The organism is Jeotgalibacillus malaysiensis, from assembly GCF_044789845.1.
Lineage (GTDB): Bacteria > Bacillota > Bacilli > Bacillales > Jeotgalibacillaceae > Jeotgalibacillus > Jeotgalibacillus malaysiensis_A.
On the sequence record NZ_CP085252.1, the window covers coordinates 2366752 to 2424422 of the forward strand.

A 57671-nucleotide genomic window follows, 5' to 3' on the forward strand; every position below is an offset into this window, starting at 1 on the left:
GATGTGATCCTGACCCAGAATGGTGCAGATGCACACTGCCTTGACCCGCTGACTCATCTGTCTTCCACGATGAGAATATATGAAGAAATTCCTAAACTTGCTCATGAATTGGCACACGAGTACTGCGGAGGTAAATGGATTGCTGTAGGTGGTGGCGGATATGACATCTGGCGTGTCGTGCCGAGGGCCTGGTCACGGGTCTGGATGGAAATGAGCGGCAATTATCCTGATTCAGGAGACCTTCCTGAAGAATGGATTGAAAAGTGGCAGAATGCTTCACCAGTTCCATTAATCAAAACATGGCGTGATCCTGAAGGCGTTTATAAAGCTATACCACGTAAAAAAGAAATTACCGAAAAAAATGCCCAGTCAGTAGAAAAAGCATTATATCCGCTCCAGAAATCGAAAAACCAGGGATAAGCTCCCTGGTTTTTCATTGTGATTCATTTTCATTCAGATATTGATTCAAAATGACAATTTCCACTCTTCTGTTCATCGCCCAGCCTTTGGGACTATCGTTTTCAGCGACAGGTCTTGTATCACCGTATCCGACCGCTGCAAAACGTTCTGAGCTGATCTCATATCTTTCCTGCATGTATCTCACCACGCTGCTTGCTCTGGCACCTGAGAGCTCCCAGTTCGAAGGATAAACAGCTGTCTGAATCGGACGGTTATCTGTATGCCCCTCTATCCGGACAAAGTTAGGAATGTCTTCAAGCAGATTTCCTACCTCCTGAAGCACCGGCTCTGCTTCAGTAAGCAGTTCTGCACGGCCTGAGTCAAATAGTACCTGCTCCTGCAGTGTGATCACAACGCCACGGTCCGTCTGGGAAGCTGTAACCTGATCAGTCAGGTCATTCTCAAGCAGGAATGAATTGATATCCTGATAGAGCGTCTGAAGCTCCTGATCCTCTCTGATCTCTTCTTCAAGCCACTCCTCATCAAATGGAATGACTGTATCTGACTGATCAAAGACCCCCTGGTTTCTAAAAGACTGGGAAATGGAATCGAATTTTTCACTATCAACCTGTGAGATGGAAAATAATAAAATAAAGAATACGAGAATCAGCATCATAAAATCTGCAAAAGTAACGATCCATTTAGGCGTATTATTTTCAGAAGGACTGACTGAAATAAATCGTTTACGCCTTGCCATCGGACTTTGCCTCTTTTAAATAGGGAATGACCCGGTCAGATTCAGAAAGGTAGACAGATAGCTGCTCCTCAAGTACTCTCGGGTTCTGACCATGATGAACACCGATGACACCGTCGATCATTGCCTGTTTCATAAAGATTTCTTTTTCTGTTTTCTGTGCAAGCTTACTTGCAATCGGATGAAACACCAGGTTAGCAAGAAGTACGCCATAAAAAGTCGTAAGTAATGCAATCGCCATATTCGGTCCGATTGCTGAAGGGTCATTTAACTCCTGCAGCATTAGTACAAGACCAATCAGCGTACCAAGCATTCCCCAGGCCGGTGCATAATCTCCAGCTTTTTCAATCATTCTTCTATTGCGCTTATGTCTTTCTTCGAGTGATTGAATTTCAGCTTCAAGGATCTCGGTAATCGTGTCACTTTCCACTCCATCAATCGCAAGGTATACTCCTTTTTTCATAAAAGGGTCTTTAATATCCTCAAGCTCTCTTTCAAGCGAAAGCAGCCCTTCTCTCCTGGCGATTTCAGCAAGCCTGATAAAGAGACTGACTACTTCTTTGACGTCAGCCGGCTGCTGTTTAAAAGCCTGAAACATGACAATCAGGATTCTCTTTAATTCGTTTACAGGAAATGTGACTGTCAATGCAGCAAGTACGCCTCCAATCACAATCAAGAGAGACGGCAGGTGAAAGAAGAATGAAAATCCATCTGACCCGCTGTTCCATAAAATCGCTCCGGCAATTAATAGTATCCCCGCTATAACGCCAACCGGTGTTAAAGCATCAAAACGTTTCATTGTCTAAACTCCCCATCATTTTAATAAAAGCCAGCCGGGAAACCCCCGACCGGCTCGAATGTACATTTTCTCTATTATATATATCGACTGATAGTAAATGATTGTTAAGGGTGAATCTCAATTATTTCGTAGACTGTCGCTCTTCAATTCTGTGAGGAAGTACGACTGTCTGATCGTCGATTGATTCTTTATTCATCAGCTTTGTTAACAGGCGCATAGCAACTGCCCCAATATCATATAGCGGCTGAACAACTGATGTCAGCTGAGGACGTACCATTAAAGCAAGCTTTGTATTATCAAAGCTCATTACCTCTATGTCATCAGGAATATTTAGCCCTTCATCCTGCGCACCGTGTACGACGCCGAGTGCCATTTCATCATTTCCGACAAAAATAGCTGTTGGTTTCTGATCAAGTTCACGAAGCTTCGCCCAGGCATCAAGACCGCTGTCATATGTGTAATCTCCTTCAAATACAAAATCCTCATTATACGTCAGGTTATTGTTTTCCAGTGCAGCTTTGTATCCTTCAAGCTTCATTGAGCGGTTAATTGTATCGTGGAATGGTCCGCTGACAAAGGCAACATGCTTATGCCCTTTTTCGATCAGTGATGACACAGCATCCACTGAAGCCTGATAGTAATCAATATTAACTGAAGGTGTCTGGTTTGTCTCTTCTACAGAACCTGCAATCACAATTGGAACTGGTGAGCGCTGAAATTCAGCTACGTGCTCTTCCGTAATACGGCCGCCCATAAATACAATCCCATCCACCTGTTTACCAAGCATGGTATTCAGGAGATGAAGTTCTTTCTCTTCATTCTGATCTGAGTTGCTCAGGATAATGTTGTACTTATACATGGTCGCAATGTCTTCAATCCCGCGTGCAAGTTCAGCGAAAAAGATATTTGAAATATCAGGAATGATGACGCCGACAGTTGTTGTCTTTTTACTTGCAAGACCGCGCGCTACAGCATTTGGACGGTATCCAAGTCGTTCGATTACTTCAAGTACCTTTTTTCTGGTTGCAGGTTTTACATTCGGGTTTCCATTCACTACCCGTGAAACAGTCGCCATTGAGACGTTTGCTTCACGCGCTACATCATAAATTGTAATGTTCATTGACAGCACTCCTTTGATCCATTTTCATTTATTTTCATTTTACACGAAAAATCCTTTAAAACGAACTAATAACTTAGTATTGCTCAATTACCCTATCATACTCGACTGATAAGGCGCTTTCAACAAAATCAAAAAAAATCTGAAGCTTTATGACAAAGCTTCAGATTTTGTTCAATTATTTAGCATGTACACCCAGGTATTCCTGGATTGCGTTCCAAAAATGATCAAATTGCTCGAAGTTCATCTGCTGGGCAGAATCTGACAGTGCAACTGCCGGATCAGGATGTACTTCAGCCATCACACCGTCAGCTCCTACAGCAAGTGCTGCCTTGGCAGTCGGCAGTAACAGGTCACGACGACCGGTAGAATGTGTTACATCTACGAATACAGGTAAATGCGTTTCCTGCTTCAGAATCGGCACTGCTGAAATATCAAGTGTGTTTCTTGTTGCTTTTTCATACGTACGGATTCCACGCTCACAAAGGATAATCTTATCGTTACCCTGAGCCATGATGTATTCAGCAGCATTAACGAATTCATCAATAGTTGCTGACAGACCGCGCTTTAGCAGTACAGGCTTTTTGGATGCACCTGCAGCTTTTAACAGTTCAAAGTTCTGCATGTTACGGGCACCGATCTGGATCACGTCAATGTAATCCACTGCTTCTTCAATATGAGCAGGGTTTACAATTTCACTGATGACTGCAAGGTCATGCTTGTCTGCTACCTGCTTTAAAATCTGCAAACCTTCAAGTCCAAGCCCCTGGAAGTCATATGGAGACGTTCTCGGCTTGTAAGCTCCGCCACGAAGCAGTTTCAGCCCTTTCGCTTTCACTTGCTCAGCAACAGCGTCAACCTGCTCAAATGATTCTACCGCACATGGTCCGAAGATAAATTGAGGCGTACCATTACCAATGCTTTCACCTTTCAGCGTTACAATTGTATCCTCATTTTTCTTCTTCCGGGATACAAGCAGCGCTTTGCGGTGATCATCCTTTTGTAATTCAAGTCCTGCCTTAAAGATCTCTTTAAAAATATGCTCAATGGTAGAATTCAAAAACGGACCTTTGTTATGCTCCTTCAGAAGATCAAGCATCGCCCGCTCACGAACAGGTTCGAAACGGTTCATTCCCTGCTTCTCTTTTACACGTCCAATCTCCTGTACAGTTTCTGCACGCTGATTAATCAGTTCAAGAAGCTGAAGGTTCATCTCATCTACTTTCTTTCTAAGCTGGTCTAATTCAATATTCGTCATAACAAAACATTCCTTTCATTTGAAAATACCATTGATTGTCTAGCTGTCTTTTCCATCTATCTGAATTGTGTTACATTTTGATAGAAGGTTTCAGCCGATCAATTGTAGATCATTATATATGATGTTTTTTAAAAAGTCACGTAAAATATTTTATTAATTAAACGCTTTTAAGCGGTAAAGCGTAAAAGGACAGGTGTGCAGTTGTGAAAAAACTATTTGCATTGGATATCGGAACCCGTTCAATTGTTGGTCTGATCATGACCGTGGATCCATCAGGTTATGAGCTGATTGATTACATTCAAAAGGAACATAAAGAACGCGCCATGCTCGACGGCCAGATCCATCACGTCCCGGCAGTCGCTTCACTTATTACAGAAATCAAACAGGAGCTTGAAGAAACCCACGGGCCATTAAAAGAGGTCTCTGTAGCAGCCGCCGGACGGGCTTTAAAAACGCAGAGAGCGGCCTATTCAAAAGAAATGCCAGCTGATAAAGCACTGACTAAGCAGGATATCTTACATATGGAATTAAGTGCCGTTCAATCTGCTCAGGAAGCTGCTGCTGCAAGTGAAGATAGTCAGCACTATCACTGCGTCGGTTACTCCGTCATTCGCTATCAGCTCGACCATCAGGAAATTGGCAGCCTTGAAGACCAGCTTGGGGATCACTCAGGCGTTGAAATCATCGCAACCTTTCTCCCACGTGTTGTCGTAGAATCACTGCTTGCCTCGCTTCACAGAGCAGGTCTGAAAATGAATGCACTCACGCTTGAGCCGATCGCGGCGATTAATGTACTGATTCCTCCATCTATGCGCAGACTGAATGTAGCACTGGTCGATATTGGTGCAGGTACCTCAGATATTGCCATTACAAATGAAGGTACAGTTACCGCTTACGGGATGGTACCTGTGGCAGGTGATGAAATTTCAGAAGCACTGAGCGACCAATTTCTTCTCGACTTTAATGCATCTGAAGAGCTGAAGAGGGATTTAACCAGCTTCGATGAAGAGATTGAGTTTACAGATATACTCGGGTTTACTCAAAAGCTTTCTAAAGAAGACATCATCAAAGAAATTCTTCCGGCAGTTGATCAGCTCGCCGACGCTATTTCCAGGGAAATTTTCACCCTTAATCATGAATCATCCCCTAAAGCAGTCATGCTTGTTGGAGGTGGCAGCCTTACACCTGAGCTGACTGTAAAGCTGGCTGAGAAATTAAACCTCCCTGCAAATAGAGTCGCGATTCGGGGTATAGAAGCGATCCAGGGCTTGAAACTGAGTCAGAAAACGGCTGTCGGACCTGAACTCGTCACACCTGCGGGTATCGCAATTGCAGCGAACCAAATGCCTATTAACTATATGCCTGTTAAAGTAAATGGACATGACGTCAGGCTGTTTGAAATCAGGGAGCTCACAGCAGGTGATGCGATCCTTTCGGCCGGATTAAGTGTACCAAGACTTTATGGAAAACCCGGTCTCGCAAAAATTGTAAAAATCAATGGCAGCACCGTCACCCTTCCCGGCACGCACGGACTCCCTCCTGTATTGATGATTAACGGGAAGGTGAGCGACTTTAATTCTCCAATACAGGCAAACGATGAGCTGATTGTTAAAGCAGGAAAAAACGGTGCAGAGTCCGCTGTCCAGATAAAAGACTTACTTGAAGAATCCCTGACAATGGATGTGACAATTAACAGCAGACTTTATCAGATTAAAAGAAAAGCTTTTGTAAACGGCAGTGAACGAGATGTTGAAACATTGGTTCAGGACCGCGATGACATTACAATTGAGCAGAAAATGACTGCAGCTGAAGCATTTTCAAAAGCCGGTATGATCCTGCCCGAACCTGAAAATACTTTTTATCTCAATATAGACGGAAAAGGCACCTACTTCCCTCAGTGGGATCATGTTTTTATTCATAATGGTCAGTCCTTCCCTTTTAAAAAGCTTAATCGGACGATTCAAAATGGAGACCAGCTATCCTGCCCTCCTGTTCCGCCAAGGACGGTAGGAGAATTGAAGAAGACCATGAATATGATCGAAAGCAAAGGGATAGTCTATTTTAATCATCAGGAAATTAAAATTTCATCAGCATCTACCCGGGTTTTTAAAGACGGAGTTTTATTAGGGGACCATGAAAAGCTTACAAGTGGAGATTCGATTGAAATTAAAACAAGTTCAGAAGGTATGATTTTTCAGGACATATTTAATTATGTAGATTGGAGTCCTCCAGCTTCGGCTACAAAAATTGAAATTAAGAAAAACGGGGAAGATTGTGCACTGTCCTCTCCAATCATGCCTGGCGATGCACTCGAAGTAATTATACATTCATGACAAGTTAAAAAGCTGGCCACGAGGGCCAGCTTTTTATCTTGAGCTTGCTTCTTTCAACGCTTTTTCAGTAATACGTGAATGAGAAGTATTCCAGACCGGCTGACCATTCTTCACATGAAAGACCTGTGGTGATTCATGGCGGGTATTGAAAGCTTCTGCAATGTGTGTTGATGTTTCACGTGTTTCCTGAATCGGCACGTAAACAACCTTTGCTGTTCCGTTATCCGAAAATGCTTTACATGCCTGGTAAGCAGCCGATGAAATCGGGCATGTCAGACTATGTTTTAAAATGAAAAAGTCTTTTTCATTTTGCAGAACCTCATTGAATTGTTCTACACTCGAAATCTTTTCCATCAGGCTCACTCCTTTAGTTTAACCTATCGATTCGTACTGAGCGGCTCACTTGAAGTCGGTGGTGTTAATGGATCTACAGGGTGAACGGTTGGAAGTGAAGGATCCTTCGCTGTAACAAGCGTAGGATCCTGCTCCTGAGAATTCTCTTTAGAGCGGAATGACTTCACTTTTTCAACGACGCCACTTGACTGATCCTGAACGTTCTTAGAAATAACTGCTGACTTTTCTTTTGCAAGTGCAGCCATTTCCGAGCTCTTCATTACAGCCTGATCTTTCCATTCATAAGAACGATCCTTCAGTTTACCGGCCTGCAGGTTTAAATCCTGTCGGAATTCTCCTCCAGATTTAGGTGCCAGAATCAGGGCAGTAACTGCTCCTGCAATACTTCCAATTAATGCGCCAAGTACAAAATCTCTTGAGTTTGTGTTTTTTTCCATCACTGATCCTCCTGCGTTGTTTTATTTTTGATTTTCATCAACTGGGGGCAATGCACGCTGAGGTTCAGGGTATTGCTGTTCACGGGATGCGTACTCTTTCTTACGCGTCTTCCACTTATTACGGATTTCCATTGCCACATTGCTCCACTGAACGACCTGAGCAATCTTCTCTTCATTCTGTTCAGCAGTCTGTGTAACAGAATGAGTGATTTTCCCAATTGAATTATTGAGCTGCTGTACATTCGTTCCTACACCTTTAACTGCATCAACAACAGAGTTCAGCTTAGCTGATTTACCCTGGATATCTTCAGCCAGTCCATTTGTTTTATGTAGAAGTTCAGTCGTTTCTGTTGTAATCCCGTCAAGCTGCTTCTGAAGTGCAGCAACTGTGTCTGCCAGACTGATTAATGTTTTCTTAACTGCATTAAGTGTAACTGCCAGACTGATACATAAAATTAAAAAGCCTCCTGCTGCAAGCAGCGCACTAATATAAAGTAACATTTCCATAATCTCTTTCAGCTCCTTTCTATTATAATTTGGTATTACCCTTGCCCCCTGCTACCTAAACGCTCATAGTTCCTATTCTCTAAAGATCTCCTGATTTCCTTCATAAAATTCAAATTCAGCATAAAAAAGAGGTCTGATTGATTCAGACCTCCTAGAATTTATCACGATTGATCCTTAATCCAGTCTTCAAAAGCTTCCTGAAATTTCTGAACGTCTCCTGCACCCATGAAGAGGAATACGCCGTCTTCATGTTTTCCAAGAACGGATGGATCTTCTACAGTTAAAATCTCTGCACCCTCGATTTTGTTCTGAAGGTCTGAAATTGACAGCTTGCCATGATTTTCACGTGCAGAACCGAAAATTTCACACAGATAGACATGGTCTGCACCCTTCAGGCAGTCTGCAAACTCTTCAAGGAACGTTTGTGTTCTTGTGAAAGTATGCGGCTGGAAGATCGCAATAATTTCTCTGTCAGGATATTTCTTTGAAGCAGAGTCAAGTGTTGCTCTGATTTCAGTTGGGTGGTGCGCATAGTCATCGATCAGCGTTCTGCCGCCAATATGCTTTTCAGTGAAACGTCTCTTAACACCGCCAAATGTTTTCAACTGTTCCTGTACCACTTCAGTGGAGATGCCTTCATAATGGCATAGCGCAATGACTGAAAGCGCATTAAGAATCGTGTGATCTCCATACATCGGAATGTCAAATGATGCGAAATATTCATTTCTTACAAAAACATCAAATGAAGTACCTGTCGGTGAAGTTTCTACATTACGCGCCTGGAAATCATTTTCTTCATTAAATCCATAGAATAAGACAGGCACATTTGCTACCAGGCTTTGAAGATGATCATCATCACCGCAGGCAATAATACCTTTGTTCACCTGTTTTGCCATATCCTGAAATGCTGAAAAGACATCATCAATATCAGCAAAATAGTCAGGATGATCAAAGTCAATGTTTGTCATAATCATATAATCCGGTGAGTAGGAAAGGAAATGTCTGCGGTACTCGCAGGCTTCAAATACAAAGTATTTGCTGTCTTCATATCCCTTTCCGGAACCATCTCCGATCAGATATGAAGTCTGGTCAGCTCCCTGCATCACGTGTGCTAATAATCCGGTTGTTGATGTTTTTCCGTGAGCACCGGATACACCTACAGAAATATATTTATTCATAAAATCACCAAGGAATTTGTGGTATCTGATGAGTTCAATTCCCTGGTCATTTGCTGCCTGAATTTCTTCATGATCATCAGGGAAAGCATTGCCGGCAATTACAGTCATATCCGGTTTGATATTTTCTTTATTAAAAGGCAATATTTTAATGCCTCTGTCTTCAAGAGGCTTTTGTGTAAAAAAGCGCTTTTCAATATCTGATCCCTGTACCTCGTGATTCATATCGTGAAGAATTTGAGCAAGGGGACTCATCCCCGATCCTTTAATTCCTACAAAGTGAAAACTTGTCATGGTTGAACCTCCAACAGTCAGCTGCGCAGGCAGTCTGACAGTATATAATTATCTTTATGATTGGCACATATTTTGTTATTATAACATGTTTTAAAATGTGAACAAATAAACAGTTTATTTTCCTGATCTCGCCATATCCTGCAGCTCTGACAGATCTTCATAAGCCATCAGCACATCGCGCGGTTTACTGCCTTTTGATTCTGAAATCCAACCGTTTTTTTCCATCATATCAATGAGTCGCGCAGCACGGTTGTAACCAATTCGGAACTGCCTTTGCAGAAGCGATGTTGAGGCGCCTCCCTGTTCGATGACGAATTCACATGCTTCTGTCAGCAGCTCATCTTCTTCATCTTGAAAATCAACTTTAGCAAGCAGCTCTTCCTGCTCAAATAAGTAGGATGCTTTACGTTCATTTCTTACGTGGTTTGCTACTTCATCAATTTCATCATCAGATACAAATGTTCCCTGCAGTCTGACAGGCTTAGATGCACCATTTTCAAGGAACAGCATGTCTCCTCTGCCAAGCAATCGCTCAGCACCGGAACTGTCAATGATCGTTCTTGAATCCACCTGAGAGCTCACTGAAAAAGCAATTCTCGTTGGCACGTTGGCTTTGATCAGCCCCGTAATCACATCCACGGAAGGCCGCTGCGTTGCGATCAGTAAGTGAATACCACATGCCCTTGCTTTCTGTGCAATCCGGCAGATGGCTTCCTCAACATCTGCAGGTGCCATCATCATCAGGTCAGCAAGCTCATCGATGACCACGACCAGGTACGGCAGCTTTTGTGAATAGTTACCTTCATTTTTAACTTTATCATTGTATCGTTTGATATCTCTTACACCTGCATGAGCAAAGAGCTGATAGCGTCTTTCCATCTCTTCTACAGCCCATTTAAGCGCAGCAGTTGCTGCTTTCACATCAGTAATGACAGGGCTGACCAGATGTGGAATATGGTTATAGGGTGCAAGCTCAACCACTTTAGGGTCAATCAGCAGCATTTTTACATCATCCGGTGAAGAATGGTACATCAGACTAATCAAAATAGAGTTAATGCAGACACTTTTCCCTGACCCTGTTGCACCTGCAATTAAACCGTGTGGCATCTTACTGATGTCAGTGACTACAGGCTTCCCTTCAATATCCAGTCCAAGCGCTACAGGGAGTGTAGCATCACTATTTTGGAATGCTTCGTCTGCAAGGATTTCCTTAATGGCAACAGGTCTGCTGTGCGGATTGGGAATTTCAATCCCTACGGCCATTTTGCCTGGTATAGGTGCTTCCATTCTGATATCTCTTGCTGCAAGACCAAGTTTAATATCATCTGTGAGACTTGTAATTTTACTCACTTTAACCCCTTTTTCCGGGAATAATTCAAAGCGCGTGACAGATGGTCCCTGTGTAACATTTTTCACTGTTGCACTCACATTGAAATGAAACAGTGTTTCGTTTAACAGTTCAGCCTGATAATCGAGCCAGTCCTGATCAGGTTCAGCATGTACTGGCGGTGCCAGCAGATCGAGTGAAGGCTTCATAAAATGCGGCAGGTCATCGTCACTCTGCACAACTTCCGGCTGGTTCTGATCAGTTGAAGCCGGCTTTTCTTCTGATTGCTTTCGATGATCATTATTATATGCATCATCTGGACGTTTGCGTCTATCCTGCTTCAGCATCATCACGTTGAACGGTACTCTTGCACCTCTTGGTTTTTCCTGAGCTGCGCGTCCAATTTCAGCTGCCGGCTTATCTTCAGGGGTCTGTTCTTCACTTTTTGCAGTCGGACCCTGAACTTCTTCTTCAATTTCTTCAGCCGGTTCTGTGTAAGTTTCAGCTGACATATCTTCTTTTGCTATTGCTAATTCAAAGTCTTTCTCTTCTGCTTCAGGTGGCTCTTCACTATTACCAGCCTTCTGATCAGATTCCGTCTTCTCAACAAACGGATCAACCTGTATTTCTTCAGTTGCAACAGGGATTTCTTCTTCATCTTTTATAGCATTTGGAGAAGGAATGGTTTCTTCTGTTTTAGTCATATCCTGCTCTTGTTGCTCTGTTCTTTGATTATGTTGTTGATCAGCAGGAATTTGTGCTTTCTTTTCTTCAATTGAATGAATTTCAGCTTGCTCTGTTTGCTTTTTTTCTTTTGCAATTTTTCTTTTCAGCTCACTGAAAGATGAGATTTCATATTCAACAGGCTCGAGGTTATGTACAGGCTTTGTTTTTTTAGATCTTTCTCTTGGTGACGGAATATCAGTCGGTTTAAAGGGTCCTGCATGAGGGCTCTTTTCAATAATTCTAGATTTTTCTTTTTCCGGGTGGGCTTCTTTTTTCGGTTCACGTTCTTTTTTATGAGATGATTCATCCGGAATCAGTGGAAATCTGAATTCCCCTTTTGGATATTGATATGACACCTTAGTCTGGAGATCTTTTCTGGCTTCCTGTTTTCTAGGTGCTTCTTTTTCTATATAGTCATCCTCCTGCCTTTGAACGAAGGACAAGAGTTTCTGAATCCAGTTCATATACATCACTCTTTCTATTATGTTCTCATTCATTCTAGCAGGTTTTATCCTTTTTTCGCTTAATTTAAACAAAATTGGTCATTTTGGTTTACGGCGTGGAAAAAATCCGCTCTGTCATTTAAACAGAGCGGATTTGTGTTACATGCTGAATGGTTCCCCTGCATGTCCATCTTCTAATACAAGGATTCCTTTTTTCTCAGGCGCATTCGGCAGACCTAGTTCCTTCGCTGAACAGATCATGCCGCTTGAAGGCACCCCTCTCAGTTCAGCATCTTTAATCACCATACCGCTTGGCATTACAGCGCCAACCTTAGCGACAACAACCTTTTGTCCGGCATCCACATTCGGAGCACCACACACGATCTGCAGGCGCTCTTCCCCAACATTTACCTGACAGATATTCAGCTTATCTGCGTTTGGATGCTTATCTATTTCTTCCACATATCCAATCACAAACTTCGGTGAAAAGTCTGAATCGATCTGATGATCAAATCCGCTTTCCTGAATCATTTGATTCACTTTCTGAAGCTTCTGTTCATCCATTTTTACCGGTCCTTCTGAACGAAATTCCTGCTCAGGCTGACCGAAAATGTTATAGCCGGTTACTTCATTGCTTTCACTATTTTTAATCTGCACCACGTTACCCTTTTTCTCAAAGGTCTTCTCATGTCGTGGTGTATCCTTTAATTTAACAATCAGTACTTCCCCAACGCCGCTTTCATTATAAAATACGTTCATTCTTTTGAATCTCCTTTATTTTTACTTTTATTTTTGCCTAAAATAAAGACCGGCTCAAGCTCACCTTCTTCATACAGGAAGGATAGCGCTGTAATAGGCACATGGCCTGCAGCGAAAAATGACATAGCCATCTGTGCAAGGACATCATAACCCGTTTCATTTCTCATATCACCAATAATCAGTACATCCTGATGAGGAACAGCGATTGTCATCTCACCTTCCATTTTTGAAGACATGTCTTTTAAGAAAGACTCATTCAGGATCCGGCTTGCATCATATCCATCATTAGAGTTCAGGAAATAAAACACATTTCCGGCTACTTCATCTCTCTTCATTTCTGTATCAAGTGAACGCACATTAAACATCGCAATTTCCTTTACCTGATCTCTTGTCCAGGATTGTTTTTCTAGCAACTGCTCATCAATCATACGGTACGTATTACCAAGATCGACCGCATAATATATACGTGTTTCTGCTGTATGCTCATCAAATACAAACGGAACTCCTTCAGAAGATTCACCTGGAAATGATGTAGAGCGGATCACAGGAAAGATTTGTTTTTCAGCTTCTTCAACAATTGTTTCTTTCCCCATGACAGCTAATGCCTCGTTTATATAATACACAGTTTCTGCGATTGCTTCATCCTTCTTTTCATTCCACTTTCCGACAACGCTTGGCAGGGACACTTCAATCCCTTTTTTTGTGTCAGCATTTTCTATACGAAGCTGATCTTTTTCACGGTTATAGCGGATATTCCGACCGGATTGTTCGAGCTTCTCTGTCAAAATCTTTTTCATTTTAATTGAGTCCATTTTCTCAGCCATGGTACCCCTCCTAAATATTAATTGGCTCTGTTAAAAATGGCTGTGATTTCCGCTCCAGGGGGACGCTTTCCGCGGCCGGGCGGTGAGCCAGCAGGCTTCGCCATGCTCTGTCTCACACGTCCCTTCCTGCCGCAGGAGTCGCCCCCTTACACTACAATCCCAGCTGTGAAGAAACTAAAATAACCTTTAACAAAGCTTAAGAATTAAAAGTAGTTAATGAATATGCCAGATTATTTATCCTTCAGTCATCTGTTATTCAAACTTAATGAATCAAGTTTTATAGTTAATTTTATTGTAGAAACCCTTTATTTTTTCTCCGCATTTCATTGTACACGAAAACAACCCGGTCCTAAAGCAATTCACTTTAGAAGCCGGGTTGTGGAATTAAATTATGAAGCTTTCAGTCCGTCGATAAACTGTTCAATTTCTTCCTGTGTCTTGCGGTCTTTGCTGACAAATCTTCCTGTTTCCGTTCCATCTTCAAATGCAACAAAGCTAGGAATACCAAATATACTTAGATCAGCACAGATATCAATAAACTCATCGCGATCAACATAAATGAACTGATAATCAGGATACTTACTTTCAACTTCCGGTAAAATCGGTTCAATCACTCTGCAATCCGGGCACCAGTCTGCTGAGAACATAAAGATGTGCTTTCCGCTTTTTTTTATTTCGTTAAACTGTTCAATTGATTCAAGCTTTTTCATGTTTGACTCCTCCTGTAGCAATTCTCATCTGGCCGGGTTTAATCATCCCTGCCTTTAGCATGTAATGAGATATTAACAGGCTGATCACTGCTGGTCCAATAATATGCAACAATCCGACTTTTAATAATACGTCCATTGTAAAGCCCATTGTATCAAAAGTCATGATCTGACCAACAAAGCCGCTGGTTCCCATGCCTGCGCCGGATGCGTTATTCTCCATTTGAAACCAGATGGTCCCGATCGGTGCAAGCAGTACACCTGCTGCTGTTGGTGGAATCAGGATAAGCGGATTCCTGACGATGTTAGGGACCTGAAGCATTGAGGTACCAATTGCCTGAGCAATAGAGCCTCCCCACTTATTATCACGGTAGCTTGCCACTGCAAATCCAATCATCTGCGCACTGCATCCGATTGCTGCTGCTCCCGCTGCAAGCCCGTCCAACTCAAGCATGAGCGCAATCGCAGCACTTGAAATCGGCGCAGTGAGAGCAAGTCCCATCAGCCCCGCTACAAGCATTCCCATAACAAGTGGGCGTTGTTCTGTTGCCCAGCCAATCGTTTCTCCGGTTGCCTGCATAAATGACTGTATTTCAGGACCCACCAGTGCAGAAATACCGTACCCTGCTGCAATCGTGACAAATGGCGTAACGATAATATCGATTTTAGTGGACCCGCTGACCAGTTTCCCAATTTCAGTTGAGAATACTGCTGCAACATAAGCCCCCGCAGGACCTCCAAGCGCATAACCTGCTGCTCCAGTGATAACCCCAGCAAACAAGACAAGCGGCGGTGCTTTTAAACCGTATGCTACAGCTGCTCCAATCGCAGGACCAGCAAGACCCATTGCGAGCGCGCCCATTTCTGTCAGGAATGAAATACCCAGTTCGTTCCCGGCGGTCTGCATAATCAGTCCGATAATTAACGAACTGAAAAGTCCGAGCGCCATAAAGCTTAATCCATCAATTAAGTATGTCTTAAAAGAAATATGTATGCCTTTTTTCTTCAAAAATCCCATGCTGTCCTCTCCTTCCCATAATAGTGTAATGACAAGTGTAAAGGTTGTAAAGTTAATTTTGCCGATTAAGTAGATTTTTTAACAGACACACAAGCTTTATACTAAAAAACCCGAAAGATTACTCTTCCGGGTTTTTCTGGGTCCATTCTGTTGATCTGACTGTCTCCATCATCCATTTTGCATTACTGCTGATGTCTTCAAGATTAGTGATCGTTGTCATTTTTGTATAATTCATGCCTGTCGTCAGCTCATAGCTTTCTTCATCAACCTGTCTAAGCAGTACATAGCCAAATCGGTCTTTTTCTTCAAAAGTCTCATTGACGAGCCACTCTTCTTCAGCAGCTTCAGTCATTGTATAAATAACATCATTCCCTGCTTCTTCATTTAAATGATGAAAAAGAACAAATGTCTCATTACTTTTTTCAATTACCGCATTGTGATCAGACGTTTCAGCGATTTCAGCATTATAAGGAAGGTGAACTTCCAGGTCATCTAATTCAGTATTCGGTCTTTCTGCTTCATCAAGGAAAATCTCTTCGACTTCCTCTAATGATTTTTCTCTTTCCTGCTCTATTGTTGTATTACAAGCTGCAAGTACAGCGGATGTGAAAATAATAAATAAAATAAACAGATGTTTCTTCAATGGTCTTCCTCCTTTTGAACACGTTCGCTACCCATCATACTAATCCACTGACATTTTGACAACCCTTTGAAGCAGCAAATCATTTCCAGCCCGATTTTAGCCATGTTATACTTTAGCTATTACATATGAAAAAGGGGCGATTTGATGGAACTGACAATTTATCTGGCAGGAGAGATTCACAGTGACTGGCGCGCAAAACTGAAAGAACAGGCTGAATCACTTCCATATAAGCTGCATTTCACCGGGCCAATGGAAAATCACAGCCGTTCTGATGATATTGGAGAAGAAATTCTCGGTGAGCAGCCGAATGCGATTTTCAAAGATGACGCTGCCTCTGCTTTTAATAATTTGCGTACTCAGGTGCTGCTTCAGAAATCAGATTTAGTGATTGCTTTATTCGGGGAGCAGTATAAGCAGTGGAATACAGCGATGGATGCTTCTGCAGCGTTGACAATGAATAAACCGCTGATTCTGATCAGACCCAAAAAGCTGCACCATGCACTGAAAGAACTATCACGTAAAGCAACAGTTACGGTTGAAACGCCAGATCAGGCGTTAAAAGCAGTATCATATATTTTTGAAACTGAGTAAGAAAAAAGGGATCGCCTGAACGATCCCTTTTTCTATTTGTTTTTTTCGTATTTCCACTGACCAATCAGGAGTTCAACAATATGCTCAAACATTTGTGCTCTCGTGATTCTTCCATTTGTAAAAAACCCGACTGCGCCATCATGCTGTCTGATATTTTTCTGACTGCTGAACTCTTGCATTAGAGGTCCAAGCTCCTGCCCTTCACGAAGTGGCACTGCAAGTTCATCAGGCAGTCTGATACTCGCTCCTGATGCTGTAAATGGTTCTTTAAAACCAGGGACGGTAAGGGCACCCCAGTTACAGATATAAAGACCATCCACCATCTCAGCTACGCCACCTTCAAGACCGAGACCGGCAGCTTCCGGAAAACATGAAGCAGCATTAACTGCGCGATTGATCGCACCCTGCCTCGTTTCGTCATGGCCAAAAGGCTGATCATTCACTCCTGATTCTGTTTTAAACCCTCTTACTTCACCAAAGTTCCAGCAGGCTTCAGCCGCTTGGACTTTTGCTTTATTTGTTGTACCTAATGCCAGATTCACGATTATGACCCCTGTCTGATTGTCTCAACAGTTGATTTATCACATGATTTAACCAGCTTCACGAGCAATTCTTTTGCCGCTGCATAATCATCAATATGAATCATTGAAGCAGATGTATGGATGTATCTTGAGCAGATTCCGACAACTGCACTTGGCACACCTTCATTGGAGATGTGGACGCGGCCTGCGTCAGTTCCACCTGCTGATACAAAATATTGATATGGAATGTTATTAGTCTCAGCTGTATCGAGAACAAATTCTCTCATACCGCGGTGAGTGACCATGCTGCGGTCAAGGATACGGAGAAGTGTACCTTTTCCAAGCTGACCAAATTCATTTTTATCACCTGTCATATCGTTTGCAGGACTCGCATCCATTGCAAAGAAGATATCAGGCTTGATCAGATTAGCGGCAGTTTGTGCCCCTCTCAAGCCGACTTCCTCCTGAACCGTTGCCCCACTGTAAAGCGTATTTGGCAGTGATTCGTTTTGAAGCTCTTTAAGCAGTTCGATTGAAATACCGCAGCCGTAGCGATTATCCCACGCTTTCGCAAGAATCTTTTTCTTGTTTTCCATTGGCGTGAAAGGGCATACCGGTACGATTTGCTGACCAGGTAAAATGCCCATTGATTCAGCATCTGCTTTATCATCCGCGCCAACATCAATCAGCATATTTTTAATATCCATTGGTTTTGCACGCTTATCTTCACTTAACAGGTGAGGCGGGATCGAGCCGATGACACCTGTAATTTTCTTATCGTTCGTTACAATATCAACGCGTTGTGCAAGCAGAACCTGACTCCACCATCCGCCAAGTGTCTGAAAGCGGATCATGCCGTTATCCGTAATACCTGTCACCATAAAACCGACTTCGTCCATATGACCTGCTGCCATCACGACAGGACCATCTTCAGGTCCCTTTTTTAATCCAAAAATACTGCCCAGCCCATCCTGTACGATTTCATCTGAGTACTTTGAGAGCTCCTGCTTCATCAGTTTTCTGATTGCATGTTCATTACCCGGCGCGCCAGGCAGTTCTGTTAATTGCTTAAATAACGCAAGTGTATCCTGATTCATTATGTATACTTCCTTTCGTAATTGCATTCCATTCTATTTTACAGAACTTTCTTTCAGCTTTCCACTTGCAGTGATGAAATTGGAAGAACCTGCTCTTTTTTTAAGTGCATAGACGGATGGAATCCGCTATACTGAATGTTAGTTGAATATCCGGAGGTGAAACGTATGAATTGGAAAGATGCAGCGCTTGGTGCAGCAGTAGGCTTAGCAGCCGGTGTTGCCATTAGTCAGAGTGCAAATGCAGTACAATCAAGTCAGGTTTCTGCTGAAAAGGTGCTTCAGAATGTAAAAGATCAGTTTAAGCAGGATGGCCCGATTGATGGCTCGTGGATTCAGATGAACCCAGAAGATCATCAGGTACTCGCAGTGAAAAACAAAGTATATCGTGGAGGCATTTCCCGCCACCACGGCAGTGAACTTGAACAATTCGAATTTATTGCTGATGCTAAAACAGGCACAGTGATGGATGTGTATAAGATATAATGGTAATGGCTGAGCAGATCACAGGAACGTGGTTTACTCAGCCTTATTTTATTTAACCGTTCCGCTGCGCTTCAGGCGGACGCCTTCCGGACGGTTGTTGCTGAGCCTCCTCACCTTCGGCTGCGGGGTCTCAGCTTCCAACTAATCGTCCCGGAGTCGCCGCCTTACGCTTCGCTGCACTCAAAGATATATCATAACCTTTTCTTTACTTCGATATTGTTTTCAAAACTTACTTATCAGTCTGTAAAAGGCGTTCTCTTAAGCTCACCAATTACTTCTTTGCCTGTTTCATTCCATTTGATCATACGCACCTGTGCGTCATGGTAAAAGCTGAACCACCAGCCGTTGTTCAGTCCGTCTTTCACCCACTTTTCTTTCGCAAAAACAGATGTCATCGGGTAATCATCGTAAGCAAGCACCCACAGTGGATTCTGATGGGCATGTGTCGGCATCAAATCAGCCATATGCAGAACCACTTCCCCATGCTGCTCCATCTTAACAATGCAGTGACCGTCACTATGACCTCCCGTGTGGATCATCGTTAACCCGGGCAGTACTTCCAGCTCCTCTGAAAAAGTTTTCACCTGATCCTGTACGGCCACCCAGTTTTCCTTCCAGTATGTATTTCTTGATCTGATATTCGGGTTCCTGATTTCATTCCATTCTGTTTCACTCGCATAAATCGTTGCATTCGGAAATACGGATTTCATTTCCTCTCCATCAGGCGTTGTTAAGCCGCCGATATGGTCAAAATGCATGTGGGTCATGACGACTGTATCAATATCTTCAACAGTCAGGTTCAGTTCGCTGAGCGAGCGTTCAATCGATGCTTCGCGTGTAATACCGTAATTTCGCTTTTTTTTCTCATCATATTTACCGGTGCCCACACCGGCATCAATCAGGATATTTCTTTTACCTGTTTTGACAAGCAGCGGTTCTGTAACCAGTTCAATCTGATTCTTATCATTTACAGGATATTTCTTAGACCAGAGCGGCTTTGGCACCACGCCAAACATTGCCCCGCCATCCATATTCGTAATGCCTCCATCGAGCCAGTAAAGCTCCCAGTCACCAAATATAAATGAATCCATTACATTCGCCTCCTATTTGTATACGCTTACATATTATCATAGAAAGAATGGGTTTGCTAAAGCAGGATTGGTGTTGCAAGTGTTTTTGCTGAAGTTGCACGTATTTACCTTCTAGTTGTAGCGATACACCCGGCAGGATGTAGCAATCTCCTCTGATCCTGTACGTATTCAGCCACAACATGTACCAATTGATTCTCCACACTGCTTACAAATAAAAAACCATCCTCTCTGTCATCCAGAAAGAATGGATCCAACATTATTGATAGCGCACTTCGCAGCGGTAGATCGGCTGTCCCATTGAAGAAAACTTTTCCTCATATTCAGTCATGACATTTCCTTCAAAGTCGCTGTTATGAAGGTCCAGGCTCACATAGGTTAACAACAGCCCATAAGCTGAGAAGCTCTGGAGTGAATACTCAAACAGTCCTCTGTTATCTGTTTTGAAATGGATTTCACCATTTTCAGGAAGAACGGTTTTATAAAGATCTAAAAACTTTTTAAATGTCAGGCGGCGCTTTTCATGTCTTGTCTTTGGCCATGGATCTGAAAAGTTAAGATACACGCGGTCAACTTCGCCTTTTTCAAACACATCTCCAAGAATTTCAGCATTGATTGTCAAAAGCTTCACGTTCGGGATATCAGCCTCCAGCATTCTGTCCAGCGCACTGATTGCGATACTTTCTGATAGCTCAATTGCAATATAATTCACTTCCGGATGCATTTTTGCCAGTTCAGTAATGAATCTGCCTTTACCTGACCCTACTTCAATATGCAGCTCATTGTTGTTGCCAAAAACCTCAGCCTTCCAATTGCCTTTATGTGATATGGGCTCAGCAGGTACATATTGCGGATGTGCTTTTAAGTGACCTTCAGCCCACGGCTTATTCCTTGCTCTCATAATCATATACTCCTTTATTTTGTTTTAAAATTTTCGTAATAGTAGATTTTCATATGTTCAGCTGACCCTTGGAATGCAGGACGAAGACTCCTGCGGCAGGAAGAGACGTGTGAGGCAATGGCGAAGCCTGCTGGCTCACCGCCCGGCCGCGGAAAGCGAAGTCCTGCATGGAAAGGGGCAGCGGTTATTATAATCTGAAATCAAAAATAGCCTGTACTCTTCTGTTGTTGCCAGAAAAGGATCAGGCTACTTCGGGTTTTCTTTCTGTTGGGTGCGCTGGAGGAAGTTCATCCATTTTGTCACATCATGCAGGCGGCCTTTGTCTTTTTGCCACTGCAGCATCACAAGCGCCTGGCAGACGACATACCATTTCATACGCAGCCTGAAATCGACAGTCAGCTCTTCGCCGTAATGTGACATCCAGCTGCTCCATTCCTGCTCAGGTACGTACCAGTATAAAAGCATCCCTACATCAACTGCAGGGTCTGCAAGCATTGCGCCATCCCAGTCTATTAAAAATAATTCATTCACATCAGATAAAAGCCAGTTATTATGATTCACATCTCCATGACAGACGACATAGCTTTCCGCCGAAATTTCATCAAGGTGATAACGTAAAAAAGAGAGTGCTTCTCTTACAGGCGGCAGATACTTCAGATCAGTATCGAGCGTATCGGCTACTTCTTTATACATAAGAGAAGGATCATAAGGTTCTTTTCCCAGTCTTTGCAGCATAGAAGTTAATGGCCTGGAGCTATGAATTTTTTTCAGCATTTTCGCGATTCGGGGACCGTTCATTTCATCTGCATGAAGCTCACGACCATTCAGCCAGTGCTGCGCTGTAATGACATCACCGTTTTCAAGTCGTTTTGTCCACTTTAACCTTGGCACAATCCCTTCTGCTGACAGTACAGCTAAAAAAGGTGATGAGTTGCGCTTAAGAAAAAGCTTCTGTTCATGATATCTCGCAAAAAAGGCTTCACCTGAAGCGCCTCCTGCAGATATGATCTCCCAGTCCTGGTCATCAAATAAATGTTCCAATTCATTCACCTTCTATAGAGGAGTGGTTTAAGAGCTACATTCATAGAATAGAAAAAGATAGCAACTAGACAAAGCGCTATCCTTTTAAAATATTATCGTTTTTCCCTATCATTCGTCAAGAGCCAACTTAGATGCAGTCCGGATTTCACGAGGTGCAACGTTAGCTTTTAAAATGCGGTCCGCTTTTAACAGACCATTGTCTTCTCCGTCTGCATGCACTCTCACACCTCTATCTGTCCGGCAGGTGACTGCATCTGTTCTAATCAGACTTACCTCTTTATACTTGGTATGGCTGCCCCTGAATACACTGACAAACACGAGCAGAAATTTTAAGCGTGATAATCCGTGAACAACCGTAATATCAAGCTTTCCATCTCTGCTGTCTGCCGATGGTGCAATGATCATTCCCCCACCGAAATAAGGCTGATTTGAAATTGTCATAAACCATACACGGTCAAACCTGTATATTTGCTCATCAGCAGTCAGTTCAAGTGTATAAGGTCTGAAGGTCAACAGCTGACGCACTAAAAAAACGACATAGACAACTTTTCCAATCGACAATTTATTTAAAACCTTTTTTATTTTCGACTGATTCGCAGCATAGGCGACTTCAGCATCAAATCCCGCTCCCATATTGCTGACAGCAGTTCTGACTGCATTCATTTCATATCTGATCACATCATGCTCCTCGCAGACTGCGCTATCCAATAATTCAGGAAGCTGTCCATTCAGCTTAAAACCGCCAAAGTATCTCGCGAAGTCATTTCCTGATCCTGTTGGAATCGATGCAAATACTGCATACTGATGACCGGCAGCTCCGTTTACCGCTTCATGCATGGTGCCGTCACCGCCTGATATTATAAAGCACACTTTCTCTGAAGGGTGACATTCGCACCAATCTTTAATTCTATTTTCAGCATCATGCTTTGATGTTGTCATCCATACTTCAATTCCGGCTTCTTTTAACACAGGAAGGACAGCAGATAATTGCCGCTGATCAATTCCTTTTCCTGCATGCGGGTTAAAGATAGCGATTCTTTTCATTCTTCTGTGTCCGACATGTCCTCACTCCACTGCATACGTTTGACTGAGGTAGTCTGGGTGTATTCAATGAGAGACCGTGCTGCTTTCATCTGCATATGTTTAAAAGGTGATGACATTGTCCGCTGGTGCTGATGCCACTTTTCAATGTTTCTTTTATCAATGACTTTATAGCCATAAGGAATGTCAGGAAAATCTACATAACCGGTTCTTGTCAAAACCGCTTTATGAATTGTAAAGTCAACGTCATTTTTATCAAAAATCTGCTGAACAATTGATGCTGTACGGTCAAGAGATATCAGAGGGTTCAAGAGCGTATGCTCACTTTCCCCCTGCTTGACCTTCCAGAACCGTTCAGTTGATCCGACAAATACAGTTCCCTCTCCTTCTTCAAGCATGGAAATACACCATAATCCGGTCGGTGTAAAAAGAAGGATCTCAAGTTCTACAGGTGCTTTTTTCAACAGCAGGATCGGTTCGTACATTAATAAAAATGTATCCGGGAATCGCTGAAGAAAAAATTTCAATTGATCATCCCGATGATATTTCGGATCCACATATGATTTTTCTGTCAGCGTTGAACTTGCCCATTTCAGCTGGAACTGAAGCAGCTGATCTAAATAAAGATGCTTCAGATCATCCAGCGTTTCAGGTTTATAATAGACTGACGGCTCAAAGGATAATTCATCCGTTTCCTCTTCTACGGGCCGCTCTTCAGGCTCATCCTGCTGCTTCACCAGTATTTTTTTAAAACGCTTCAGCAGACCATCTTTTCCTTCGACCTCTTCTTTAAAGCGCTCAATTTCTTCTTCATTTAAAAAAATGCCGCCATCTTCCCACTGCTGTCTGATTTTCGTCCACTGCTGCTTTTTCAGCCTGACGTATTGTGATGGGTAGCGGATCATATCTTTCTCATAACGTGACACATAATCCTGCAGCTTAATCAGCTGTGCCATTGTTTTCACCGCTTTCTTTTAACTTAAAAGATTGATAGACCGTATACATCGGCGAATCGCCGGGATTAATCTCATATATTGTAACCTCTTGTACCGTATCATTGATTGGATTAATCGGACCTTTATAAACGAAGCCCGGCTCACCCTTCCATTTCTTTGCAAGTGTGGCGTGCGGACGGAATGGCCTGTTTTCACCCTTATCAATCAGCCTCACTGCATCCTGTACCTGCCTGTATAAAGTTGTCAGTTCATCTGAATCTTCAGAACCCGCCCACCATACTCTTGGTGACGCATCAGGTCCGAATGTATCAATATGACTGAATGTTAATGGAAACGCGCTGCACGCTTCTATCCTTTTATCGAGCGCTTCAGAGACAATGTTAAGCTGTTCTTCAGATACTGCACCCAGAAATGACAGGGTGACGTGCAGATCAGCCTGGTGTGGTATTTTCTTGAACCAGTCTTCATTTAAATAAGACTGGCGCACGTTATGTAATGCTTCTTTTGCCTGGTCAGATAATGCACATGCAATAAAATAATGGTTCTCCATGACAGACCTCCATCATTTTGTATTGGCTTCATTATAACGTTTTTTAAACAACTGGACAGTCTAAATTGAATCCTTACGGCTGAAAAGGTAGAATGAAAACACGTAACTGTCTTGAAAGGATGATAATCATGAAAGTTGTTAATAACATTGCAGAATTGATTGGGGATACACCTTTTGTTAAATTGAACCGTCTGCAGCCTGAAAAAGGTGCTGCAGTTTATGCAAAGCTTGAAAATTATAATCCGAGTAAAAGTGTAAAAGACCGTGCAGCTTTTAATATGATTGTTGAAGCTGAAAAAGCCGGCTATTTAAAGGCAGGTTCAACAATTATCGAGCCGACAAGCGGAAATACAGGAATCGGCATTGCGATGAATGCAGCAGCAAGAGGATACCGCTCGATTCTTGTTATGCCGGATACGATGACAGCAGAGAGAATTAACCTCTTAAAAGCATATGGGGCTGAAGTGGTGTTAACACCCGGAGATGAAAAAATGCCTGGGGCGATAAAAAAGGCAAATGAACTGTCAAAAGAAATTGAAGGCAGCTTCGTACCAATGCAATTTGAAAACTTTGCGAATCCTGATGCGCACAGAAAATCAACTGCCCTTGAAATCATTGAAGCAGCCGACCAGCTTGGAAAGCCACTGAGTGCTTTTGTTGCCACAGCAGGTACAGGCGGAACAATTACAGGAACTGGTGAAGTGTTAAAAGAAAAGTATAAAGATCTTCAGGTTCATGTCGTTGAACCGGCAGGCTCTCCTGTACTCTCAGGTGGCAAACCAGGGAAGCATAAGCTTGTGGGGACAAGCCCGGGCTTTATTCCTGATATTTTAAATCAGGATGTGTATGATAAAATTCATAAAATTGAAGATGAGCAGGCATATGATATTACAAGACGTCTGGCGCGCGAGGAAGGCATTCTTGTAGGGCCTTCATCTGGTGCGGCCTGCTTTGCAGCTATAGAGGTAGCAAAGACGCTGCCTGAGGATTCATTTGTCGTGTTTATTGCGTGTGATACAGGTGAAAGATATCTGTCTAGCGATGTTTTCAGGTATGAATAAGTTTTGACTTTGAAAACTCAAAAAACCCTCCCATTGCTATTATGGAATGGGAGGCTTTTTATGATTGCTCTTAATAAAAATTTAAAGTGTAATTGTCTCTGTCAATGCACCGCACTGATTTTCAACTGCTTCTTCAAATGCTTCCTGCAGCTTGCGCGTCCAGCTGCCTGGTGTGCCGCCTGCGATTTGCTGATCGTTCACTAATGTCAGCGGCATGACTTCTGCAGTGGTACTCGCCATAAATACTTCTTCAGCATTGTATAGCTCATCAAGCGTAAATGCCTTCTCTTCTACATTCAGCCCAATGTTTGCACAAAGTTTAATGATTTCACGGCGTGTGATTCCGTTTAGAATCAGGTTTGTTGCCGGATGTGTATACATTGTATCGTTAGAAATAATAAACACGTTTGATGAAGACCCTTCTGTTACTGTCTCATCCCTGTGCAGGATTGCTTCAAAGCCACCCTTAGAAACTGCTTCCTGTTTAGCAAGCAGGTTACCGAGTAAGTTCAGGCTCTTAATATCACATCTTAGCCATCTCACATCCGGTGTGGTGATCGCTTTTACACCAGCACTCATATCGTTAACGGGACGTGCTACTTCTTTTGTATAAGCAGTTAATACAGCATTTTGTTCCTCAGGGAAGTGGTGCTGTCTTGATGACGCGCCTCTTGTTACCTGCAGATAAATAATACCTGTATCCAGGTTGTTGTCTGTCATCAGTTTTTCAAGTCTTGCTGTTAATTCCTCCAGTGTGAAAGGCAGTGTAAGAAAGATTTTTTCTGCCGATTCGAACAGTCTTGTCAGGTGCTCTTTTGCTGTAAACATCTTACCGCCATATACTCTGACTACTTCATATACACCATCGCCAAACTGATAGCCGCGATCCTCGATATCCACTGTGCCATTAACACGGTCTAAAAACTGATCATTTACAAGAATTGTACCCATACTGATCTCCCTCTCTATAATTGCTTCTCACATGCAAGCTGATAAATGGCTTCTGCATAGATTGCAGTCGCTTTTAATAAGTCTTCTATTTCAATATATTCATCTTTCTGGTGTGCAACATCTTCTCTTCCCGGAAATAGCGCTCCGAAAGCGACGCCTTTTTCAAGTGAACGCGCATAAGTGCCTCCACCGATCGCGAGCAGCTCACCTTTATTACCCGTCTGCTTTTCATATACAGATAAAAGTGTCTGGACAAATGGATCATTACCATCTACGTGATGAGGCCTGGAATGATCTTTAACATTAACGCTGATGTGATGGTGTTTCATTTCACTGATCAGCCACTCAAGCTTCTCATCCATATTATAGGTTACAGGATAACGAATATTAATGCCGAAATACGTATCCTTTTCATCAAAGCGGATCAGACCTGTATTCAGTGTCAGATCACCGCTGATTTCATCTTTCCCGGCGATACCGAGCGCGATCCCTCTTGACCCGTTATACAAATATTTATCTGCAAATGCGGCAAACGTTCTCGCTCTCGCGTCAAGCTCAAAGTGTTTTAGAAATCTGAGCAGCAGGATCCCGGCATTAAGTCCATTATCCGGCTCCATGGCATGAGCTGATTTCCCGTGCAGTTCCATCGTGAGGAGGCCGCTTTTTACATAAAAATCACCTTTAAGTTCATGCTCTTTCAGAAATTCCTCATACTCCTGAAGCAGGTAAGTCTGTTCAGCATGTACGGTCAGCTCTGCCTTTGCATAGTCAGGAACCATGTTATAGCGCTCACCGGAATGGAATGTATGCATTTCAATTTTAGGTGCATGCTCATCCGGTTCAAATTGTGTCAGATGAAAATCTGCGTCCAGGATCCCTTTTTCCGCATGAATCACAGGGAAGTCAGCATCCGGCGCAAAGCCGATTGTCGGCATTTCCTCTTCTTTAAAATAATGATCCACGCAGCGCCAGTCACTTTCTTCATCTGTGCCAATGATCATCCGGACTCTTTTATTCAGCTTAAGGCCGAGTTCATCAATAATTTTCATCGCATAATAGGCGGCAATTGTCGGCCCTTTATCATCAATGGCTGCGCGTCCATAAAGTCTGCCATTTTCAATGGCACCTTCAAACGGCGGGTAAGTCCAGCCATTTCCGGCCGGCACAACGTCTACGTGACATAAAATACCGACCAGGTCATCTCCCTCACCCATTTCAAGGTGACCGGCGAGATGACCGACATTTTTACTGTTAAATCCGGACGCAACACCAGCATCCAGTAAGTATTTAAGTGCCCGCTTAACCTCTTTTCCAAGAGGTGCCTCTTCGTCTGCGTCTGACTCATCCAGTACGCTTGGAATCGCAATAAGCTGCTGCAGCTCTTTTAATATGTCGTCTTTTCTTTTATCCACTTCATTCATCCAACTGATCGTCACGGCATTCACCCCGTTCTTCGATAATGGTCCTATTATAGAACATTTCCACGGTGGAATCACCATGAAATTTGATTCAGATGAAATTTAAGAGACATAACACGAACAATTTATAACTATAATATGTTAATAGTTTGTAAATGGGTAGAAAAGGGTAGAAATTTATTTAAATGGGGTGTACAATGAAATTGTCAGACAATAACGATTGTCGAAAAAGAATGAAAAGGGGCTGTCGTCAGGCATCCAATTTTACTTCTCGCAATAATTGAACTGTCAACCGTCGTCAATGCCATGGAAAAAAGATGAGGGAGTGGTTTTTTGAAACCAACTACGAACAGAATGCTGACGCGTATCAAATCTGTCTATATGTTCATTAAAGAAAACGGAACTGTGACTACAAATGATTTGGTAGATGAATTCGGCATTACACCTCGCACCATTCAAAGGGATTTGAATGTGTTAGCCTATAACGATTTAGTGACAAGTCCTAGTCGGGGCAAATGGACAACGACAGAAAAGAAAGTCAAAATTTCATAAATTGAAAGTATAAAAGAGCAGCGTATTTACGCTGCTCTTGTTCTGTGTATATAGACTTCGGAACCGCTGATCCTTTCCGCGGAGGGCTTCGCTTTCCGCGGCCGCGCGGTGAGCCTCCTCGGCTTCGCCTGTGGGGTCTCACCTGTCGCTTCTATGCCGCAGGAGTCTTCGCCCTCCGCTCCAAGGATCAGCTTAGTGGATCATAAACTAAAAAGATCTGGTAAATTCTATGACCTCTGTTTGAGGCTGTTCAGTTCTTCCACTTTTAATTCGCGGTAGTCACCCGGCTCGAGGGTTTGGTCGAGTTCCAGCGGGCCCATTGATAGTCTTTTCAGGAAGGTAACTTCTTTACCGACTGCCTGGAACATTCTTTTGACCTGATGGAATTTACCTTCTGTGATTGTCAGTTCGATTTCTGAGGTTTCGCCTGCTGATAAGATGACAAGTTCACCAGGCTTAGTTTTGTAGCCGTCGTCTAATGTGACGCCTTCTTTGAAAGCTCTGATATCGTCTTCTGTCACGTTTCCATTGATACGAGCAAAATACGTTTTGGCTACGTGTTTTTTTGGTGAGAGCAGGTCATGTGACAGTCCGCCGTCATTTGTCAGCAGTAGAAAGCCTTCTGTATCTTTATCAAGACGGCCTACTGGGAATGGCTCAAATAGGTGATATTCAGGGTCAATCAGATCAATCACCGTTTCGTGCATCCCGTCTTCAGTTGCTGAGATCACGCCCTGCGGTTTATTCATCATCAGGTAGATAAATTCACGGTAGTGAACCTCTTCTCCGTTTACACTGACTGTCTGTTTTTCAGGGTCCACCTGATGCTTTCCGTCTTTTACAGGCTTTCCATCAACCGTTACGGACCCTGACTTCAGCCATTTCTTCATTTCTTTTCTGCTGCCGTATCCCATGTTGGAAAGCAGTTTGTCGAGTCTCATCAGAAACATCCTTTTTTAAGAGAATTTATTGCGTAAACGCGTCACACGGTCGCCGAACAGGCGGTCAGCAAGACGTGATTTCATACTTAATACTGCATAAACAAATGCACCGATCAGTCCGCAGATTGCAAGGATGATAATCGCGTGTAACCTGTTTTCGGGGTTTAGTACCAGATCCAGTCCAAAGTATACAATCAGAACAGGAACAGCCATTACCACATTAAAGATCATCATCAGGAAGGTTCTTTTCATCACCATTCTGTATTTATAAGCTGCAAAGTATTTAATGACAAGCAGGTTGATGACGATTGCTGCAACATAACCAATACTTGTTGCCAGCACAGCTCCCTGAACTTCCATCATCTGAACGAGCGGTATGTTCAGTGTAAGTTTGACAAGCAGACCGATAAGTAAGCTCAGTACACTCCAGCGCTGTTCATTAATTCCCTGCATCATCGCTGCCGTCACAGTGTAGATTGCAAATAAAATGGCAACAGGTGCGTAGGTTCTGAGCACTTCAGTACCAAGCTGATCAGCACCGTAAAATACTGTATAAGCAGGTTCTGCCAGCATAGACAATCCAATTGCTGCAGGCATGGTCAGGAACAGAAGAATCTGGAACGTCTGGTCAATCTGTCTGTTCAAGTTATTCCAGTTCCCTTTAGAGAAACTCGATGTAATAACCGGAATCAACGTCATGGCAAAAGCTGTTGCAAGCGATACTGGGATGATGACCAGTTTATGAGTTGTAAAGTTCAGTACTTCAAGCTGAATATCCGTTACAGCAGCCAGCCCGATTGATACCATTGCTTTGTTAAATGTCAGTGTATCAATGACCTGGAACAGTGGATTTGCAACACCGACAAGTACAAAAGGAATAGAATAAAGGATAATTTCCTTATACATGTCTTTAATAGAAACATTTAATTCATTTTTACCTGTGGCACTCATTTTATCTAAATGAGGTTTGCGCTTCAGGTAATAAACAACTAGTAATGCCAGACTCGCAACTCCTCCTACAAAGGCTGCAAATGTTGCTACGCCGATTGCTTCTGTCATTGATCCTTCCATTACAAATAGGACTACGTAAACTCCAGCTAATAGGAATACAATCCGGACAACCTGCTCAATGACATTTGACACAGCTGTTGGTCCCATCGATTCATACCCCTGGAAAAACCCTCTGATCAAGCTCATGACAGGAATAATAATCAATGCAAAACTGACGGCCCTGATGACTGATATGACCTGATCAACACTGACCTGCTGTTCATTTGATTCAATGACCATTTCAGCGAAAACAGGTGCAAACAGATACATCATCAGGAATGATAAAATACCTGTAAGTGACATCAGGATCAGACCTGAGCGGAATAACTTTCTTCCCACCTCGTATTCACCTATTGCGTTATATTTGGATATAAATTTTGATACAGCAAGCGGAACCCCCGCTGTAGCAATAGAAAGGAAAATTGTATATGGAATGTAACCGTACTGATATAGTGCGAGCGCACCAGGCTCATCACGTACCAGTTCATTAAATGGAATCACATAAAAAAGTCCGAGAAACTTGGAAATAAAAGTACCTAACGTCAGAATAAATGTACCTCTGACAAGTGTGGATGTAGACATCTGTTATTCTTCACTTCCTAATCATCTGACAAGAATTTTGACACTATATTAGAGTGTACTATCCGAACGAATGAATGACAATGATAACTACATTGAATTGTCCACTTTCACGCGTTAAAATGAATGCATATTGCAGAAACGAGTTGAGAACAAATGAAATATGATGTAATCATTGTCGGCGGTGGTCCGTCAGGTCTGATGGCAGCGATCGCAGCCGGCGAGAAAAAAGAACGCGTTCTTTTAATTGATAAAGGTACAAAGCTCGGACGAAAGCTTGCGATCTCTGGCGGAGGGCGCTGTAATGTGACAAACCGTCTTCCTATTGATGAGATTATCAAGCATATCCCGGGTAATGGGCGATTTTTATACAGTGCTTTTTCTGTCTTTAATAATGAAGACATTATTGCTTTTTTTGAAGGGCTTGGCGTTGCTTTGAAAGAAGAAGACCACGGCAGAATGTTCCCTGTGTCTAATAAAGCACAATCTGTTGTAGATGCGCTTCTTAGAAGACTGGGCGAGCTGAATGTAGAGATCAGAACAAATGCGCCGGTGAAGGATCTCTTAATTGAAGATGGGAAAGTCATCGGGATTGAGACGAGAAACGATGAAGAAATTTTCGCGGATTCTGTTGTACTGGCAGTCGGAGGGAAGTCCGTTCCCCAGACCGGTTCAGAAGGAGATGGTTATCCATGGGTTGAAAAGGCAGGTCATACTGTTACTGACCTGTTCCCTACTGAAGTACCGCTCCTTTCTAGTGAACCTTTCATCAAAAATAAATCACTTCAGGGTCTTGCCCTGCGTGATGCTGCAGTTAGTGTGTTAAAGAAAAACGGTAAACCAATCGTGACCCATCAGATGGATATGCTGTTTACCCATTTCGGGTTATCAGGTCCTGCAATTCTTCGCTGCAGTCAATATGCAGTGAAAGAAATGAAAAAGCAAAAAGGCGCGCCGGTTACAGTCCGGATTAATGTCATGCCAGATCAAAATGCTGAAAGTGTTTTTCAGCAGCTGAATCAGATGGCAAAGGATGATGCGAAAAAGGCGGTCAAAAATGTCTGGAAAGGGTTTGCGCCGGAGCGCTATATTCATTTTCTGATGGAGCTGAATGACATTGACCCGGATCAGCAGGCAGGAACGATTTCTTCAGAGAAAATCCGTGGAATGGCTGGGCTGCTGACTGCATTTGAAATGAAGGTAAATGGTACGCAGTCGATTGAAAAAGCGTTTGTTACAGGCGGCGGTGTTTCTATTAAGGAAATTGAGCCTAAAACGATGAAGTCAAAGAAATGTGAAGGACTCTTTTTATGCGGCGAGCTGCTCGATATTCACGGGTATACGGGTGGATATAATATTACGTCAGCGCTTGTGACAGGCAGGCTCGCCGGGAGTAATGCTGCTGGTGAGCCGGTTTAGGTTTGAGTGGTGAATGGGTTTTGGGGCTGAGTGTTAAGATGAATGTGACCCGGGTTTTTGCAGAAGTGATCCGAAAAAATTGGAATGTAACCTGAAAATTTTTGAATATGATCCGAAAATCCTGCCCCACGCTGAATGTGACCCGGGATGATCAGAATCTGACCTCAAATTTTCCGGATATGACCCGAAAAACACAGTATGTGACCTCAATTCCCACCGGATTAGTACAACCTTATAAAATTCCAAAAATAAAAGCCTGGAATCTCAAAAAAAGATTCCAGGCTTTTTACTATACTTACGCTTTCGGCTTCGTTTCGCCCTGATACTCGAGCATTCCGCCAGTCATGTTTGTTACCTTATAACCATGGTCATGCAGGAACCAGCCTACGTTTTCGCTTCGGCGGCCGGAGCGGCAGATCACGATGTATTCTTTATCCTGATCAAGTTCGTCAAGGTGCATTGAAATGTCACCCATTGGAATGTGCGTTGCCTGCGGGATCATCCCTTCAGCTACTTCATCGTTTTCACGTACATCAATCAGGTTCAGTTCTTCTCCTGATTCAAGCTTCTTTTGTACTTCACTTGCAGTAATCGTGTTTAATTCAGACATGTTCTCCACCCTTTCCATTTTGAGCATGACTTTGTTAAGTTTGGCTGATGATTTACGCTTCAGGGGGACGCTTTCCGCGGACGAACGCTCAGGCCAGGCAGAAAACCACTGCCTTCCGGGGTCTTTCACGATCGTTTTTCCGCAGGAGTCGCCCCCTAACGCTTCAATCATCAGCTGTGAAAAAATATCAATGAACTTTTAACAAAGCGTTGAGCATAATTAAATTATAACAATCCAGACGGTCAATTTGCTACGATATTGACCAGTTTCCCTGGAACGGCGATCACTTTACGGACTGTTTTTCCTTCAATGGCAGATGTTACTTCTTCTTGCTCCATTGCAAGTGATTCCATTTCTTCACGGGTTGCTTCACGCGGAACCATCAGCTTTTTCTTCAGCTTACCGTTGATTTGTACAACGATCTCAACTTCATTACTTACAAGCTTAGACTTATCAAACGTTGGCCACGCCGAATAGCTGAGCTCACCTTCTCCAACTTTCTCCCATAGCTCTTCAGCAATGTGTGGCGCAATCGGTGACAGCATTTGAATAAAGCCTTTAATATAGTCAACCGGAATATGATCTACTTTATAAGCCTCATTCACAAATACCATCAGCTGTGAAATCGCTGTGTTAAATCGGATGCCTTCAATGTCTTCTGTCACTTTTTTCACTGTCTGATGATACACTTTTTCAAGAGCTTCATTCGGCAGGTCTTTTACTTTATCTGTTAGTGTACCCTGCTCTGTTATAAGCAGACGCCAGATACGCTCAAGGAATCTTCTTGCACCATCCAGACCATTTTCAGACCACGCAACAGATGCTTCAAGCGGCCCCATGAACATTTCGTAGACGCGTAGTGTATCTGCACCGTGCGTGCGGATGATCTCATCAGGGTTTACAACATTCCCTTTAGATTTACTCATCTTTTCATTATTCTCACCAAGAATCATTCCCTGGTTGAACAGCTTCTGGAATGGCTCTTTCGTTGGTACTACACCGATATCGTAAAGTACTTTATGCCAGAAACGCGCATACAGCAGGTGAAGGACTGCGTGCTCTGCACCGCCTACATAAATGTCTACAGGCAGCCAGTGTTTAATTTTTTCCGGATCTGCAAGTGCCCCGCTGTTTGTCGGGTCGATATAGCGCAGGTAGTACCAGCAGCTTCCTGCCCACTGAGGCATTGTATTGGTCTCCCGGCGGCCTTTCATACCTGTTTCAGGATGTGTGACATTTACCCACTCTTCAATATTTGCAAGTGGTGATTCACCAGTTCCTGAAGGCTTAATGTTTTCTGTTTTTGGCAGCTCAAGCGGAAGCTCTGATTCAGGTACGCCTGAAGTTGTACCGTCTTCCCAGTGGATGATCGGAATTGGCTCACCCCAGTAGCGCTGACGGCTGAATAGCCAATCACGCAGACGGTACGTGATTTTCCTTGTACCAAGATTCTTTTCTTCAAGCCATTCAATCGATTTAGCAATGGCTTCTTCCTTGCCAAGACCATCAAGAAAGCCTGAATTCACGTGCTTGCCTTCACCTGTATAAGCCTCTTTAGAAATATCTCCGCCTTCAACGACTTCACGGATCGGCAAGTTGAACTCCTGTGCAAACTCATAGTCTCTTTCATCATGAGCCGGTACCGCCATGATTGCGCCGCTTCCGTAGCTTATCAGTACATAATCTGCAATCCAGATCGGCATTTTTTCATCATTTACAGGGTTAATGGCATAAGCGCCTGTGAATACGCCAGTTTTTTCTTTAGCAAGATCTGTACGCTCAAGATCACTCTTAGATTTAATTTCATTAATATAAGTATCAACTGCATCTTTTTGATCAGCTGTTGTGATTTTTTCAACGAGCGGATGCTCAGGTGCAAGCACTGCGTAAGTAGCGCCGAAAAGCGTGTCAGGACGCGTTGTAAATACATCAAATTTTTCGCCGGTGTTTTCGATGTTAAACGTGATTTCTGCACCTTCAGAACGGCCAACCCAGTTGCGCTGCATATCTTTAATGCTCTCAGGCCAGTCCAGCTCTTCAAGGTCATCGATCAGGCGGTCAGCGTATGCAGTGATTTTCAGTACCCACTGCTTCATCGGACGACGCTCTACAGGGTGTCCCCCGCGTTCACTTTTACCATCAATAACTTCTTCATTTGCAAGAACGGTTCCAAGTGCCGGGCACCAGTTCACCGCTACCTCGTCCACATAAGCAAGTCCCTGCTCATAAAGCTTAAGGAAAATCCACTGCGTCCATTTATAGTACTCAGGATCAGTTGTGCTGATTTCACGGTCCCAGTCATAAGAGAAGCCCAGCTCCTGGATCTGACGGCGGAATGTATCGATATTTTTCTTTGTAAATTCAGCCGGGCTGTTTCCTGTATCAAGTGCGTACTGCTCAGCAGGCAGTCCGAATGCGTCCCATCCCATTGGATGAAGTACATTGTAGCCCTGCATACGCTTAAAACGGGATAGAATATCAGTCGCTGTATAACCTTCCGGGTGTCCTACATGAAGACCTGCGCCGGATGGATAAGGAAACATATCCAATGCGTAAAATTTCTTTTTTGAAAAATCTTCTTCTGTCTTGAATGTTTTTTCTTCAAGCCAGTGCTTTTGCCATTTCTTCTCGATCACCTTATGATCAAAGCTCATACCAGTTCCTCCTAATGTAAAAAATTACCTGTAATAAACAAAAAACTCCCGCCCCAATCATGGGACGGGAGGTGCTTATACACTCCCGCGGTACCACCCAAATTCGTGTACACGCGCTCAAGTCCTTATCGCGGAAAACGGATCATGCTACTCTGTTTCGCATGATCGACTCAAAGGTGAGTTCACAGTGCTGCCGGTCTGCTTTCACCAAATGCAGACTCTCTTTTATCAGCGGCGATCTGTTACTAGTCCTTTTCAACGTCTTAGTTATGATGACTATTTTCTATTGTATTCAATTGACTCCGGGCTTGCAAGTATTTTTAGACCGCTGCTTCAACTTCTTTTTTCTTTAATGGCAGGTCATAAATAAACGTAATTCCGATTGAAATGACCAGTAATCCGATTAATAGGAAGAAGAGTGGCGTCATCCCGTAAAGGTCCACCATGATGCCGCCAAGAAGCGGTCCGATCATTCTTCCACCGGTTGCTGTGCTGTTTACAACTCCCTGATAAAAACCTTCGCGACCTTTTGGCGCAAGTCTGCTTGCAATGGTTGGTACTGCCGGCCAGATCAGCATTTCACCGATCGTTAAAATAATCATGGCAGCTAGAAACCCCTGAAAGCTTCCTGCATAGGCAGTGACGGCAAATGACACCATAAAGATCACTGTGCCGATCGCCATCTGTATTTTCAAATTATGCTCAAATCGTTTTACAATTGGCTTGATTAAAGGCTGTCCGGCAACAATCAGAAGTCCATTGACAGTCCAGAGCACACTGTAAAGTTCGAGCGGGATGTTAATCCGCTGCGTGTAATCAGCGATTGTCGACTGCCACTGGACATATCCAACCCAGCACAAAAGATAAGCCCCGCACAAAATCAGTAATGATGTAAATGCAGCCTTACTCTGAATACGCCCCCGCTCCTGCAGCACACTCGTCTGGATATTCGGCTGAAGCTCAATATTTTTATAAGTTAGCAGTGCAATTAAAAAGAAAATCACATACATCACAAAATTCGCAATGAAGATATAATTAAATGAGAATGAAGCAACAAAACCACCCATGGCAGCACCTGCTGCAACCCCGATATTGGTTGCAAGATAAATCGCGTTAAAAGCCTTTCTTCCACCCTCCGGCCAGACAGACCCGGCCATTGCATACATTGAAGGAAAAACGATCCCTGACCCGAAGCCGATAAAGATCATAATAAATACATAGTGTGGCCATTCGTGCCAGATCATCAGTCCGCCGACTGCAGTCAGCGTGATCAGAATTCCTGACATGATAGACCTGTAGCCGCCAATTTTATCAAACAGTACACCGCCAAGCAGATTGCCAAGTACACTCGCACCGGCATTTGCCATCAGCACCAGTCCGGCAGTCGTCAGGGATTTCCCCAGCTCACCGCTGATATAAATTGTATTTAACGGCCATAAAAAAGAAGCCCCCGTCACATTGATTGCCATTCCAATCACTAAAAACCATAAAGCACGCGGCACGATTGTCCCTCATTTCATATGTATTTCGTGTACCAAATTATTTTACCGGTTTGCTTGAGCGAAAACAAGATACTGGTAAGAAGATGGAGGATTCTTAATATTTGTTTAATATATTGCTGACTTTGCAGTGGTTCAAATTTCAAAATAATTGTGTATTTTCTCGTTGATATTCATACTCAGCCGATGATTTCCGGGGAGGACGGAGACTCCCGCCCCGGAAAAGGGCAGGTGAGATCCCGCAAGGCGGAGCCTGAGGAAGCTCACCGTCCGGGGGCAGGAAAGCGCAGTCCTCGCCGGAAATCATTGGCGTTACATCTAGCGCTTTTTGATCAATCCGCCCCCATTCAGTAGTCCCCTTCTGCAAATCATGGTAGAATGCCTAGAGTACGCTAATAGCAATGAAGGAGGTTCACACCTTTGGCAATAGAAAACCCTTTTCAATATGCGGCTGACAATAAGCGCTATCATACATGGAATTATCATTTAAGAAACCATTTTGGACATAAAGTATTTAAAGTCGCGCTTGATGGCGGCTTTGACTGCCCGAACCGTGACGGCACTGTGGCACATGGCGGCTGTACTTTCTGCAGCGCTGCCGGGTCAGGTGACTTTGCAGGAAACCGGGTTGATCCGCTTGAAGTGCAGTTTAACGAAATCAAGACGCGTATGCACCGCAAGTGGAAAGAAGGTAAGTATATGGCTTACTTCCAGGCATTTACGAATACGCATGCACCAGTTGAAGTATTGCGTGAAAAGTACGAGAAAGTACTCGGCTTTGACGATGTAGTCGGTCTGTCGATTGCGACACGACCTGACTGTCTGCCTGATGATGTAGTTGATTATCTGGCTGAGCTGAATGAAAGAACCTATCTCTGGGTTGAGCTCGGACTTCAGACTGTACACGAATCAACGGCTAATATGATTAACCGCGCACATGATTTTGAATGCTACAAAGAGGGCGTTAAAAAGCTGCGTGACCGTGGTATCAGAGTCTGCTCCCATATTATTAACGGGCTTCCGGGTGAAGACCGCAACATGATGATGGAAACGGCAGAAGCTGTGGCGGACCTTGACGTTCAGGGTATTAAAATCCATCTGCTTCACCTGTTAAAAGGGACACCGATGGTTAAGCAATATGAAAAAGGCCAGCTTGAATTTATGACACAGGAAGAATATGTTGAGCTAGTGTGTGATCAGCTTGAAATTCTACCACCAGAAATGATTATCCACAGAATCACAGGCGACGGACCGATTGAACTGATGGTCGGACCGATGTGGAGTGTGAATAAGTGGGAAGTACTGACTGGCATTGACCGGGCGCTGATTGACAGAGGCTCGTGTCAGGGGAGCAAATATGTAAGCGGGGTGCGATCATGAATCTGGACAGAATCCTCCCATATACAAGAACACTTTTAGAAAGAGCGGTCAAACCGGGGGAAGTGGTCATTGATGCCACAGTAGGAAATGGCAATGACACATTGTTTCTCGCACGTCTCGTTGGCGAGCATGGCAGGGTTTACGGATTTGATGTACAACAGGAAGCCATTACAGAAACAACTTCCAAGCTTGAAGAGCATGAATTAAAAAACCGCGTACTATTATTTAATCAGGGACATGAAACGATTGAGGATACACTGCCGCCTGTCCACTACGGTGCAGTTGCCGGTGCGATTTTCAACCTCGGTTATCTGCCGGGCAGTGATGAGACCATTGTGACAAGACCACGCACAACCATTGCCGCAGTTGAACAATGCCTGCGTGTGATGCGCTCAGGAGGAATGATGATTCTCGTGATTTATCACGGACACCCTGAAGGCGCCGTTGAACGTGACTACCTGTTACGCTACTGCGAAAAAATAGACGGACTTGAAGCACAGGTGCTCCGCTATCAGTTTATTAATACACAGACACCATCGCCATTTATTCTGGCGATTGAAAAGAAATGAGAAACAGCCATGTGATTGGTGAAAATCACATGGCTGTTTTTGTGGTGGTTTAAGGGGATGGAGTGCCGGGCGGTTGCAATTGATTAATTGGCTCATCCGTGACGTTTTTCGGTTTGGCGCGACCGGTAATTGGTTCACCGCTCGCGTTAATTGAATCAGACCCAGGACCAGGCAGTTATAATTGAGTCAACCCGGCAGGTAATTGGTTCAGCGCCGTTATTAATTGAATCAACGCGCTGATTAATTGAACGACACTCCCCGGCATTCCACGCCACACCGAGCTGCACCAACCCGCCGCTTCGTACCTCCTACAGCATTCTCTCCGCGATCCGCTTAAATGAATTCAGCTTATCCTCAAAATCATATGCAATCGTTGTCAGCATGATTTCATCTGTCTCATATTCTTCAGCAAGTCTGTTCAGCTCTTTTTCAACATGGTCAATATCACCAATCACCATACGCTTCCTGTTTTCAAGAACGCGCAGTCTTTCGAAGTGACTGTAGTCATATGCCATTGCCTTTTCAGGGCTGGGTGTTCCTTTAGATGGCATGCCCTGCTCCAGCATCACCATTGACAGGTCAAGGCTTGAAGCGATTCTCTCAGCATCCTCCATTGTTTCACCGCAGATCGTAAATACGGAAACGGAGTGCTTCGGCTCACTGTAATATTTAGAAGGCTTGAAGCGTCTCAGATATTGCTGCGTATAAGCAGGTCCTCCCTGCCCGTTAATAAATAACGCAAATGTGTATGGTACACCAAGATCAGCTGCTAGTGCTGCAGAAGACGGGCTTGAGCCAAGCATCCACAGATCCGGTACCGACTGTGTAATCGGCGTTGCTTTAATATTGCCGTATGGGTGATCCTCCGGCACATCGTCATGGAGGTACTGAAGCAGCTCAACAACCTGTTCCGGGTAACGGTTGACGTCACGTGGTTTTCCGTCAGACAGTGCATATGAGGCTCTTGGCATCCCGCCTGGTGCACGGCCGATTCCAACGTCAATGCGCCCGGGTGTAAGACCTTCAAGCACTTTAAAGTTTTCAGCTACTTTGTATGAGCTGTAATGCGGCAGCATCACACCGCCAGATCCTACTTTGATCCGTTCAGTTTTTGCTGCTAAATGGGCAATTAGTATTTCAGGGGAAGATCCGGCAAGTGTCGGTGTATCATGATGCTCAGATACCCAGAAGCGTTCAAAGCCAAGACGGTCTGCGAGCTGTGCGAGTTCAACTGTCTGCTGCAGACCCTGCTCTGCCGTCCCGCCTTCTGAAATAGATGATTGATCTAATATACTTAATGTCAGTGACATCACTTCACTCCTCTCACTCACCATTATTGTAAAATCCATTTAAAAAGTCGAATATTCCGCTTAGCGAAACATCCGACTCATATTACACCTGGCTTTTGATATAAATGTTTCCTGACAGAACCTTCATGACATTTCTGTATGCGCGCCCGTTGATATAAAAGAAGAAACTGACTGCTCCGCTCGAACGGATCATCTTTCTCGCAAGATTTCTGACCTTCTTCTGACTATTTACTTTGTCATCAGACAAATAGACGCCAAGTAATCCTCTGTTAATCAGCATATGAAATCTGCTGTGAGGAAGTTTTCTTGTATGTCTGTCTGCTTCCGTAACAAAGTGCTGCAGCCTTTTAAAAAGATTTTCCGGATTTTTATAATAGAAGCAGAAGTTCAAATCCCCTTCTTTCTGATCCTCTTCCTGGTCAATAAAATAATCGAGCAGAATGTGAAGTCCCTGTATGTAAGGAAAGTACCCTTCTTTAATCACGGCTGCATATTCCGGTTTAAAATCAGGTCTGAGCGCATAGGATACGAGGCAGAAGATGCCAAGCGTTGATCCCGTACATGCTGAAAACTCGAACCATTCCATTTCGGGGAATTCATTGCGGTGGTCTTCAAACCATTTCTGAAGACGTTCTTCACGTTCCTCTTCCGCCACGTGCTTATGAATCTGAAGTTCACAGTAAATACGTGACAGATAAAGCAGCTCGTCCTTAATCAGCGGGTAGTTCGGAATTCTTGAGAGAACCTCCTGACAGCGCTGTACAAGTCCTGATAAATAGCGGTCTTCACTGTCTTCTCTTAAGTGATAATAGTCTCCTGGAACTGCCCCGACAGTCAGTGCGTCTTCCATTGCCTGGTGAAGTGCCGCGAAGTCCTCTGGATCAAGTGAAGTACTGCGGTCACAAAGGTTATCAAGATAATCACTGATTGTCTGGTAAGCAACGATAAATTCAATGGCATCACGTTTCCCTTTTAGAGCTAAAAGGGACATAATCCCCCCGCCTTCACAGTGAAATTCCTTATCCGTTATGCTGTCCACTGCCTGCTTTTTTAACTCTTCATTCTCAATCTGAAGTGCTTTTTGCTTCCAGTGAAAGAGTTCCCTGTGAACGATCGGAAACACTTTACGGTATACCTGATTCATCAGAAATAACGGTTCATTCGGAACTGCCATGTGATTCCACCTCATTTATAAGTCATAGCCGATTGACCTCAAGCGGTTTTTAACAAATGATTCTGCGTAGTGAAAAACTTCATCCCGTTCTGGTTCGTTAAATAATTCATGATAGCATTGTGACCATTCTTTATATTGAAATTCATCAAGATTATGTGAGAGCAGCCACTTTTTGCCGACAGCTGTATCCACAAGCTTATTCTGACCGCTTTGCATCAACAGCAGCGGGATCTCAGGAAAATCACTGTCTTCAGCTAACGTCTGCTTCATAGCATACAGCATTTCCCTGTACCACCTGACAGATACCCTTGATACATAAATCGGATCCTCTAAATCAAGCTCAATAATTTCTTCATTACGTGTTGCATCCTGAACTGTAAAACCGAATGTAAAACGATGTTCAGGCGACAGTCTGTTCAGGCTCCCTGACAGCAGATGACTGAATTTAGATGGTGTATGTTTATAGGCGAAGCTTGGATTAGAAAGCATCAGCCCTGCAATTTCATATTTCTTTTTATACATCATACGGACAGCAATCAGTCCGCCAAGTCCCTGGCCAAGTAAAAAGATTGGCAGATTAAATAACATAGCTGCTTCAATCCATTGTTCAACAGCTGTTTCATATTCTTTAAAAGAATCAATATGTCCTCTTTCAGTCCGTTTAACCATACCCTGACCAGGAAGGTCACCCATGACAACGTGATAGCCTCTCTCACGCCACATCTCAATTAACCAGCCATATCTGGCATGATGCTCAAGCTCTCCATGTACCATTACTATCACGCCGCGAGCAATTCCATCTGTTTCCCATTTCCACATAGCAAGAACACCTGCCTTTCAAATTCTTAGAAGTCTGTATTGTGAAGTATCCGCTATGCCTGTGTTAAAATAAACTATATCATATTTCATATTGGACACAGGAGTGATTTGATGATTCTTTCTTATAAAGGTCACAACCCTACAATTGATAAAAGTGTATACATATCAAAAATGGCTACTGTATCAGGTGATGTCAAAATTGGACCTGACTCAAGTGTCTGGCCTGGCGCTGTTATTCGGGGAGATGTCTCACCTACGTATATCGGGAAAAAAGTGAATATTCAGGATTTATCCATGCTGCATCAGAGTCCGAACTTCCCCCTTGTGATTGAAGATGAGGTAACAATCGGACATCAGGTAACGCTTCACAGCTGCACAATTAGAAAACATGCATTGATTGGAATGGGTTCGATCATTCTTGACGGTGCTGAAATCGGGGAAGGTGCATTTATCGGTGCTGGAAGTCTCGTGCCACCCGGAAAAAAAATACCTGCAGGGAAGATGGCTTTCGGACGTCCTGCAAAAGTGATACGTGATGTGAACGATGAGGACCGTGCTGATATGCAGCGGATTGTAAGAGAATACGCTGAAAAAGCACAGGTTTATAAAGAAGCCGAACAAAATACTTAAAATGGGGATGATGCATAATGAGTGATCTATATGCTGTTTGAGTCCTTTGGCATTGACTCATTTATATTATTAACAGGATTATTACTGGTCACTGGAGTGATTGTTGCAAAGTTCTCTAACAAATGGGGACTCCCCGCTCTGGTGCTGTTCATTTTAATCGGCATGATTATTGGGAGTGACGGGCTTGGAATCGTCTATTTCGATGATGCAAGAGCAGCTCAGCTGATTGGGATTCTCGCACTTGTTATCATTCTTTTCGAGGGTGGTATGCAGACAAAATGGCCAACCGTTCGTGCGGTTGCGCTCCCATCCATATCACTTGCTACACTTGGCGTTCTTATTACTTCCGGAATCGTAGGGTATTCAGCTTACTTGATTTTTGATGTTACCCTTCTCGAAGGTCTGTTATTCGGTGCAATCGTCGGTTCTACCGATGCTGCTGCAGTATTCGCCGTATTAAAAGAGCGGAATATTAAAGCGAAAATGGGTGCCACACTCGAAGCGGAATCAGGAACAAATGATCCAATGGCTGTTTTCCTTACCTTATCTTTTATTGAATTGATTACTACTGAAAATTCATCCATATGGAACATGATCCCTTCATTTATTCTGCAAATGGGTGCCGGTCTTGCACTCGGATTGATTCTCGGACGAATTGCCTCATATGCACTCAATCGCATTAAGCTTGATTCGAGTGGACTTTATCCAATTTTTTCCGTCTCATTTGCACTATTAACATATAGTATTACAGCAATTATTGGTGGGAGCGGCTTTCTTGCGGTCTATGTTGCCGCACTGATTATCGGGAATAATGAATTAACTTACCGTTACTCTATCTTTCAGTTTAATGAAGGGTTCGCCTGGATGTCTCAGATTCTCATGTTTATCATCCTCGGGCTGCTGGTCTTCCCGGGTCAGTTATTTTCATTAAATATTGTCATCAGCGGACTGATTCTGTCAGTTATTCTGATCTTTATTGCACGGCCGATTGCAGTCTTCTTATCTGTTGCAGGAATGAAATACAAAATGAAAGAACGGATTTTTATTTCCTGGGCCGGATTACGTGGTGCAGTACCAATCGTACTCGCTACGTTCCCAGTTGTAGCAGGCCTTGAGAACGGACAGCTGTTTTTTAACGTTGTGTTCTTTATCGTTTTGACATCAACACTCCTGCAGGGTTCTACGATTTCCTATGTAGCAAAAAAGCTGGACCTTGTCGGACCTAAAAAAGATACACCTCACCATTCGCTCGAGCTCATATCGATCGGGAAAGCGAATGCAGAAATGATCCAGTTTCATACGAACCGGGATGTGGAGATTGTTGGCAAAAAGCTGAAGGAATTAAAATTTCCCCACCAGGCTACAATCAGTGCGATCGTCCGTAACGATCAGCTGATCAGTCCTTACGGTGAAACACAGATTAAAGCAGGAGACTTTCTTTATATCCTTGTAAATACAAAGCATAAGGATGAAGTGAAGAGACTGCTTGAAAAAAAGAAAAACCCGCAGAAAACTGCCGGCAAATAACAGAAAGCGGATGAGGTGCGATGCACTCATCCGCTTTTCTTATTTAAACACCATTTCAATCTTTCCGTCCTTCAACATCAGCCGGGCACTGAACGTTTTACCTGCTTTACTTTTAAATCCTTTAATCATCCCTGTTTGACCTTTTTCACAAAGCGCTTTGATCTGCACATCTGAAATTTTCTTTTTTAATAATATTTTTGGAAGCGTCTGTCTGCAGCCCTGCTTGTAGTCACTGCATCCAAAAAATCCACCCTTATCGACCATAACGCCTTTTTTACACTTTGGACAAATTGGCATGACAGATGACTTCTTCTGAGCAGACCCTGCGGACGCTTTAACATTCCCCATCTGTTTCGGCGCTTCAGTAATCATATGCTGAATAAATTTTGCAATATTATTCAAAAAGGCCTCCTGACTGCCTTCTTTTCTGCCGATTTTCTTTAAATAGGTTTCCCATCTGGCTGTCATTTCAGGACTGCTGAGCAGCGTTCCGCCAATGACTTGACAAAGGGTCACACCTTTCTCTGTTACAGTGACAGTATTTTTGGTCACGTTGATATACTGCTGTTTTTTCAGCGTGTCGATAATAGATGCCCGCGTTGCCTCTGTGCCAATCCCTTCAACTTCCTTCAGCATGGCCTGATCCTGTTCATCCTCAAGCATCTTCCCTGCCGTTTTCATCATCGTAATCAGCTGTCCCTCTGTATACGGCTTGGGCGGCTTGGTCATATCATCCTTTATATTCACGACAGATGCGATCACATCCCCTGTCTTTAATGGAGGAAGTATCGTATCCTTTTTAGCGTTTTCGCTGAATAGCTCTTTCCATCCGCGCTTTTTTTCAACTGTTCCTTTTACACTGAAAATGAGCCCCTGAATGTCCACATCCACCTGCGTTTCTTCATAATGGTAATCCTCATGGAACATCGCAAGCGTACTGCCGAGAATTTCGTTATAGATATTCTTTTCCATCGGCTTTAGCTTTTCAATTCTGTCTTTAGTCAGCACTTTCTTCGTTGGAATGATCGCATAGTGCTCCTGCACTTTACTATCCTGTACATATTTTGGCCGCGGCTTCGGGTGCGCTGTCTCAAAAGTAGCGCCAGCAGCGGCTTTCATTGATTCAAGCTGACCGGACAAATACCGGAATTCACTCATTGTAATGAACTGACAGTCTGTTCGTGGATAGGATACAAGCTTTTTTTCATATAAATCCTGTACGGTTTTCAGCACGTTTGAAGGACTGTATTTGTATCGTCTGTTCATTTTTGCCTGAAGTGAAGACAGACTGTGCAGACTCGGTGCCTGCATTTTCTTCAGCTTCTTCTCAGCCTTTACGACTGTTCCTTTTAACTCGGCTCCATGTTCAATTCTGTGCTGTTTGAGCGTCTTCTCTGCTTCTTCCTTCTTTTTAAAAGTAGTACCATGCTTAGTCTGAAATGCCTTTCCGCTTTCTTTATGATCAGCAAGCAGTTGAAAAAACGGCTCTGGTTTAAAGTTTTCAATTTCATGCTGCCGCTGCCAGATCATATAAAGCGTTGGTGTCTGAACACGCCCGAGACTGAATGGTCCGTCGACACCTCTTTCTTGTAAAAGGAGCGTGTAGAGCCTCGAAATATTCATACCAACAAGCCAGTCACTTACCTGTCTCGTCTGCGCTTCATCATATAATGAAAGATAATCATCACCATTACGCAGCTCCTGAAACCCTTTTCTGATGACGTCTTTTTCAAGCGAGTTAATCCATAAACGCTTAGTCGGCTTATGCATCATGCCTGCCTGCTCTATAATGGACCGTGCGATATTCTCCCCTTCTCTGTCACTATCAGTTGCAACTACAATCTGATCGGCTTTTCTGAGAAGCCCTTTGACAATATTGAATTGCGCACGCTTCGCATAAGGGACGGTGAATTTGAATTCTTCCGGGATCATCGGCAGCGTATCAAGCTTCCACTTCTTCCATTCCGGTTTATATTTCTGAGGCTCTTCAAGTGACACTAAATGTCCGAAGCCCCACGTAATCGCCGCTCCTCCCGGGAACAGTGAATCTTCTATATGAAAATAACCATCTGTTTTTCTGGATGTTTGAAAAGCATCTGCATAGCTTTTCGCCTGTGAAGGTTTTTCTGCGAGAATGACTGTAAACAAAGGAATTCCTCCTAGTATTGGTCCGAAGCATCAATCGGGGATTTGTGACCTTATCATATCATGGGACGGGTGAGATGGCGAACACTTATTCTGGTGTGGCATGATCGTAGCGTTGGTTCGAAGAATTTTCGCTAGTGGTTCGGAAAATACATGCTATTGTTCAGAGAATAACTGTTGATGTTCAAAGAATAAACATGATGCTTCATAAAATCTCGTGACATGTTCGCAGAATCGTGTAATTTGACCTATGCCCAACCCATAAAAAAATCCAGAATATATCATGGAAGATATATTCCGGACCGTTTCATTCCTATTATGCGTTTGCACCCTTCTTCAAAGCATCAGCTTTATCTGTTCTTTCCCATGGAAGGTCAAGATCATTACGGCCGAAGTGTCCGTAAGCAGCTGTCTGTTTGTAGATCGGACGGCGAAGGTCAAGCATTTTAATGATGCCTGCAGGACGAAGGTCAAAGTGATTACGGATCAGATCAACAAGTGTATCCTCTTCCACTTTACCAGTTCCAAATGTGTTAACAGAAATTGATACAGGCTGTGCTACGCCGATTGCGTAAGCAAGCTGTACTTCACATTTATCAGCAAGACCTGCAGCAACGATGTTTTTCGCTACGTAACGTGCAGCATAAGCACCTGAGCGGTCAACCTTTGTTGCATCCTTACCTGAGAATGCACCACCGCCGTGACGAGCATATCCTCCGTACGTATCTACGATGATTTTACGGCCAGTCAGACCTGCATCTCCCTGAGGTCCTCCAATAACAAAGCGGCCAGTCGGGTTAATGAAGTATTTCGTATCTTCATCGATTAGCTCTGCCGGTACAACGTGATTAATCACATGTTCCTTCAGGTTACGCTGAATACGCTCAAGGCTGACTTCCGGATGATGCTGCGTTGAGATAACAATTGTATCTACGCGCACCGGCTTGTCATTTTCATCATATTCAACTGTTACCTGTGTCTTACCATCCGGACGAAGGTAAGGAAGAATATCTTCTTTACGCACTTCAGTCAGACGGCGTGACAATTTGTGTGCAAGTGAGATTGGCAGTGGCATCAGTTCAACTGTTTCGTTATTTGCATAACCGAACATAAGCCCCTGATCGCCTGCACCGATTGATTCGATTTCAGCATCAGTCATCTGGCTTTCACGGTCTTCTAGTGCACGGTCAACTCCTGCTGCGATGTCAGGTGACTGCTCATCAATTGAAGTTAGTACTGCACAAGTATCCGCATCAAAACCATACTTAGCACGTGTATAGCCGATTTCTTTAATCGTTTCACGCACGATCTTAGGGATATCTACATAAGTAGAAGTTGAGATTTCTCCCGCTACCAGAACAAGTCCGGTTGTAACAGAAGTTTCGCACGCCACTCGGGCATTCGGATCATCTTTCAGTATTGCATCAAGAATTGAATCAGAAATCTGATCACAGATTTTATCCGGATGTCCCTCAGTTACGGACTCGGATGTAAATAAACGACGTTTTACAGACATATAAGTCTCCTCCTTGTGAAGCAAATAGTCGACGGTACTCATTACCCTTAGAGATCGAACGTTAACCTACAAGATCATCCAAGTTTCGGCATAAAATAAAAGAAACCTCTCCTCAAATCACGTTCATGAGGAAAGGTTCATAATCAGTTCGCCTTTCACTCTTATCGTTCAAGACACACGTCTTGCTTCAGGTTAGCACCTTCGCTCCAAATGTTTGGACCGCAAAAGCATCATGCTTTTTTGCGGAGCAGGTTGCTGGGTTTCATAGGGCCTGTCCCTCCACCAGCTCGGGATAAGAGTATCCGTTCAAAAAACTATCATACGGAAATGAATGTGTAATGTCAATCATAATATACAATTATAGATGAGAAGTTTAGTGCTTATTTAAGTTGGCTGATGATTTCCGCTTCAGGGGGACGCTTTCCGCGGCCGGGCGGTGAGCCCGCAGGCTTCGCCATGCTCGGTCTCACACGTCCCTTCCTGCCGCAGGAGTCGCCCCCTTACGCTGCAATCATCATCTGTGCAGAAAAAAATGGGCATTATTAAAATGATTGATTTAATATCCACAGCGTTGATCGCAGTAGAAGGCGGCGACTCCGGGACGATTAGTTGGAAGCTGAGACCCCACAGCCGAAGGCGAGGAGGTCTAATGGAGCCACAAAACGGCTCATCCAGGAAAGCGTCCGCCTGAAACGGAGATCAGACGCCAGATTATTAAATTTAAACTAAATAAGAATTTTTAACGAAATCGCCAATTAGTATAGACTATTCATTTGAATGTGTTATACTAATTTCGAACAAAGGTGAATGACTTACTGAAAAGGTGGGAGATAACATGACAACAATCCGAAACACTTCAGAATTAAAAGAACTATTAATGAGCGAACGCGTGAATAAGAACCTTTCTGTACCTCAGCTTGTGGAGAAGGTATTAATGAGAGAAGAAGGCACATTAACTTCTACAGGCGCTGTAAGAGCTGAAACAGGTAAATACACCGGCCGCTCACCTAAAGATAAATTTATTGTGGATGAAGCCTCTGTACGTGACAAGATTGACTGGGGTAAAGTTAATCAGCCGATCTCTGAGGATTCATTTGACCGTTTATATACGAAAGTACTGAACCACCTTGGTGAAAAAGAAGAAGTATTTGTTTTTGAAGGGTTCGCAGGAGCTGATGCTGCTTCCCGCCTTCCGATCCGTGTAGTGAACGAGCGAGCATGGCATAATCTTTTTGCTCACCAGCTGTTTATAAGAGCTCAAAAAGGTGAAGCGTGGACGAGTCAGAATGAAGCGCCGTTTACAATTCTTTCTGCTCCATCTTTAAAAGCTGACCCTGAAACAGATGGTACAAATTCTGAAACATTTGTGATTGTATCATTTGAACAGCGCACGATTTTAATCGGGGGCACGGAATATGCAGGAGAAATGAAAAAATCCATTTTCTCAGTGATGAATTACCTGTTGCCACAAAATGACATTTTACCAATGCACTGCTCAGCAAACGTTGGGGCAGAAGGTGATGTTGCATTATTCTTCGGACTTTCCGGCACTGGTAAAACGACGCTTTCAGCAGACGCTGACCGCAAGCTTATTGGGGATGATGAGCACGGCTGGTCTGATAATGGCGTATTTAATATTGAAGGCGGATGCTACGCAAAGTGCATTAACCTATCAGAGGAAAAAGAGCCGCAGATTTTCGATGCGATCCGATTTGGTTCAGTACTTGAGAATGTCGTGCTTGACCCTGAAACACATGAAGCTGACTATGATGATTCTTCATTAACTGAAAATACGCGTGCCGCATACCCCTTGCAGGCAATGAGAAATATTGTGGATCCTAGCAGAGCCGGTCACCCGAATACAATTGTATTCCTGACTGCTGACGCATTTGGTGTACTGCCTCCGATCGCAAAGCTGACTAAAGAACAGGCAATGTATCACTTCCTGAGCGGCTATACATCTAAGCTTGCCGGCACTGAAAGAGGCATTACGGAGCCGGAAGCAACGTTCTCAACGTGCTTTGGATCTCCATTCCTTCCACTTGAACCGACTGTATACGCTGAAATGCTTGGTAAAAAGCTTGAAGAGCATGATGCTGAAGTATACCTCGTCAATACCGGCTGGACTGGCGGTGCTTACGGGACGGGATCACGTATGAAACTTGGATATACCAGAGCAATGGTCAGAGCTGCTCTTCACGGTGAGCTTGCAAATGCGGAAACTGCAAGCAACGGATTATTCGGACTTGAAACGCCGCTTCACGTACCGGGTGTTCCTGATGATGTACTGCAGCCTCGTTTTGCATGGAAGAATGAAAGCGAATACGAAGAAAAAGCAATGGAGCTTGCACTGAAGTTTAAAGAAAACTTTAAGAAGTTCACAAGCGTGGATGAGCGGATTGCCAGACTTGGCGGACCAATCGTATAAAATAAATAAAGCGTATCGGCACCTTGCCGATACGCTTTTTAATTTGTAGACTCGAGTGATTTCATTTCAAAATAGATGAGTGTTTTCTGATCGCTCCATTCAAGCTTATAAATTTCTGCGATCCCCCTCACTTCACCGGCAATTGAGTTTTTCACTTCAAGTGGGATATGCATCGGATACAGCCTGTACTCACCCTTCTCCAGCTTAAAAAAGTTATTGTCAATTCTCTCTTCTTTTCCTTTGGTCACAATCATTGTATTTAACTCTAATGGCATGCCCATGTCGTTCAGCTCCTTTGTTTTTTCATCCAGTCCGTTAGTTTCTTCACTGTGGCAATATTATCGAGCGGTGGAAATGCATGATGGAAATCAGTATAATACCAGCTCTCTACTGATTTATTATGCTCCTTCAACTTCTCTTCCAGTTGATATGCGTGCTCAGGTGATACATTGTCATCCAGCTCACCGTGAATAATGAGCACCGGGCAGTTGAGCTTATCAATTTCATTCAGTGGTGTTCGCCAGGTATAAGCTTCAGGCACCTTTGCTGGTGAACCACCAATGACGCGCTTCATCATTCTTCTCATATCCTTTCGCTCCTGATAAGTCAGCACCATATCAGAAACGCCATTCCATGTGACAACCGAGGAAATTCCAGCATCCTCAATGCCTGCAAGCAGTGCCATAACACCGCCTCGCGAGAAGCCGAACACATGCAGGTGACCTGAAAACGACGGATGATTTCTTAAAATGATATTACCATTAACTGCGTCCATCCTGTCTTCACCAGCAAAATCCTCATTCCCTTCTCCCCCTCTGTTACCACGGTAATAAGGGGCAAACACGATAAATCCCTGTGAGGCAAACTGGGCAATTCTTGATGGGCGGACCATACCGATTCCCTTGATTCCGCCACGCAGATACAAAAAGCCGTCATACTTCCCTTCCTGAGCAGGCTCTGCCAGCAAGCCTTTCACTTTCAAACCTTCAGACCAGTAAAGCACTTCATGCATCACAATGTGCGGGTTTGGGGATGGATAAAGCTGCTTGCGAATGATCTCACCATTTTTACCCAATGCTTTTCCCTCCATCCAGTTCATGCTGAATATATTCAATCGATAGCCTGACCGTCTCATCTTTCATAATAAAACTGAACTCATCTTTGAAGCGTTCTTTTAAAATATCGCCTGTCACCATGACCGGCCCGTCTGTCTCGTGATAGTGGGGCTTTGGTGTCAGAGAGCTCAGTTCAGTGTAATAAACTGATTTAATGATTTCCGGCTCCACATCCACTTTATACTGCCCGATATAGATCAGTTCACCAACTTTTCCACCGAGTTCTTCCATCACTTCCCGGCCTGCTGCTTCAACCGTTGATTCACCTTTTTCAACCTTGCCGCCCGGGAACTCAATCCCTCTCTTTAGGTGCTGAGTTAACACCCACTGTCCGTTATAGCGTGTTAAAATAAACACGTGTGCAGGCGAGGACGAAAATGGGTGATCGTCGTAAGAATATGTAACTGTGTAACCATTTTTGTCTGTAAATTGATACATATAAGCCACCTGCTTTCAAAATAATTGAAACTTTTTGAATCTTGATCCGTATATTTGGTAAGGACCTACAAATAAGGAGATGATTGGGTGAAGAAATCAATTCTATTTACAACCGCTGCTTTAACTTTAACCTTAACCGCATGCACGGAAACCGCTGAACCTGCTGATGGAAGTAAAGACACATCATCGATGACCCTTGAAGAGGTATACAGCAAAGCGCTTGAAAAAAATAATGAAATTGAAAGCGTAAAATCAACTGCTGTACTGAATCAGTCTGTAACAATGGGGTCTGAGGCAACCATCAATTCAGTATCTGAAATTGACATGTCCATGATCAACAGCCCACTGACCGTTCACCAGGTCAACACGACAAAAATGACTGGTGAAGAGGCTGAAGAACAGAGTTTCACTATTGAATCCTATATGACCAAAGAAGGTTTTTTCATGCAAGACCCCTCTACGGGCGGCTGGGCTAAGCTTCCGTCTGAAATGTTAGAGCAGCTGCTTCAAATGAATGAATCACAATCAAACCCTGCAAGCGAGCTTGAAAACCTTGAAGCCTATATTGAAGATTTTACTTTTGAACAGGATGATGACAGCTTTATTTTAACGCTGAATGCTTCCGGTGAAAAGTTTAGCGATATGCTGATTGAGCAGACCGGCGAATTAATGCCTGATCTCGGGCTTGGTATTCCGGCAGAAGCATTATTCCAGAACACTACTTTTGAAGATGTGCTGTATGTGATTACAATTGATAAAGAAAGCTTCCTGATTGAATCACTGGATCTTGATATGACGATGAATATGAAGTTTGCTGAGGAATCCATGACGATGGAACAAAAGCTTGAGTCTGAGTACACTCATTATAATGAGGTTAAAGAGATCGAGGTGCCTCAGGAGGTTATTGAGTCTGCTGAGGAGATTGAGCTTTAAAAATGATGTAAGGCTGGGAGAAGTCCCAGCCTTTTTTAATCAACTCGCTGCGGCATTAACTTTACATCTCCGTGATGGTGATGATTGTCACAAGGCTGAATCTGTCTAATGTTCTCTATCAATAAACGGATGCTCTTCTGTAGGCGGTTTTATTCCCATTGTGACAATGTGATTCCTTGCCTCCTCATCGCCAATTTCTCCGATCAGTCTGTAGATTTTAATCAGCTGATTGTCTGACTCCTGATTGGCTCCATCCAAGTGGTAAGGTACTGAAGGCATTTGGCCGGTTAGAAACCCTTCCATCTCGGTTTCCTCATTCCGGTCGAACAGAATCCTCAATTTTGTAATTTCATCATCTGTCGCATTTACAACAAATTCATAAGGAGAATCAGTGCCGCTTCTTAAAATTTCCCGTCTGGCAACTGAAACATAGTATGTGTTTTTCTGCTCCATTTTCATCACTCCTTTCCGTTCAGTATGTCCATTACCAGTAATCTTCATGATTAGAAAAAGACTTCCCGGGTATAGTAGTAGTGAGACATACGAACTACGGATTTCCTGGACATCTTGAAAGGAGGACGGGGATATGAAACTCGTAGATGAAATTTTTGAAATGTATAAAGGTAAAATCCGGGGCAGTCAGGAAGATCTTGATATGATAGCGTTCACAATACTTGAGCAGTTAGACCATACTGAACTTCAAGAAATGATAAAAGAGCTGTCAGAAGATGAACTCGCTTATTTTATTCGTCTATACATAGTAGAATCACTTAAAGGCCGACTTGAAAAATTAGATGACACAAAAACTTTTTATCATTAACGTATTTTAAAAGGATGGGACACCGTGGTCCCATCCTTTTTTCTTACCCTTTCAGATCAATCATATGACCTTTATGCGGGTGTGGGGCAGGTGTGCCGCCCTGATTATTCATTGCTTCTAGCATTGCAACAGCGCCTGCTGCCTGTTGAGTCATTGCGCTGTTCATAATACTTAAGCTTGCTGTTTGTTGAATCTGTGCTGTCTGCTTAGCCATGATTGAAGAGATTTCCATATCATCACTCCTTAGGATCATATTATCATTAGCCATTAAAAAAAGCACTGCAAAGTAGCAGTGCCCGCTAACTATTTTCCAAGGAATGAACGAAGCATCCACGCATGTTTTTCGAGACTCTGGTGAACTGATAGCAGCATATCACTCGTCATTTCATCGTCATCCTTCTGCGCAAGATCCATACCTGTTTTTAAATCATTCATCAGTGTTTCAAAATCCTGATTAAGCACTTCGACCATCTGATCAGCGGATTCTCCACCGGCTGCTTCTTTTACAAGAGACATCTCAAGAGATTCCTTAAGTGTTGCAACCGGCTCACCTTTCAGCGCGAGCAGCCTTTCTGCAAGCTCATCAATATGGATCGCTGCTTCGTTATAGAGCTCTTCGAACTTTTCGTGAAGGGTAAAGAACTGATGTCCTTTTACATACCAGTGATAGTTATGTAGCTTTGTGTAAAGCACCGTCCAGCTTGCGATCTGTGTATTTACGCTTTTTACTAATTCGGGATTTGTACTCATGATTCATCATCCTTTCAATAAAATGTACACTACTTATTCTCTACCACTCCTTACTGATTTTAAACGTCCTGAGCATGTATGGTTTACTGTAAGCAATCTCGTGCTACACTGTAATTAATGTAACGATCGAGGTGAAAGTATGAAAAAAATGATGCTTGCAGTGATCCGTTTTTATCAAAAAGGTATTTCTCCATTAACCCCGCCCAGCTGCCGCTTTTACCCGACGTGTTCACAATATGGGCTTGAAGCCATTCAGAAACACGGTGCATTTAAAGGCGGACTTATGACGATGATCAGAATTTTAAAATGCCAGCCGCTGCACCCGGGCGGCGTTGACCATGTTCCGGATAAATGGCCGTCAGGAAGAAAAAATTCCTGACGGTTTTCTCTTGCAATCTTTTTCGTTTCATAGTAAAGTAACGATTGTTGAATCATAAATCGTAACAATTACTATTTAGAACGAGGTGCACTATGAAGAAAAAATCATTACTTATGTTAGCCGCTGTAGCCCCGTGGATACTTGCCGGCTGTAATACAGGATCAAACGAGACTGAAAGCAATGAAGATGCGCTTGAAGTTTACACGACTGTGTATCCACTTCAATATTTTGCTGAGGAGATTGGTGGCGAATACGTATCAGTTGAAACAATCTATCCGCCGGGAGCAGATGAACATACATTTGAACCTTCCCAAAGAGATATGATTGACCTTGCTGAGGGAGATGTATTCTTTTACATTGGTCTTGGACTTGAAGGATTTGTTGAGAATGCAACTGATGTATTAGCGAGTGAGAACCTGAATATGGTAGCTACAGCTGATGCTATAAGTGATGCTGAGCTCGAAGAAGGACACGCTGAACACGAAGGAGAAGAACATTCGGACGAGCATGCTCATGAAGAAGACGAGCACGCTCATGAAGAAGGTCACGAAGGACATGATCATGGTGATACAGACCCTCATGTATGGCTCGACCCAGTCCTGTCAAAATCATTAGCTGAATCAGTAAAAGATACACTGATTGAAGAAATGCCGGAACAGGAAGCGTATTTCACTGAAAACTACGAAAACCTGGTTGAACGCCTTGATGAGCTTGATCATCAGTTTGAAGAGCTTGCAAGTGAAGCTGAAATTAATCAGTTCTTTGTTTCACACGCAGCTTTTGGTTATTGGGAAAGCCGATACGGTATTGAGCAGCAGGCAATTGCCGGCATTTCAACCACAGACGAGCCTTCACAACGCGAGCTTACTGAGCTGATTGAATCTGCTTCGTCTCAAAATGTAGAATATATTTTGGTTGAACAGAATGTTACTACAAAATTAACAGATGTGATTCAGGAAGAAATTGGTGCAGAAACGCTTGCTGTGCATAACTTATCTACCTTGACTGAAGAGAATATCGAGAACGAAGAAACATATTTCTCATTGATGGAGAAAAATATTGAATCACTTAGAACAGCGATGAATGCAGAATAACGTAAAAATAGACATTGGCGTTTGCCAATGTCTATTTTTGATATTCAAACCTCTCAACCGTCACTTCATTAAGCCGTCTTCTATTAAGCTTAACCCCAATGCCGTTTCCTTTAAACGGCTCAACAAGCCCTTTATCAACTAATAGTTCAGGCGTAGTAATATCCTCTGTCCAGTATCTGTTTGAAGCTGACAAATCTCCTGGTATTGTGAAGCCCGGTAGTAGAGATAGCGAAACGTTGTGTGCCCTTGAAATACCAAATTCCAGCATACCACCGCACCAGACCTGGATTTCATGCTTCATGCACAGATCATGAATTCTTCTTGCGATCGTTACTCCGCCAACCCGTCCAATTTTGAGGTTAATTACTCTGCAGCTCTTAAATTCAACCGCATTCACTGCTGCTCCGTAAGAATTGATGCTTTCATCAAGACAAATGGGCGTGTTCATTTCACGTTGAATGGCTGCATGCCGAGCAAGGTCATCCGGTGAAAAAGGCTGCTCAATCATTTGGAGACCGAGGTCATCGAGTGCTAAAAGGTCTTTTGTATAGCCGTGGTAGGCTGAATTTGCATCTGCAAGAATTTGAATATCAGGGAACCGGTCTTTCAGTGCCTTGAGTGGCACAAGATCATATCCGGGACGTATTTTAACTTTAATCCGCTGGTACCCCTGTTTCTGTGCCTGTTCAGCCTGATTCAGCAGATCATCCAGATTCTTTGATCCGATTGCAACTCCTGCGAGCGCATGCGATCTTGTTCCTCCGATGCAGTCTGATAAAGGCTTGCCCTGCTGCTTTGCATATAAATCCCAGACAGCCATATCCACTGCAGCTTTTGCCATCGGGTTCCCTCTTACTGAAGAAAATCTTTTTTCAAGATCTTCAGGATGAGTAATTGGTTCCTGAAATAATAATGGCAGTAGATGCTCACGAATCATCTCAAGGCTCGTTTCTACTGTTTCTTCTGTATACCAGGGCGATGAAAAGGCAACACCTTCCCCAAGACCGCACGCCCCGTTTCCATCAAACAATTCCAGCACAAGCCCTTCCCGCTCCGTTACCGTTCCAAGACTTGTATGAAAAGGAGTTTTTAACGTCATGTTGATTCTACTGAAGACGGCATTAGAAAGATTCATGATTGATCTCCTCTTTTAACTTTCTTCTGACCAGCTTTCCTGCTGCGTTTCTCGGCAATTCATCTGTAAAATGATAGACTTTCGGACGCTTATAGCCTGCTAACCTCTCTTTAACAAAGGTGTGCAGGTCTTCTTCTTCTATCTGCTCAATTAAAACGACAAAGGCGGCAGGCACCTCTCCCCACTGATCATCTTTTTTACCAACGACCCCTGCTTCTTTTACAGAAGGATGACCTGAAATCACAGATTCTATTTCCGCAGGGTAAATATTTTCACCACCTGAAATAATCAGATCTGAACGCCTGTCAGCAACAAACAAGAACCCTTCATTATCCAGGTATCCGACGTCACCAGTTTTCAGCCATCCTTCAGCGAATGCCTCTTTCGTAGCCTGATCGTTGTTCAGGTACCCTTTTGTAACAGAAGGACCTTTCACAAGAATCTCACCAATTACATTTGCAGCACAGTCCCCACCCTGGTCATCGACAATTTTTATTTCACCCGGAAAAAGCGGTTTTCCTGAAGCGCCTGTTTTACGCGTTGCGTCAGCAGGAGAAAGAGTGGTGAACTGTGAAGCCGTTTCCGTCATTCCATACGATTGAAAAACGGGAATCTGCTCATGATGACATCGT

58 protein-coding genes, 1 riboswitch and 1 other annotated feature (2 of these 60 only partly in view) are annotated in these 57671 nt (G+C 43.4%); of the genes, 16 read left to right on the forward strand and 42 right to left on the reverse strand.

Annotation, left to right across the window (positions count from 1 at the left end):
- A protein-coding gene (locus LG330_RS12660; protein ID WP_404404375.1) for an acetoin utilization protein AcuC crosses the window boundary here: on the forward strand, positions 1-420 show its 3' portion. Its footprint begins 774 nt before the window's first position; 420 of the gene's 1194 nt are visible here — the last part of the coding sequence; the start codon falls outside the window, past its left edge; its stop codon occupies positions 418-420.
- Between the two features lie 13 nt (positions 421-433).
- Here the strand turns inward: LG330_RS12660 and motS are convergent, their stop codons facing one another.
- The 4 genes from motS to LG330_RS12680 form a co-directional block, all read right to left on the reverse strand.
- On the reverse strand, positions 434-1156 hold the full coding sequence (gene motS, locus LG330_RS12665; protein WP_404404377.1) for a flagellar motor protein MotS: 723 nt from the start codon (positions 1154-1156) through the stop codon (positions 434-436).
- On the reverse strand, positions 1143-1952 hold the full coding sequence (locus LG330_RS12670) for a MotA/TolQ/ExbB proton channel family protein (RefSeq protein ID WP_404404379.1): 810 nt from the start codon (positions 1950-1952) through the stop codon (positions 1143-1145). The genes motS and LG330_RS12670 overlap by 14 nt, the downstream gene beginning before the upstream one ends.
- A gap of 121 nt (positions 1953-2073) precedes the next feature.
- The gene (gene ccpA, locus LG330_RS12675) at positions 2074-3072 is read right to left on the reverse strand and encodes a catabolite control protein A (RefSeq protein ID WP_404404381.1); all 999 of its coding nucleotides are present in this window, start codon (positions 3070-3072) and stop codon (positions 2074-2076) included.
- A 175-nt stretch (positions 3073-3247) separates the two neighbouring features.
- A complete protein-coding gene (locus LG330_RS12680; RefSeq protein WP_404404383.1) occupies positions 3248-4327 on the reverse strand; it encodes a bifunctional 3-deoxy-7-phosphoheptulonate synthase/chorismate mutase in 1080 nt (359 codons plus the stop codon).
- A 203-nt stretch (positions 4328-4530) separates the two neighbouring features.
- Here LG330_RS12680 and LG330_RS12685 point away from each other — a divergent pair, with 203 nt between their 5' ends.
- Complete coding sequence (locus LG330_RS12685; protein ID WP_404404385.1) at positions 4531-6660, forward strand: cell division FtsA domain-containing protein; 2130 nt, start codon at positions 4531-4533, stop codon at positions 6658-6660.
- Positions 6661-6693: 33 nt separating this feature from the next.
- Here LG330_RS12685 and ytxJ read toward each other — a convergent pair whose 3' ends face one another.
- The 10 genes from ytxJ to LG330_RS12735 all read right to left on the reverse strand — a co-directional run bounded on the left by ytxJ (position 6694) and on the right by LG330_RS12735 (position 15874).
- Entirely contained in the window at positions 6694-7014 is a 321-nt protein-coding gene (ytxJ, locus tag LG330_RS12690) for a bacillithiol system redox-active protein YtxJ (protein WP_404404387.1), read from the reverse strand.
- 23 nt (positions 7015-7037) lie between these two features.
- On the reverse strand, positions 7038-7451 hold the full coding sequence (locus tag LG330_RS12695) for a YtxH domain-containing protein (protein WP_404404389.1): 414 nt from the start codon (positions 7449-7451) through the stop codon (positions 7038-7040).
- Between the two features lie 21 nt (positions 7452-7472).
- Positions 7473-7958, reverse strand: a complete 486-nt coding sequence (locus tag LG330_RS12700; protein ID WP_404404391.1) for a DUF948 domain-containing protein — start codon at positions 7956-7958, stop codon at positions 7473-7475.
- 161 nt (positions 7959-8119) lie between these two features.
- On the reverse strand, positions 8120-9427 hold the full coding sequence (gene murC / locus LG330_RS12705; protein ID WP_404404393.1) for a UDP-N-acetylmuramate--L-alanine ligase: 1308 nt from the start codon (positions 9425-9427) through the stop codon (positions 8120-8122).
- A 114-nt stretch (positions 9428-9541) separates the two neighbouring features.
- Positions 9542-11944 carry a DNA translocase FtsK gene (locus LG330_RS12710; protein ID WP_404404395.1) on the reverse strand — a complete coding sequence of 801 codons (2403 nt, stop codon included), beginning with the start codon at positions 11942-11944 and terminating at the stop codon, positions 9542-9544.
- 138 nt (positions 11945-12082) lie between these two features.
- The gene (ytpR, locus tag LG330_RS12715) at positions 12083-12682 is read right to left on the reverse strand and encodes a YtpR family tRNA-binding protein (RefSeq protein ID WP_404404397.1); all 600 of its coding nucleotides are present in this window, start codon (positions 12680-12682) and stop codon (positions 12083-12085) included.
- Positions 12679-13494 carry a DUF1444 domain-containing protein gene (locus LG330_RS12720; protein ID WP_404409598.1) on the reverse strand — a complete coding sequence of 272 codons (816 nt, stop codon included), beginning with the start codon at positions 13492-13494 and terminating at the stop codon, positions 12679-12681. Before LG330_RS12720 ends, ytpR begins: the two co-directional genes overlap by 4 nt.
- Positions 13495-13895: 401 nt before the next feature.
- Positions 13896-14216 carry a thioredoxin family protein gene (locus LG330_RS12725; RefSeq protein WP_404404399.1) on the reverse strand — a complete coding sequence of 107 codons (321 nt, stop codon included), beginning with the start codon at positions 14214-14216 and terminating at the stop codon, positions 13896-13898.
- Positions 14203-15231, reverse strand: a complete 1029-nt coding sequence (locus tag LG330_RS12730) for a PTS transporter subunit IIC (protein WP_404404401.1) — start codon at positions 15229-15231, stop codon at positions 14203-14205. The genes LG330_RS12725 and LG330_RS12730 overlap by 14 nt, the downstream gene beginning before the upstream one ends.
- Positions 15232-15349: 118 nt before the next feature.
- Positions 15350-15874, reverse strand: a complete 525-nt coding sequence (locus LG330_RS12735) for a hypothetical protein (RefSeq protein ID WP_404404403.1) — start codon at positions 15872-15874, stop codon at positions 15350-15352.
- 144 nt (positions 15875-16018) lie between these two features.
- On the opposite strand from LG330_RS12735, the gene LG330_RS12740 reads away from it, so the two are divergent.
- Positions 16019-16465 carry a YtoQ family protein gene (locus tag LG330_RS12740; protein ID WP_404404405.1) on the forward strand — a complete coding sequence of 149 codons (447 nt, stop codon included), beginning with the start codon at positions 16019-16021 and terminating at the stop codon, positions 16463-16465.
- Positions 16466-16497: 32 nt separating this feature from the next.
- Here LG330_RS12740 and LG330_RS12745 read toward each other — a convergent pair whose 3' ends face one another.
- Entirely contained in the window at positions 16498-17007 is a 510-nt protein-coding gene (locus tag LG330_RS12745) for a DUF84 family protein (protein ID WP_404404407.1), read from the reverse strand.
- Positions 17008-17009: 2 nt separating this feature from the next.
- Complete coding sequence (locus LG330_RS12750) at positions 17010-18083, reverse strand: M42 family metallopeptidase (RefSeq protein ID WP_404404409.1); 1074 nt, start codon at positions 18081-18083, stop codon at positions 17010-17012.
- A 165-nt stretch (positions 18084-18248) separates the two neighbouring features.
- Between LG330_RS12750 and LG330_RS12755 the strand changes: the two genes are divergently transcribed.
- Positions 18249-18566: a hypothetical protein gene (locus tag LG330_RS12755; RefSeq protein WP_404404411.1), complete on the forward strand. Its 318-nt coding sequence runs from the start codon at positions 18249-18251 to the stop codon at positions 18564-18566.
- A gap of 236 nt (positions 18567-18802) precedes the next feature.
- On the opposite strand, the gene LG330_RS12760 is transcribed toward LG330_RS12755, so the two are convergent.
- The 6 genes from LG330_RS12760 to thpR all read right to left on the reverse strand — a co-directional run bounded on the left by LG330_RS12760 (position 18803) and on the right by thpR (position 24143).
- Positions 18803-19657, reverse strand: a complete 855-nt coding sequence (locus LG330_RS12760; protein ID WP_404404413.1) for an MBL fold metallo-hydrolase — start codon at positions 19655-19657, stop codon at positions 18803-18805.
- 256 nt (positions 19658-19913) lie between these two features.
- The gene (gene trmB, locus LG330_RS12765; protein WP_404404415.1) at positions 19914-20555 is read right to left on the reverse strand and encodes a tRNA (guanosine(46)-N7)-methyltransferase TrmB; all 642 of its coding nucleotides are present in this window, start codon (positions 20553-20555) and stop codon (positions 19914-19916) included.
- 246 nt (positions 20556-20801) lie between these two features.
- Positions 20802-21596 (reverse strand): phosphotransferase, encoded by a 795-nt coding sequence (locus LG330_RS12770; protein ID WP_404404417.1) that lies wholly within the window; start codon positions 21594-21596, stop codon positions 20802-20804.
- 108 nt (positions 21597-21704) lie between these two features.
- Positions 21705-22640 (reverse strand): diacylglycerol/lipid kinase family protein, encoded by a 936-nt coding sequence (locus LG330_RS12775; protein WP_404404419.1) that lies wholly within the window; start codon positions 22638-22640, stop codon positions 21705-21707.
- Positions 22637-23593: an NERD domain-containing protein gene (locus tag LG330_RS12780; RefSeq protein WP_404404421.1), complete on the reverse strand. Its 957-nt coding sequence runs from the start codon at positions 23591-23593 to the stop codon at positions 22637-22639. Before LG330_RS12780 ends, LG330_RS12775 begins: the two co-directional genes overlap by 4 nt.
- On the reverse strand, positions 23577-24143 hold the full coding sequence (gene thpR, locus LG330_RS12785; protein ID WP_404404423.1) for an RNA 2',3'-cyclic phosphodiesterase: 567 nt from the start codon (positions 24141-24143) through the stop codon (positions 23577-23579). The genes LG330_RS12780 and thpR overlap by 17 nt, the downstream gene beginning before the upstream one ends.
- Positions 24144-24271: 128 nt before the next feature.
- Between thpR and cysK the strand changes: the two genes are divergently transcribed.
- Positions 24272-25204: a cysteine synthase A gene (cysK, locus tag LG330_RS12790; RefSeq protein WP_404404425.1), complete on the forward strand. Its 933-nt coding sequence runs from the start codon at positions 24272-24274 to the stop codon at positions 25202-25204.
- Between the two features lie 81 nt (positions 25205-25285).
- Here the strand turns inward: cysK and dat are convergent, their stop codons facing one another.
- Complete coding sequence (gene dat / locus LG330_RS12795) at positions 25286-26155, reverse strand: D-amino-acid transaminase (protein ID WP_404404427.1); 870 nt, start codon at positions 26153-26155, stop codon at positions 25286-25288.
- Positions 26156-26169: 14 nt separating this feature from the next.
- The gene (gene pepV / locus LG330_RS12800; RefSeq protein WP_404404429.1) at positions 26170-27591 is read right to left on the reverse strand and encodes a dipeptidase PepV; all 1422 of its coding nucleotides are present in this window, start codon (positions 27589-27591) and stop codon (positions 26170-26172) included.
- Positions 27592-27906: 315 nt separating this feature from the next.
- On the opposite strand from pepV, the gene LG330_RS12805 reads away from it, so the two are divergent.
- A complete protein-coding gene (locus LG330_RS12805; protein ID WP_039810515.1) occupies positions 27907-28125 on the forward strand; it encodes a DeoR family transcriptional regulator in 219 nt (72 codons plus the stop codon).
- A 227-nt stretch (positions 28126-28352) separates the two neighbouring features.
- On the opposite strand, the gene LG330_RS12810 is transcribed toward LG330_RS12805, so the two are convergent.
- Positions 28353-29066, reverse strand: a complete 714-nt coding sequence (locus tag LG330_RS12810) for a pseudouridine synthase (RefSeq protein ID WP_404404431.1) — start codon at positions 29064-29066, stop codon at positions 28353-28355.
- A 15-nt stretch (positions 29067-29081) separates the two neighbouring features.
- The gene (locus tag LG330_RS12815; RefSeq protein WP_404404433.1) at positions 29082-30698 is read right to left on the reverse strand and encodes an oligosaccharide flippase family protein; all 1617 of its coding nucleotides are present in this window, start codon (positions 30696-30698) and stop codon (positions 29082-29084) included.
- 153 nt (positions 30699-30851) lie between these two features.
- On the opposite strand from LG330_RS12815, the gene LG330_RS12820 reads away from it, so the two are divergent.
- Complete coding sequence (locus tag LG330_RS12820; protein ID WP_404404435.1) at positions 30852-32114, forward strand: NAD(P)/FAD-dependent oxidoreductase; 1263 nt, start codon at positions 30852-30854, stop codon at positions 32112-32114.
- 295 nt (positions 32115-32409) lie between these two features.
- On the opposite strand, the gene LG330_RS12825 is transcribed toward LG330_RS12820, so the two are convergent.
- The 3 genes from LG330_RS12825 to LG330_RS12835 form a co-directional block, all read right to left on the reverse strand.
- Positions 32410-32724 (reverse strand): rhodanese-like domain-containing protein, encoded by a 315-nt coding sequence (locus tag LG330_RS12825; protein ID WP_404404436.1) that lies wholly within the window; start codon positions 32722-32724, stop codon positions 32410-32412.
- Between the two features lie 242 nt (positions 32725-32966).
- A complete protein-coding gene (gene leuS, locus LG330_RS12830; protein WP_404404438.1) occupies positions 32967-35378 on the reverse strand; it encodes a leucine--tRNA ligase in 2412 nt (803 codons plus the stop codon).
- A gap of 57 nt (positions 35379-35435) precedes the next feature.
- Positions 35436-35646 (reverse strand) — a binding site (T-box leader).
- A 52-nt stretch (positions 35647-35698) separates the two neighbouring features.
- Positions 35699-36880 (reverse strand): MDR family MFS transporter, encoded by a 1182-nt coding sequence (locus LG330_RS12835; RefSeq protein ID WP_404404440.1) that lies wholly within the window; start codon positions 36878-36880, stop codon positions 35699-35701.
- Positions 36881-37297: 417 nt separating this feature from the next.
- Between LG330_RS12835 and LG330_RS12840 the strand changes: the two genes are divergently transcribed.
- Both LG330_RS12840 and LG330_RS12845 read left to right on the forward strand, forming a co-directional pair.
- Positions 37298-38257, forward strand: coding sequence for a TIGR01212 family radical SAM protein (locus LG330_RS12840; RefSeq protein ID WP_404404442.1), 960 nt, complete (start codon positions 37298-37300; stop codon positions 38255-38257).
- Positions 38254-38826: a class I SAM-dependent methyltransferase gene (locus tag LG330_RS12845; protein ID WP_404404444.1), complete on the forward strand. Its 573-nt coding sequence runs from the start codon at positions 38254-38256 to the stop codon at positions 38824-38826. Before LG330_RS12840 ends, LG330_RS12845 begins: the two co-directional genes overlap by 4 nt.
- 308 nt (positions 38827-39134) lie before the next feature.
- Here LG330_RS12845 and LG330_RS12850 read toward each other — a convergent pair whose 3' ends face one another.
- The 3 genes from LG330_RS12850 to LG330_RS12860 all read right to left on the reverse strand — a co-directional run bounded on the left by LG330_RS12850 (position 39135) and on the right by LG330_RS12860 (position 42129).
- A complete protein-coding gene (locus tag LG330_RS12850) occupies positions 39135-40136 on the reverse strand; it encodes an LLM class flavin-dependent oxidoreductase (protein WP_404404446.1) in 1002 nt (333 codons plus the stop codon).
- A gap of 82 nt (positions 40137-40218) precedes the next feature.
- Positions 40219-41310 (reverse strand): tetraprenyl-beta-curcumene synthase family protein, encoded by a 1092-nt coding sequence (locus LG330_RS12855; RefSeq protein ID WP_404404448.1) that lies wholly within the window; start codon positions 41308-41310, stop codon positions 40219-40221.
- 15 nt (positions 41311-41325) lie between these two features.
- Positions 41326-42129, reverse strand: coding sequence for an alpha/beta fold hydrolase (locus LG330_RS12860; RefSeq protein ID WP_404404450.1), 804 nt, complete (start codon positions 42127-42129; stop codon positions 41326-41328).
- 111 nt (positions 42130-42240) lie between these two features.
- On the opposite strand from LG330_RS12860, the gene LG330_RS12865 reads away from it, so the two are divergent.
- A complete protein-coding gene (locus LG330_RS12865) occupies positions 42241-42759 on the forward strand; it encodes a gamma carbonic anhydrase family protein (RefSeq protein ID WP_404404452.1) in 519 nt (172 codons plus the stop codon).
- Positions 42760-42789: 30 nt separating this feature from the next.
- Positions 42790-44286 (forward strand): potassium/proton antiporter, encoded by a 1497-nt coding sequence (locus LG330_RS12870; protein ID WP_404404454.1) that lies wholly within the window; start codon positions 42790-42792, stop codon positions 44284-44286.
- 39 nt (positions 44287-44325) lie between these two features.
- On the opposite strand, the gene LG330_RS12875 is transcribed toward LG330_RS12870, so the two are convergent.
- The gene (locus LG330_RS12875; protein WP_404404456.1) at positions 44326-46434 is read right to left on the reverse strand and encodes a DNA topoisomerase 3; all 2109 of its coding nucleotides are present in this window, start codon (positions 46432-46434) and stop codon (positions 44326-44328) included.
- Between the two features lie 313 nt (positions 46435-46747).
- Entirely contained in the window at positions 46748-47947 is a 1200-nt protein-coding gene (gene metK / locus LG330_RS12880; RefSeq protein ID WP_404404458.1) for a methionine adenosyltransferase, read from the reverse strand.
- Between the two features lie 158 nt (positions 47948-48105).
- A riboswitch (SAM riboswitch) is annotated at positions 48106-48246 on the reverse strand.
- A gap of 536 nt (positions 48247-48782) precedes the next feature.
- Between metK and pckA the strand changes: the two genes are divergently transcribed.
- Complete coding sequence (gene pckA, locus LG330_RS12885; protein ID WP_404404460.1) at positions 48783-50375, forward strand: phosphoenolpyruvate carboxykinase (ATP); 1593 nt, start codon at positions 48783-48785, stop codon at positions 50373-50375.
- 38 nt (positions 50376-50413) lie between these two features.
- Here the strand turns inward: pckA and LG330_RS12890 are convergent, their stop codons facing one another.
- Genes LG330_RS12890 through ytkD form a run of 3 tightly spaced genes read right to left on the reverse strand, consistent with a single transcriptional unit; the run spans position 50414 to position 51928 of the window.
- Positions 50414-50656 carry a DUF2584 family protein gene (locus LG330_RS12890; protein ID WP_404404462.1) on the reverse strand — a complete coding sequence of 81 codons (243 nt, stop codon included), beginning with the start codon at positions 50654-50656 and terminating at the stop codon, positions 50414-50416.
- Positions 50657-50661: 5 nt separating this feature from the next.
- On the reverse strand, positions 50662-51387 hold the full coding sequence (locus LG330_RS12895) for an alpha/beta hydrolase family protein (RefSeq protein WP_404409600.1): 726 nt from the start codon (positions 51385-51387) through the stop codon (positions 50662-50664).
- A gap of 55 nt (positions 51388-51442) precedes the next feature.
- Positions 51443-51928 (reverse strand): RNA deprotection pyrophosphohydrolase, encoded by a 486-nt coding sequence (gene ytkD / locus LG330_RS12900; protein ID WP_404404464.1) that lies wholly within the window; start codon positions 51926-51928, stop codon positions 51443-51445.
- Between the two features lie 87 nt (positions 51929-52015).
- Between ytkD and LG330_RS12905 the strand changes: the two genes are divergently transcribed.
- The gene (locus tag LG330_RS12905) at positions 52016-52861 is read left to right on the forward strand and encodes a DUF6612 family protein (protein WP_404404466.1); all 846 of its coding nucleotides are present in this window, start codon (positions 52016-52018) and stop codon (positions 52859-52861) included.
- Between the two features lie 105 nt (positions 52862-52966).
- Here LG330_RS12905 and LG330_RS12910 read toward each other — a convergent pair whose 3' ends face one another.
- Positions 52967-53314 (reverse strand): hydrolase, encoded by a 348-nt coding sequence (locus tag LG330_RS12910; protein WP_404404468.1) that lies wholly within the window; start codon positions 53312-53314, stop codon positions 52967-52969.
- A 133-nt stretch (positions 53315-53447) separates the two neighbouring features.
- Here LG330_RS12910 and LG330_RS12915 point away from each other — a divergent pair, with 133 nt between their 5' ends.
- Positions 53448-53681: a DUF6154 family protein gene (locus LG330_RS12915; RefSeq protein ID WP_404404470.1), complete on the forward strand. Its 234-nt coding sequence runs from the start codon at positions 53448-53450 to the stop codon at positions 53679-53681.
- 43 nt (positions 53682-53724) lie between these two features.
- Here the strand turns inward: LG330_RS12915 and LG330_RS12920 are convergent, their stop codons facing one another.
- Together LG330_RS12920 and LG330_RS12925 are read right to left on the reverse strand one after the other, a co-directional pair.
- Positions 53725-53913, reverse strand: coding sequence for a putative motility protein (locus LG330_RS12920; protein WP_404404472.1), 189 nt, complete (start codon positions 53911-53913; stop codon positions 53725-53727).
- Positions 53914-53984: 71 nt separating this feature from the next.
- Positions 53985-54431: a Dps family protein gene (locus tag LG330_RS12925; RefSeq protein ID WP_404404474.1), complete on the reverse strand. Its 447-nt coding sequence runs from the start codon at positions 54429-54431 to the stop codon at positions 53985-53987.
- 139 nt (positions 54432-54570) lie between these two features.
- Between LG330_RS12925 and yidD the strand changes: the two genes are divergently transcribed.
- The gene (yidD, locus tag LG330_RS12930) at positions 54571-54810 is read left to right on the forward strand and encodes a membrane protein insertion efficiency factor YidD (RefSeq protein ID WP_404404476.1); all 240 of its coding nucleotides are present in this window, start codon (positions 54571-54573) and stop codon (positions 54808-54810) included.
- A gap of 92 nt (positions 54811-54902) precedes the next feature.
- Positions 54903-55904: a metal ABC transporter solute-binding protein, Zn/Mn family gene (locus tag LG330_RS12935; protein ID WP_404404478.1), complete on the forward strand. Its 1002-nt coding sequence runs from the start codon at positions 54903-54905 to the stop codon at positions 55902-55904.
- Between the two features lie 31 nt (positions 55905-55935).
- On the opposite strand, the gene menC is transcribed toward LG330_RS12935, so the two are convergent.
- Both menC and LG330_RS12945 read right to left on the reverse strand, forming a co-directional pair.
- A complete protein-coding gene (menC, locus tag LG330_RS12940) occupies positions 55936-57039 on the reverse strand; it encodes an o-succinylbenzoate synthase (protein ID WP_404404480.1) in 1104 nt (367 codons plus the stop codon).
- Positions 57026-57671, reverse strand: the 3' portion of a protein-coding gene (locus LG330_RS12945) for an o-succinylbenzoate--CoA ligase (RefSeq protein WP_404404482.1). Its footprint extends 788 nt past the window's final position; 646 of the gene's 1434 nt are visible here — the last part of the coding sequence; its start codon lies beyond the right edge, outside the window; the stop codon is at positions 57026-57028. Before LG330_RS12945 ends, menC begins: the two co-directional genes overlap by 14 nt.

Coding starts and splice junctions, on each gene's coding strand:
- motS (WP_404404377.1), bottom strand. CDS start 1,156: ATGGCAAGGCGTAAACGATTTATTTCAGTCAGTCCTTCTGAAAATAAT.
- LG330_RS12820 (WP_404404435.1), top strand. CDS start 30,852: ATGAAATATGATGTAATCATTGTCGGCGGTGGTCCGTCAGGTCTGATG.
- LG330_RS12725 (WP_404404399.1), bottom strand. CDS start 14,216: ATGAAAAAGCTTGAATCAATTGAACAGTTTAACGAAATAAAAAAAAGC.
- LG330_RS12815 (WP_404404433.1), bottom strand. CDS start 30,698: ATGTCTACATCCACACTTGTCAGAGGTACATTTATTCTGACGTTAGGT.
- LG330_RS12670 (WP_404404379.1), bottom strand. CDS start 1,952: ATGAAACGTTTTGATGCTTTAACACCGGTTGGCGTTATAGCGGGGATA.
- LG330_RS12910 (WP_404404468.1), bottom strand. CDS start 53,314: ATGGAGCAGAAAAACACATACTATGTTTCAGTTGCCAGACGGGAAATT.
- LG330_RS12740 (WP_404404405.1), top strand. CDS start 16,019: ATGGAACTGACAATTTATCTGGCAGGAGAGATTCACAGTGACTGGCGC.
- LG330_RS12860 (WP_404404450.1), bottom strand. CDS start 42,129: ATGTGGAAATGGGAAACAGATGGAATTGCTCGCGGCGTGATAGTAATG.
- LG330_RS12710 (WP_404404395.1), bottom strand. CDS start 11,944: ATGAACTGGATTCAGAAACTCTTGTCCTTCGTTCAAAGGCAGGAGGAT.
- LG330_RS12730 (WP_404404401.1), bottom strand. CDS start 15,231: ATGGGATTTTTGAAGAAAAAAGGCATACATATTTCTTTTAAGACATAC.
- LG330_RS12775 (WP_404404419.1), bottom strand. CDS start 22,640: ATGAAAAGAATCGCTATCTTTAACCCGCATGCAGGAAAAGGAATTGAT.
- LG330_RS12895 (WP_404409600.1), bottom strand. CDS start 51,387: ATGCATGAAGTGCTTTACTGGTCTGAAGGTTTGAAAGTGAAAGGCTTG.
- LG330_RS12720 (WP_404409598.1), bottom strand. CDS start 13,494: ATGGACTCAATTAAAATGAAAAAGATTTTGACAGAGAAGCTCGAACAA.
- LG330_RS12915 (WP_404404470.1), top strand. CDS start 53,448: ATGAAACTCGTAGATGAAATTTTTGAAATGTATAAAGGTAAAATCCGG.
- LG330_RS12855 (WP_404404448.1), bottom strand. CDS start 41,310: ATGGCAGTTCCGAATGAACCGTTATTTCTGATGAATCAGGTATACCGT.
- LG330_RS12865 (WP_404404452.1), top strand. CDS start 42,241: ATGATTCTTTCTTATAAAGGTCACAACCCTACAATTGATAAAAGTGTA.
- LG330_RS12700 (WP_404404391.1), bottom strand. CDS start 7,958: ATGGAAATGTTACTTTATATTAGTGCGCTGCTTGCAGCAGGAGGCTTT.
- leuS (WP_404404438.1), bottom strand. CDS start 35,378: ATGAGCTTTGATCATAAGGTGATCGAGAAGAAATGGCAAAAGCACTGG.
- LG330_RS12760 (WP_404404413.1), bottom strand. CDS start 19,657: ATGGATTCATTTATATTTGGTGACTGGGAGCTTTACTGGCTCGATGGA.
- LG330_RS12755 (WP_404404411.1), top strand. CDS start 18,249: ATGAATTGGAAAGATGCAGCGCTTGGTGCAGCAGTAGGCTTAGCAGCC.
- LG330_RS12925 (WP_404404474.1), bottom strand. CDS start 54,431: ATGAGTACAAATCCCGAATTAGTAAAAAGCGTAAATACACAGATCGCA.
- ccpA (WP_404404381.1), bottom strand. CDS start 3,072: ATGAACATTACAATTTATGATGTAGCGCGTGAAGCAAACGTCTCAATG.
- metK (WP_404404458.1), bottom strand. CDS start 47,947: ATGTCTGTAAAACGTCGTTTATTTACATCCGAGTCCGTAACTGAGGGA.
- ytxJ (WP_404404387.1), bottom strand. CDS start 7,014: ATGGAAAAGATTTCGAGTGTAGAACAATTCAATGAGGTTCTGCAAAAT.
- LG330_RS12695 (WP_404404389.1), bottom strand. CDS start 7,451: ATGGAAAAAAACACAAACTCAAGAGATTTTGTACTTGGCGCATTAATT.
- murC (WP_404404393.1), bottom strand. CDS start 9,427: ATGACAAGTTTTCACTTTGTAGGAATTAAAGGATCGGGGATGAGTCCC.
- LG330_RS12870 (WP_404404454.1), top strand. CDS start 42,790: ATGCTGTTTGAGTCCTTTGGCATTGACTCATTTATATTATTAACAGGA.
- ytpR (WP_404404397.1), bottom strand. CDS start 12,682: ATGAACGTATTTTATAATGAAAGCGGCGTTGGGGAAGTACTGATTGTT.
- LG330_RS12825 (WP_404404436.1), bottom strand. CDS start 32,724: ATGTCTGAATTAAACACGATTACTGCAAGTGAAGTACAAAAGAAGCTT.
- LG330_RS12750 (WP_404404409.1), bottom strand. CDS start 18,083: ATGAATCAGGATACACTTGCGTTATTTAAGCAATTAACAGAACTGCCT.
- LG330_RS12810 (WP_404404431.1), bottom strand. CDS start 29,066: ATGAGACTCGACAAACTGCTTTCCAACATGGGATACGGCAGCAGAAAA.
- pckA (WP_404404460.1), top strand. CDS start 48,783: ATGACAACAATCCGAAACACTTCAGAATTAAAAGAACTATTAATGAGC.
- LG330_RS12780 (WP_404404421.1), bottom strand. CDS start 23,593: ATGGCACAGCTGATTAAGCTGCAGGATTATGTGTCACGTTATGAGAAA.
- thpR (WP_404404423.1), bottom strand. CDS start 24,143: ATGGAGAACCATTATTTTATTGCATGTGCATTATCTGACCAGGCAAAA.
- yidD (WP_404404476.1), top strand. CDS start 54,571: ATGAAAAAAATGATGCTTGCAGTGATCCGTTTTTATCAAAAAGGTATT.
- dat (WP_404404427.1), bottom strand. CDS start 26,155: ATGGGTACAATTCTTGTAAATGATCAGTTTTTAGACCGTGTTAATGGC.
- cysK (WP_404404425.1), top strand. CDS start 24,272: ATGAAAGTTGTTAATAACATTGCAGAATTGATTGGGGATACACCTTTT.
- ytkD (WP_404404464.1), bottom strand. CDS start 51,928: ATGTATCAATTTACAGACAAAAATGGTTACACAGTTACATATTCTTAC.
- menC (WP_404404480.1), bottom strand. CDS start 57,039: ATGAATCTTTCTAATGCCGTCTTCAGTAGAATCAACATGACGTTAAAA.
- LG330_RS12935 (WP_404404478.1), top strand. CDS start 54,903: ATGAAGAAAAAATCATTACTTATGTTAGCCGCTGTAGCCCCGTGGATA.
- LG330_RS12920 (WP_404404472.1), bottom strand. CDS start 53,913: ATGGAAATCTCTTCAATCATGGCTAAGCAGACAGCACAGATTCAACAA.
- trmB (WP_404404415.1), bottom strand. CDS start 20,555: ATGAGAGCAAGGAATAAGCCGTGGGCTGAAGGTCACTTAAAAGCACAT.
- LG330_RS12850 (WP_404404446.1), bottom strand. CDS start 40,136: ATGTCACTGACATTAAGTATATTAGATCAATCATCTATTTCAGAAGGC.
- LG330_RS12845 (WP_404404444.1), top strand. CDS start 38,254: ATGAATCTGGACAGAATCCTCCCATATACAAGAACACTTTTAGAAAGA.
- LG330_RS12890 (WP_404404462.1), bottom strand. CDS start 50,656: ATGGGCATGCCATTAGAGTTAAATACAATGATTGTGACCAAAGGAAAA.
- LG330_RS12680 (WP_404404383.1), bottom strand. CDS start 4,327: ATGACGAATATTGAATTAGACCAGCTTAGAAAGAAAGTAGATGAGATG.